Origin of the sequence: Chthonobacter albigriseus, assembly GCF_013839445.1 — a bacterium.
Lineage (GTDB): Bacteria > Pseudomonadota > Alphaproteobacteria > Rhizobiales > Pleomorphomonadaceae > Chthonobacter > Chthonobacter albigriseus.
Genome location: NZ_JACDIT010000001.1, coordinates 56,798 through 112,597, shown reverse-complemented (window position 1 = coordinate 112,597; position 55,800 = coordinate 56,798). Strand labels below are relative to the sequence as shown.

The 55,800-nt window shown below is 67.4% G+C and carries 51 protein-coding genes and 2 tRNA genes (2 of these 53 only partly in view); 31 read left to right on the top strand and 22 right to left on the bottom strand.

Translation table 11 applies throughout. The features are described from left to right. From dxs to pdxH, 3 genes are all read right to left on the bottom strand, one after another. Positions 1 to 1,105: the 5' portion of a 1-deoxy-D-xylulose-5-phosphate synthase gene (gene dxs / locus HZ321_RS00505; RefSeq protein WP_181699153.1), read on the bottom strand. It extends 812 nt beyond the left edge of the window; 1,105 of the gene's 1,917 nt are visible here — the first part of the coding sequence; its start codon is at positions 1,103 to 1,105; its stop codon lies off the left edge, out of view. Positions 1,106 to 1,192: 87 nt separating this feature from the next. Next, positions 1,193 to 1,438: an exodeoxyribonuclease VII small subunit gene (locus HZ321_RS00500; protein ID WP_181699151.1), complete on the bottom strand. Its 246-nt coding sequence runs from the start codon at positions 1,436 to 1,438 to the stop codon at positions 1,193 to 1,195. A gap of 57 nt (positions 1,439 to 1,495) precedes the next feature. Continuing rightward, the gene (gene pdxH / locus HZ321_RS00495; protein ID WP_181699149.1) at positions 1,496 to 2,113 is read right to left on the bottom strand and encodes a pyridoxamine 5'-phosphate oxidase; all 618 of its coding nucleotides are present in this window, start codon (positions 2,111 to 2,113) and stop codon (positions 1,496 to 1,498) included. Positions 2,114 to 2,371: 258 nt separating this feature from the next. On the opposite strand from pdxH, the gene HZ321_RS00490 reads away from it, so the two are divergent. Together HZ321_RS00490 and HZ321_RS00485 are read left to right on the top strand one after the other, a co-directional pair. Continuing rightward, a complete protein-coding gene (locus HZ321_RS00490) occupies positions 2,372 to 3,355 on the top strand; it encodes a DnaJ C-terminal domain-containing protein (RefSeq protein WP_181699147.1) in 984 nt (327 codons plus the stop codon). Further along, positions 3,348 to 4,148, top strand: a complete 801-nt coding sequence (locus tag HZ321_RS00485; protein ID WP_181699145.1) for a DUF1499 domain-containing protein — start codon at positions 3,348 to 3,350, stop codon at positions 4,146 to 4,148. Before HZ321_RS00490 ends, HZ321_RS00485 begins: the two co-directional genes overlap by 8 nt. 3 nt (positions 4,149 to 4,151) lie before the next feature. Here the strand turns inward: HZ321_RS00485 and HZ321_RS00480 are convergent, their stop codons facing one another. The 3 genes from HZ321_RS00480 to HZ321_RS00470 form a co-directional block, all read right to left on the bottom strand. Further along, positions 4,152 to 5,060, bottom strand: a complete 909-nt coding sequence (locus HZ321_RS00480; RefSeq protein ID WP_181699144.1) for an MBL fold metallo-hydrolase — start codon at positions 5,058 to 5,060, stop codon at positions 4,152 to 4,154. 13 nt (positions 5,061 to 5,073) lie between these two features. Continuing rightward, positions 5,074 to 6,156: a M48 family metallopeptidase gene (locus tag HZ321_RS00475; protein ID WP_181699142.1), complete on the bottom strand. Its 1,083-nt coding sequence runs from the start codon at positions 6,154 to 6,156 to the stop codon at positions 5,074 to 5,076. 94 nt (positions 6,157 to 6,250) lie between these two features. Beyond that, entirely contained in the window at positions 6,251 to 7,870 is a 1,620-nt protein-coding gene (locus HZ321_RS00470; protein WP_181699140.1) for a long-chain-fatty-acid--CoA ligase, read from the bottom strand. Positions 7,871 to 8,072: 202 nt separating this feature from the next. Between HZ321_RS00470 and HZ321_RS00465 the strand changes: the two genes are divergently transcribed. From HZ321_RS00465 to HZ321_RS00440, 6 genes are all read left to right on the top strand, one after another. Further along, positions 8,073 to 9,455 carry an aminotransferase gene (locus HZ321_RS00465; protein ID WP_181699138.1) on the top strand — a complete coding sequence of 461 codons (1,383 nt, stop codon included), beginning with the start codon at positions 8,073 to 8,075 and terminating at the stop codon, positions 9,453 to 9,455. Between the two features lie 297 nt (positions 9,456 to 9,752). Next, a complete protein-coding gene (locus tag HZ321_RS00460) occupies positions 9,753 to 9,941 on the top strand; it encodes a hypothetical protein (protein ID WP_181699135.1) in 189 nt (62 codons plus the stop codon). A 149-nt stretch (positions 9,942 to 10,090) separates the two neighbouring features. After that, positions 10,091 to 11,065, top strand: coding sequence for a magnesium transporter CorA family protein (locus HZ321_RS00455; protein WP_181699133.1), 975 nt, complete (start codon positions 10,091 to 10,093; stop codon positions 11,063 to 11,065). 136 nt (positions 11,066 to 11,201) lie between these two features. After that, on the top strand, positions 11,202 to 11,795 hold the full coding sequence (locus HZ321_RS00450; protein ID WP_181699131.1) for a hypothetical protein: 594 nt from the start codon (positions 11,202 to 11,204) through the stop codon (positions 11,793 to 11,795). Positions 11,796 to 11,916: 121 nt separating this feature from the next. Further along, entirely contained in the window at positions 11,917 to 12,441 is a 525-nt protein-coding gene (locus tag HZ321_RS00445; protein ID WP_181699128.1) for a dihydrofolate reductase family protein, read from the top strand. 134 nt (positions 12,442 to 12,575) lie between these two features. Then, positions 12,576 to 13,583 (top strand): hypothetical protein, encoded by a 1,008-nt coding sequence (locus tag HZ321_RS00440; protein WP_206682707.1) that lies wholly within the window; start codon positions 12,576 to 12,578, stop codon positions 13,581 to 13,583. A 32-nt stretch (positions 13,584 to 13,615) separates the two neighbouring features. Here the strand turns inward: HZ321_RS00440 and HZ321_RS00435 are convergent, their stop codons facing one another. Genes HZ321_RS00435 through HZ321_RS00425 form a run of 3 tightly spaced genes read right to left on the bottom strand, consistent with a single transcriptional unit; the run spans position 13,616 to position 17,065 of the window. Then, positions 13,616 to 14,476 carry an SDR family oxidoreductase gene (locus tag HZ321_RS00435; RefSeq protein ID WP_181699126.1) on the bottom strand — a complete coding sequence of 287 codons (861 nt, stop codon included), beginning with the start codon at positions 14,474 to 14,476 and terminating at the stop codon, positions 13,616 to 13,618. Between the two features lie 35 nt (positions 14,477 to 14,511). Further along, on the bottom strand, positions 14,512 to 15,264 hold the full coding sequence (locus tag HZ321_RS00430; protein ID WP_181699123.1) for a crotonase/enoyl-CoA hydratase family protein: 753 nt from the start codon (positions 15,262 to 15,264) through the stop codon (positions 14,512 to 14,514). 13 nt (positions 15,265 to 15,277) lie between these two features. Beyond that, positions 15,278 to 17,065, bottom strand: a complete 1,788-nt coding sequence (locus HZ321_RS00425; RefSeq protein ID WP_181699120.1) for an acyl-CoA dehydrogenase family protein — start codon at positions 17,063 to 17,065, stop codon at positions 15,278 to 15,280. A 197-nt stretch (positions 17,066 to 17,262) separates the two neighbouring features. Between HZ321_RS00425 and HZ321_RS00420 the strand changes: the two genes are divergently transcribed. Next, positions 17,263 to 18,249 carry an L-threonylcarbamoyladenylate synthase gene (locus tag HZ321_RS00420; protein WP_181699117.1) on the top strand — a complete coding sequence of 329 codons (987 nt, stop codon included), beginning with the start codon at positions 17,263 to 17,265 and terminating at the stop codon, positions 18,247 to 18,249. A gap of 98 nt (positions 18,250 to 18,347) precedes the next feature. After that, on the top strand, positions 18,348 to 19,274 hold the full coding sequence (locus HZ321_RS00415) for a histone deacetylase family protein (protein ID WP_181699114.1): 927 nt from the start codon (positions 18,348 to 18,350) through the stop codon (positions 19,272 to 19,274). A gap of 12 nt (positions 19,275 to 19,286) precedes the next feature. Here HZ321_RS00415 and HZ321_RS00410 read toward each other — a convergent pair whose 3' ends face one another. Then, positions 19,287 to 20,048 carry a DeoR/GlpR family DNA-binding transcription regulator gene (locus HZ321_RS00410; protein WP_181699112.1) on the bottom strand — a complete coding sequence of 254 codons (762 nt, stop codon included), beginning with the start codon at positions 20,046 to 20,048 and terminating at the stop codon, positions 19,287 to 19,289. A gap of 251 nt (positions 20,049 to 20,299) precedes the next feature. Between HZ321_RS00410 and HZ321_RS00405 the strand changes: the two genes are divergently transcribed. Then, entirely contained in the window at positions 20,300 to 21,175 is an 876-nt protein-coding gene (locus HZ321_RS00405) for a choline kinase family protein (protein WP_181699110.1), read from the top strand. 364 nt (positions 21,176 to 21,539) lie between these two features. Here the strand turns inward: HZ321_RS00405 and HZ321_RS00400 are convergent, their stop codons facing one another. Further along, positions 21,540 to 22,106 (bottom strand): DNA-3-methyladenine glycosylase, encoded by a 567-nt coding sequence (locus HZ321_RS00400; protein ID WP_181699108.1) that lies wholly within the window; start codon positions 22,104 to 22,106, stop codon positions 21,540 to 21,542. Between the two features lie 150 nt (positions 22,107 to 22,256). Here HZ321_RS00400 and HZ321_RS00395 point away from each other — a divergent pair, with 150 nt between their 5' ends. From HZ321_RS00395 to HZ321_RS00375, 5 genes are all read left to right on the top strand, one after another. Then, a complete protein-coding gene (locus HZ321_RS00395; RefSeq protein ID WP_244635510.1) occupies positions 22,257 to 23,189 on the top strand; it encodes a Tim44 domain-containing protein in 933 nt (310 codons plus the stop codon). Between the two features lie 259 nt (positions 23,190 to 23,448). Continuing rightward, the gene (locus HZ321_RS00390) at positions 23,449 to 26,190 is read left to right on the top strand and encodes a phosphoenolpyruvate carboxylase (RefSeq protein ID WP_342343789.1); all 2,742 of its coding nucleotides are present in this window, start codon (positions 23,449 to 23,451) and stop codon (positions 26,188 to 26,190) included. 285 nt (positions 26,191 to 26,475) lie between these two features. After that, positions 26,476 to 27,354, top strand: coding sequence for a sulfate ABC transporter permease subunit CysT (gene cysT / locus HZ321_RS00385; protein ID WP_181699102.1), 879 nt, complete (start codon positions 26,476 to 26,478; stop codon positions 27,352 to 27,354). A 22-nt stretch (positions 27,355 to 27,376) separates the two neighbouring features. Continuing rightward, a complete protein-coding gene (cysW, locus tag HZ321_RS00380; protein WP_181699100.1) occupies positions 27,377 to 28,267 on the top strand; it encodes a sulfate ABC transporter permease subunit CysW in 891 nt (296 codons plus the stop codon). 10 nt (positions 28,268 to 28,277) lie between these two features. After that, entirely contained in the window at positions 28,278 to 29,327 is a 1,050-nt protein-coding gene (locus tag HZ321_RS00375) for a sulfate/molybdate ABC transporter ATP-binding protein (RefSeq protein ID WP_181699098.1), read from the top strand. 99 nt (positions 29,328 to 29,426) lie between these two features. On the opposite strand, the gene HZ321_RS21780 is transcribed toward HZ321_RS00375, so the two are convergent. Further along, a complete protein-coding gene (locus HZ321_RS21780; RefSeq protein WP_280514436.1) occupies positions 29,427 to 29,561 on the bottom strand; it encodes a hypothetical protein in 135 nt (44 codons plus the stop codon). Between the two features lie 247 nt (positions 29,562 to 29,808). Next, positions 29,809 to 30,807: an AI-2E family transporter gene (locus tag HZ321_RS00370; RefSeq protein ID WP_181699096.1), complete on the bottom strand. Its 999-nt coding sequence runs from the start codon at positions 30,805 to 30,807 to the stop codon at positions 29,809 to 29,811. A 26-nt stretch (positions 30,808 to 30,833) separates the two neighbouring features. Between HZ321_RS00370 and HZ321_RS00365 the strand changes: the two genes are divergently transcribed. Continuing rightward, the gene (locus HZ321_RS00365) at positions 30,834 to 31,205 is read left to right on the top strand and encodes a hypothetical protein (protein WP_181699094.1); all 372 of its coding nucleotides are present in this window, start codon (positions 30,834 to 30,836) and stop codon (positions 31,203 to 31,205) included. 114 nt (positions 31,206 to 31,319) lie between these two features. On the opposite strand, the gene HZ321_RS00360 is transcribed toward HZ321_RS00365, so the two are convergent. Beyond that, positions 31,320 to 33,536 (bottom strand): right-handed parallel beta-helix repeat-containing protein, encoded by a 2,217-nt coding sequence (locus HZ321_RS00360; protein ID WP_181699092.1) that lies wholly within the window; start codon positions 33,534 to 33,536, stop codon positions 31,320 to 31,322. 259 nt (positions 33,537 to 33,795) lie between these two features. On the opposite strand from HZ321_RS00360, the gene HZ321_RS00355 reads away from it, so the two are divergent. Further along, positions 33,796 to 34,989 (top strand): hypothetical protein, encoded by a 1,194-nt coding sequence (locus HZ321_RS00355; RefSeq protein ID WP_181699090.1) that lies wholly within the window; start codon positions 33,796 to 33,798, stop codon positions 34,987 to 34,989. A 134-nt stretch (positions 34,990 to 35,123) separates the two neighbouring features. On the opposite strand, the gene HZ321_RS00350 is transcribed toward HZ321_RS00355, so the two are convergent. Next, a tRNA-Pro gene (locus HZ321_RS00350) sits at positions 35,124 to 35,200 on the bottom strand. Between the two features lie 236 nt (positions 35,201 to 35,436). Between HZ321_RS00350 and HZ321_RS00345 the strand changes: the two genes are divergently transcribed. The 3 genes from HZ321_RS00345 (at position 35,437) to HZ321_RS00335 (ending at position 38,308) form a co-directional block, all read left to right on the top strand. Beyond that, a tRNA-Gln gene (locus HZ321_RS00345) sits at positions 35,437 to 35,511 on the top strand. Positions 35,512 to 35,743: 232 nt separating this feature from the next. Further along, positions 35,744 to 37,015 carry a cation:proton antiporter gene (locus HZ321_RS00340; RefSeq protein WP_181699088.1) on the top strand — a complete coding sequence of 424 codons (1,272 nt, stop codon included), beginning with the start codon at positions 35,744 to 35,746 and terminating at the stop codon, positions 37,013 to 37,015. A gap of 72 nt (positions 37,016 to 37,087) precedes the next feature. Continuing rightward, entirely contained in the window at positions 37,088 to 38,308 is a 1,221-nt protein-coding gene (locus HZ321_RS00335) for a glycosyltransferase (protein WP_181699086.1), read from the top strand. Positions 38,309 to 38,314: 6 nt separating this feature from the next. On the opposite strand, the gene HZ321_RS00330 is transcribed toward HZ321_RS00335, so the two are convergent. The 5 genes from HZ321_RS00330 to HZ321_RS00310 form a co-directional block, all read right to left on the bottom strand. After that, positions 38,315 to 38,533 (bottom strand): hypothetical protein, encoded by a 219-nt coding sequence (locus HZ321_RS00330; RefSeq protein WP_181699084.1) that lies wholly within the window; start codon positions 38,531 to 38,533, stop codon positions 38,315 to 38,317. A 455-nt stretch (positions 38,534 to 38,988) separates the two neighbouring features. After that, positions 38,989 to 40,464 (bottom strand): pilus assembly protein TadG-related protein, encoded by a 1,476-nt coding sequence (locus HZ321_RS00325; protein ID WP_181699082.1) that lies wholly within the window; start codon positions 40,462 to 40,464, stop codon positions 38,989 to 38,991. A gap of 219 nt (positions 40,465 to 40,683) precedes the next feature. Further along, complete coding sequence (locus tag HZ321_RS00320) at positions 40,684 to 40,893, bottom strand: hypervirulence associated TUDOR domain-containing protein (protein WP_181699080.1); 210 nt, start codon at positions 40,891 to 40,893, stop codon at positions 40,684 to 40,686. Positions 40,894 to 40,953: 60 nt separating this feature from the next. Next, positions 40,954 to 41,151 (bottom strand): hypothetical protein, encoded by a 198-nt coding sequence (locus HZ321_RS00315; RefSeq protein ID WP_181699078.1) that lies wholly within the window; start codon positions 41,149 to 41,151, stop codon positions 40,954 to 40,956. A 114-nt stretch (positions 41,152 to 41,265) separates the two neighbouring features. Next, a complete protein-coding gene (locus HZ321_RS00310) occupies positions 41,266 to 41,688 on the bottom strand; it encodes a hypothetical protein (protein WP_181699076.1) in 423 nt (140 codons plus the stop codon). 264 nt (positions 41,689 to 41,952) lie between these two features. On the opposite strand from HZ321_RS00310, the gene HZ321_RS00305 reads away from it, so the two are divergent. The 6 genes from HZ321_RS00305 to HZ321_RS00280 all read left to right on the top strand — a co-directional run bounded on the left by HZ321_RS00305 (position 41,953) and on the right by HZ321_RS00280 (position 49,374). After that, on the top strand, positions 41,953 to 42,510 hold the full coding sequence (locus HZ321_RS00305) for a fasciclin domain-containing protein (RefSeq protein ID WP_181699074.1): 558 nt from the start codon (positions 41,953 to 41,955) through the stop codon (positions 42,508 to 42,510). A 95-nt stretch (positions 42,511 to 42,605) separates the two neighbouring features. Next, positions 42,606 to 42,827, top strand: coding sequence for a glycine zipper 2TM domain-containing protein (locus HZ321_RS00300; protein WP_181699072.1), 222 nt, complete (start codon positions 42,606 to 42,608; stop codon positions 42,825 to 42,827). A 102-nt stretch (positions 42,828 to 42,929) separates the two neighbouring features. Continuing rightward, positions 42,930 to 43,355, top strand: coding sequence for an OsmC family protein (locus HZ321_RS00295; protein WP_181699070.1), 426 nt, complete (start codon positions 42,930 to 42,932; stop codon positions 43,353 to 43,355). Between the two features lie 346 nt (positions 43,356 to 43,701). Further along, positions 43,702 to 46,926 (top strand): DEAD/DEAH box helicase, encoded by a 3,225-nt coding sequence (locus HZ321_RS00290; protein ID WP_181699068.1) that lies wholly within the window; start codon positions 43,702 to 43,704, stop codon positions 46,924 to 46,926. 53 nt (positions 46,927 to 46,979) lie between these two features. Then, complete coding sequence (locus HZ321_RS00285; RefSeq protein WP_181699066.1) at positions 46,980 to 48,761, top strand: SLC13 family permease; 1,782 nt, start codon at positions 46,980 to 46,982, stop codon at positions 48,759 to 48,761. Positions 48,762 to 48,846: 85 nt separating this feature from the next. Beyond that, positions 48,847 to 49,374: a hypothetical protein gene (locus HZ321_RS00280; RefSeq protein ID WP_181699064.1), complete on the top strand. Its 528-nt coding sequence runs from the start codon at positions 48,847 to 48,849 to the stop codon at positions 49,372 to 49,374. A 198-nt stretch (positions 49,375 to 49,572) separates the two neighbouring features. On the opposite strand, the gene HZ321_RS00275 is transcribed toward HZ321_RS00280, so the two are convergent. Together HZ321_RS00275 and HZ321_RS00270 are read right to left on the bottom strand one after the other, a co-directional pair. Continuing rightward, positions 49,573 to 50,385: an inositol monophosphatase family protein gene (locus tag HZ321_RS00275; RefSeq protein ID WP_181699062.1), complete on the bottom strand. Its 813-nt coding sequence runs from the start codon at positions 50,383 to 50,385 to the stop codon at positions 49,573 to 49,575. Further along, positions 50,385 to 51,863, bottom strand: coding sequence for an FAD-binding oxidoreductase (locus HZ321_RS00270; protein ID WP_181699060.1), 1,479 nt, complete (start codon positions 51,861 to 51,863; stop codon positions 50,385 to 50,387). The genes HZ321_RS00275 and HZ321_RS00270 overlap by 1 nt, the downstream gene beginning before the upstream one ends. 82 nt (positions 51,864 to 51,945) lie before the next feature. Between HZ321_RS00270 and HZ321_RS00265 the strand changes: the two genes are divergently transcribed. From HZ321_RS00265 to HZ321_RS00250, 4 genes are all read left to right on the top strand, one after another. Next, positions 51,946 to 52,974 (top strand): zinc-dependent alcohol dehydrogenase, encoded by a 1,029-nt coding sequence (locus tag HZ321_RS00265; RefSeq protein ID WP_181699058.1) that lies wholly within the window; start codon positions 51,946 to 51,948, stop codon positions 52,972 to 52,974. Between the two features lie 21 nt (positions 52,975 to 52,995). Continuing rightward, positions 52,996 to 54,345: an extracellular solute-binding protein gene (locus tag HZ321_RS00260; protein ID WP_181699056.1), complete on the top strand. Its 1,350-nt coding sequence runs from the start codon at positions 52,996 to 52,998 to the stop codon at positions 54,343 to 54,345. A gap of 433 nt (positions 54,346 to 54,778) precedes the next feature. Continuing rightward, entirely contained in the window at positions 54,779 to 55,330 is a 552-nt protein-coding gene (locus HZ321_RS00255; RefSeq protein WP_181699054.1) for an SIS domain-containing protein, read from the top strand. Positions 55,331 to 55,336: 6 nt separating this feature from the next. Next, positions 55,337 to 55,800, top strand: the 5' end (the start) of a protein-coding gene (locus tag HZ321_RS00250) for a carbohydrate ABC transporter permease (RefSeq protein WP_181699052.1). 490 nt of this gene lie beyond the right edge of the window; 464 of the gene's 954 nt are visible here — the first part of the coding sequence; the start codon lies at positions 55,337 to 55,339; the stop codon falls past the right edge of the window.

Below are 55,800 nucleotides of genomic sequence, written 5' to 3'. Positions count from 1 at the left end.
CGATCCCGACGTCGAAGGTCCGCTGCGGATAGGCTTCGCCGAACAGGTCCAGCCCCGTTCCCGACGGCATCGCCGCGGTCACCGCCACGATCCGCTCGTCGAACGCGGCCTCCTGGATCAGGGCTTCGGCAAACACCTTGGTGTAGCTCGGTGCATTGGACTTCGGCTTCACCTGTGCACCGGTCACCACGTCGAAGCGGTTGACCCCGTGGTACTTGTCCGCCGCCGCCTCAGCCGGTGCGTAGCCCTTCCCCTTCTGCGTCACAACGTGGACCAGGATCGGTCCCTCTGCGCTGTCTCGGACATTGCGCAGCACCGGAAGCAGGTGGTCGAGGTTATGCCCGTCGATCGGGCCGACGTAGTAGAAGCCCAGTTCCTCGAACAGCGTGCCGCCGGTCATGAACCCGCGGGCATACTCTTCGGCCAGCTTCGCCTTCTCGCGCAGCGCCTTCGGTAACGCGCCGGAGAGCTGCTTCATGGCCTCGCGGATCGACCGGTAGGTCGGCCCTGACACCAGCCGCGCCAGATAGGCGCTCATCGCGCCGGCCGGCGGGGCGATCGACATGTCGTTGTCGTTGAGGATCACGATCAGCCGGCTGTCCATGGCCCCGGCGTTGTTCATCGCTTCGTAGGCCATGCCCGCCGACATCGCACCGTCGCCGATCACCGCGACCACGCTGTTCTTTCCGCCTTTCAGGTCCCGCGCGACCGCCATGCCGAGCCCCGCCGAGATCGACGTCGACGAGTGGCCCGCGCCGAACGGGTCGTAGACGCTTTCGGCGCGCTTGGTGAACCCGGACAGCCCGCCACCCTGCCGCAGGGTGCGGATCCGGTCGCGCCGGCCGGTCAGGATCTTGTGCGGATAGGCCTGATGGCCGACGTCCCAGATCAGCCGGTCGTCCGGCGTGTCGAACACCGCATGGAGCGCGACCGTCAGCTCCACCACGCCCAGCCCGGCGCCGAGGTGCCCGCCGGTCACCGAGACCGCATCGATCATCTCAGCCCGGACCTCGTCGGCCAGCTGCTTGAGGGCAGCCGTGTCGAGCGCCTTCATGTCGGCAGGCGAGGCAATGCGATCGAGGAGGGGCGTTGATGGCCTGGTCAATGGGGCATGTCCCGGAAACGGTCGGCAAAGGAGATAACAGCCGGCAGGCTAAGCATCAATTCAGACCATCTTGAGCCGGCTCGAAGCTCAGTTGACGTCGAGCGGCTCCGTCCCGCTCGCGCGTCCGTCGGCCGAAAGGCGGATCTTCTCCACCTTGGCTTCGGCAGCCTTGAGCAGCGTGTCGCAATGGGTACGCAGCGCGTCGCCCCGCTCGTAGATGGTGATCGACTCCTCCAAGGGCACCGAACCCTGTTCTAGGCGCGTCACGATGCCTTCCAACTCCTTCATCGCTTGCTCGAAGGTGAGGGTCTTGACGTCGGGGGCAGCGGTCATGGGAATTCCGATCCGTTGGCTTCGAGCCGTCCTTTGGAGCAGCAGCGGCGCTGCCGATCAAGGGTAGAGGCGCGACTTTTCCCACGCGCCGTCCGCTGCGCGGGTGAACACGACGCGGTCGTGCAGGCGGAACGGCCGGTCTTGCCAGAACTCGATCGTAGCTGGTTTGACGCGGAAACCCGACCAGTGCGGCGGGCGCGGAACCTCGCCGATGGCATATTTCAGCGCGTACTCGGCCACGGCCTTCTCCAGCGCGACCCGGCTCTCCAGCGGCCGCGACTGGCGCGATGCCCAGGCCCCGATCCGGCTGTCGCGCGGCCGTGACGCGTAGTAGGCGTCCGCCTCCTCGGCGCTGACCGCTTCGACAGGGCCGCGGATCCGGATCTGCCGGCGCAGGCTCTTCCAGTGGAACAGCAGCGCCGCCTTTCCGGCGGACAGGATCTCCCGCCCCTTCTGGCTTTCGTAGTTGGTGTAGAAGACGAAGCCATGCGGATCGTAGCCCTTGAGGAGCACCATCCGCACGTTCGGCAGCCCGCTTTCGTCCACGGTCGCGACTGCCATGGCGTTGGGATCATTGGGCTCCGAGGCTTCGGCGTCCTTCATCCATGCCTGGAACAGGGCGTAAGGCTCGTCGGCCAGCGTGAAGTCGGTCGGGGCGGCTGTGTCGGTGCTCATGGCGGTCCGGATCCGGAGGAGGTCGTGCGGATATAGTCCGTGCCGGCCGCACTGGAAACACCCTTGGCCGGAACTGCGGCGTGTTGCTGTGCCGGCGTCCTGATAGGATTGCACGAAGAGGCCGAGATTCGTCGGACCGGACCGGCACGCCCGCTTCCGGCCCACTGGAACGTTTCGCGTCCGGACACCACATGGTGGGCAAGCAACGGAGCCGTCGGGGGACGGCTTCAATCCCGCCCGAAAGGACATGGATTAGACATGCGCGACCCATACGACGTGCTGGGCGTGCCGCGGAGCGCGAGCGAGGCGGAGGTCAAGAAGGCCTTCCGCAAGCTTGCCAAGCAGTACCATCCGGACGCCAACGCGAACGATCCCAAGGCCCAGGAGAAGTTCTCCGAAATCAATTCCGCCTATGAGATCATCGGGGACCAGGAAAAGCGTGCCCAGTTCGACCGCGGCGAGATCGGCGCTGACGGCAAGCCTCGGTTCCAGGGCTTCGAAGGCTTCGGCCAGGGCGCCGGCGCGCGCGGCCGCACCGCCGGCTTCGGCGGCGACCGGGCGTCCGAGGACATCCTGAACGAGATCTTCGGCGACGCCTTCGCTGGCTTCGCCCGGGCCGGCGGCGCCGGTGCCGGCGGTGCTGCGCGCGGCCGCCGACGCACCACCTTTGAAAGCGGCTTCGAGCCGGGCGCAGAAGCGCCGGGCCGCGCTGCAGGCGGGCCTCGCAAGGGCGCCGACGTCATGGTCACCGCCAAGGTCCGGCTGGAGGATCTGGTCGGGTCCGGCAAGGTCCGCGTCCTGCTGCCGAGCGGCAAGACGCTCGACGTCAAGGTCCCGCTCGGCTTCGAGCCCGGCCAGCAGATGCGCCTCAAAGGGCAGGGCAGTGGCGAGCCGCCCGGCGACGCGATTGTCATCCTCGTCTACGAGCCCCACCCGCAGTTCCGCCCGGACGGCGTGAACCTTCGCCTGGACCTCCCGGTGTCGCTGGACGAGGCCGTGCTAGGCGGCCGCGTGCGCGTGCCGACCCTGGAAGGCGCCGTCGAGATGAACCTGCCGGCCGGCACCACCGGTGCGAAGGCGCTTCGCCTGCGCGGCAAGGGTCTGCCCGACAAGGCCGGCAACCGCGGCGACCTCTACCTCACGCCCCGCATCGTGCTGCCCGACGGCGCGGATGCCGGCCTGGAGCAACTGATGAAGCGCTGGCGCGAGATGAAGCCCTACAATCCCCGCGGGGATGCCTGATGACGGACCGACGCGCGCCATGCTGAAGCCGCTGCCGCCACGGCCCGCGCGCGGCACCACGGTCGCGCGCGGATTGATCCTGTTCGCTCTTGTGGTGATGGTCCAGGCGGTGCTGGCCCGCCGCTTCGACCTGATCGACACCGTCACGCTCTACGCCACGCTGGCCGCGGTGGCCGTCATCGCGCTGATCGGCCTCGCCGTGACGACCTTCTCGCTGCTCGACGTCTGGCGCGACGCAGCCCCGGGCTTCGGCTCGGCTTTCGGATCGCTGATGCTGGGCGTGATGGTGCTCGCGCCTTTCGCCGGCGCCGGGGCTGCGATCGCGGTCTACCCGAACCTGTCCGAGGTCTCCACCGACCTCACCCAGCGGCCCGAGTTCCGCGTCCGGCCGGCGGCCATGGAGCCGCTGCTTGCGGGATCGGCGACTGGCGACGAGGCCGCCCGCCTCCAGCAGGCCGCCTATCCGGATATCGTGCCCCGGCGGCTGTCGCTCTCCACCGTGGAGGCGCATGCCCTTGCCCGGACCGCGGCCACTGAACTGGGCTGGCGTATCCTGGCGGAAGAGGAGCCCGTGGCTGAGGGCGACCCCGGCATGATCGAGACCGAAGCCCGCACGCTGGTGCTCGCGGTTCCCGAGGACGCCGTCATCCGCATCTGGCCCGATCCGAGTGGCTCGCGGGTCGACGTCCGGTCGGCAAGCCGCCTGCCGATCCACGACCTCGGCGAGAACGCCCGACGCATCCGCGGCTTCTACGCCAAACTCGACGAGATCCTGACCCGCCCCGCCGACTGAAGCTCACGAAGCCGGAGCGTATCGACCGCCGAGCAGAGGTTCGCCGTCGGTGGTGACAAGCCCTTTTTGAACCAGCCATTCCAGTTGCGCGAACACCGACAGTCCGGCTGCGCCCCACAGCTTGGGGTCGGTGTCCCGGTAGACGGCGGCCACGATCTCCGGGATCGACTGCGCGCCGTCCGCCAGCGCGCCGAGGACCGCAACCTCCCGCCCGTGCCGGTGCTCCTTGAGGCCGAGCACGAAGTGATGCGCGTTCTGAACCGGAGCGCCGTGTCCGGGCAGGTACGTCGTCTCCGCTTCGCCGAGCAGCCGGTCCAGCGAGGCCATGTAGTCGGCCATCGAGCCGTCAGGCGGCGCGACGATCGAGGTCGACCAGGCCATCACGTGATCGCCCGAGAACAGCAGGCCCGCGCCTTCCAGCGCGAAGCAGAGGTGGTTCGCGGCATGGCCTGGTGTCGCGAGTGCCCGGACCAGACCTGCCGGGGCCGCGATGATGTCGCCGTCCGCGATAGGCTCGTCTGGCGTGAACGTCAGGTCGGCCGAGGCATCGAGCTCGGTGGTCTCTCCGAGGTGCAGCGACCGGGCGAAGCGGTGCGGCCCGGCTCCCACCAGCCGCGCGCCCGTCCGATCGGCGAGCACGGTCGCGCCCGGCGAGTGGTCGCGGTGCGTATGGGTGACGAGAATGTGGCTGATCGCAGCGCCGCCCGCCGCATGAAGGATGGCCGCCAGATGGGCCTCGTCCTCCGGGCCGGGATCCACCACCACCAGCGAATTCGTGCCAATCAGATAGGTGTTCGTCCCGTGGAAGGTGTAGCCGCCGGGGTTGTTCGCGGTCAGCCGGCGGACACCCGGAATAATCTCCACCGCTTCGCCGTAGGCCGGGTCGAAGCTCCTGTCGAACGCAAGCGCCATCGCCTGTCTCCGGTCAGTCGCACATGGTGCGGATGTCTGCCCAATCCTCATCGAGGATCAAGGATCCCTCCGCCATGGGGCTTTCCGCCGCTAGGGTCTCGATCGCGCGGCGACGGTCGGCCGAGAGCGGATGGCTGGCAAGCAGCGACAACAGGCCGCCCGGCTCCGGCTCGTCGCTGGCGAGATCGACCAGAAACGGCCCGAGCGCCTTCGGATCGCCCCCGGCTCCCGCCAGGGCTTCCACGGCGAACGCATCCGCCTCGCTCTCCGCCTCACGGGAATAGGCGGCGCCCACCAGTAGCCGCACGGTGCCGGTGGCGATGCTCGACGCATCGCCCGTGACAAGCGTAAGCGCCAGGATGAGACCACCTTCCCGCAACAGCGCCGTCATGCCGTGCCGGTGATGGACATGCCCGATCTCGTGCGCCAGCACGCCGGCGAACGCGTCAGGGATCCGCACCCGCTTCAGAAGCGCGTCCGTGACGATGATCGTCCCGCCGGGCAACGCAACCGCGTTCGCCACCGTCCCCTTGTAGACCTGGATGTCCAGCGACATCGTCCGCGCCCGGCCGGCGATCGTGAGGCGGTCGGCCAGTCGGTTGATCGCGATCGCTCCGTCCACGCTGTCGCAGCGGAGGGCCGGCGACGAGCCCAGCACGTCCAGCACCATCTCCACGCTGGAGGCGTCGATGACCTCCACGATCTCGGCCGGAACCATCGGCGCCAGACTTTCGGCCAGCGAACGGATCGACCAAACCGCGCCGGCCGTCAGCGCGGCGAGAAAGGCGATCACCATCATCGCGGAGACGGCAAGCGACCGGCCCGGGCTCTCGTCCGCGGACGGGATCGCCTTCAGGACCGCCTCGAAGGCAGCCCGCGTCCGTGGATCCTGGATCTCGACGCGGTCGGTGCCGTCGCGGTGGCGGATGACCAGCGGCCCGGAAGTGGACTTCACCAGCGAACGGAACGGCCACTGGGCAAGGTCCTCACCGGTCAGCGTGCGGATCGCCAGCCCGCGCACGTCGATCGCGATCGTCACGCTGCGCGGCTGGGACACCGTGCCCTGCTTGTAGACGGCCCGCCCCTCGATCCACATGCCCGACCCGCGATTCGACTTCCGGTCGCCAGTGTGCGACCGCCGGGCCGGCATGTCACCGTTGCCGACGTTCCGCAAGAGCGACGACGCTGCCTCACTCCGTCGGCAGCCGGTAGTCCTTGAACTGCTCGCGCAGCGTGAGCTTCTTGATCTTGCCGGTCGCCGTATGCGGGATCTCGTCCACCAGCACCACGTCATCCGGCATCCACCAGCGGGCGATCTTGCCCTCGAAGAACTTGAGCAGCGACTCCCGCGTCGGCGACCGGCCTTCCTTGGCGACGATCACCAGCAGGGGCCTTTCGTCCCACTTCGGATGCCGAACGCCGATCACCGCCGCCTCGGCGACGTCGGGATGGCCGACCGCGATGTTCTCCAGGTCGATCGACGAGATCCACTCTCCGCCCGACTTGATGACGTCCTTGGACCGGTCGGTGATCTGCATGTATCCGAGTGGATCGATGGTCGCCACGTCCCCCGTATCAAACCAGCCGTCCTCGTCCACCACATCCCCGATCTTGAAGTAGCCGCGCGAAATCGCCGGCCCGCGCACCTTGAGGCGGCCGAAGGTGGTGCCGTCGTGCGGCCGCGGTCGGTTCTCGTCGTCCGTCACCTCGATCTCGACCATGAAGGGCGTGAAGCCCTGCTTCTCCTTCAGGTCGAGCCATTCGTCGCCGGTGATGTCCGCCACCTCCGGCTTCAGCGAGCACACCGTGCCGAGCGGGCTGGTCTCGGTCATGCCCCAGGCGTGCATCACCTCGATGCCGAACCGGTCGCGGAACGCCTGCGTCATCGACCTCGGCGCTGCGGAGCCGCCGATCACCACGCGCTTCAGGAAGTCCAGGCTGCCTCCTGTCTTGTCCAGGTGCTGCAGCAGCATCAGCCACACCGTCGGAACGGCGGCCGTGTGCGTCACCTTCTCGTCCTGCAGCAGCTCGTGGATCGACGCGCCGTCCATCTTCGGACCGGGAAACACGATCCGCGCGCCGGAGATGGGCGCCGCGTGGGCGATGCCCCAGCAGTTCGCGTGGAACATGGGGACCACCGGCAGCACCGTCGCGCTCGACGAGAGGTTCAGCGTGTCCGGCATCACCGCCAGCAACCCGTGCAGGACCTGGCTGCGGTGGGAATAGACCACGCCCTTCGGATCGCCCGTCGTCCCGGACGTGTAGCAGAGCCCCGCCGCCGTATTCTCGTCGAAGGTGGGCCAGGCGAAATCGCTGTCCACCTCGGCGATCCAGCTCTCATAGGGCAGGGCACCGACGCTGTTTTCGGGCAGATGCGCGGCGTCGGTCAGCACCACCACCTGTTCCACCAGCGGCAGGCTCGGCTTCAGTTTTTCCACCAGCGGCAGGAAGGTGAGATCCACGAATAGGATGCGCGATTCCGCGTGGTTCATGATCCAGGCGATCTGGTCCGGAAAGAGCCGCGGATTGACCGTGTGGCACACCGCGCCGAGCCCGGTGATGCCGTACCACACCTCCAGGTGCCGCCACGTGTTCCAGGCCAGCGTTGCCACCCGATCGCCCAGGCGGATCCCATGCTTCTCCAGCCGTTTTGCCACCTGACGGGCGCGCGTCCGGACCTCCGCGTAGGTGGTCCGGTGGATCGGACCCTCGACCGATCGGGAGACGATGTTCCGTCCGCCATGGACGGTGGCGGCATGGTCGATGATCTTGCTGCAAAGCAGCGGCCAGTCCTGCATCAGACCGAGCATGACGTCTCCCCCTGGCGTGTCCTCTTGGCGTCTGTTCGTCGCGCCTTTGACCGCCATGGTTCCGTTTACGTAAGCGTTTGGCAAGCGCTATTCGCAGCCGATCCTTTACGCCGGACAGCATCGGCCCGGCTGTTTGGTCACCGTGTGGCCGCTTGCCTGCGGTGCTATGGAAGCCTGGACACTCGCCGATTCGGAGGCCGTGATGCCGCTGACCAATGTGCAGACCCGCGATGTGGAGGCCCTTCTCCACCCCTACACGCCGCTCCACACCCTGCGGCAGAACGGGCCGCTGGTCCTGGAGAGCGGCAAGGGCATCTACGTCACCGACACCCAGGGCAACGAGTACATCGAGGGCATGGCCGGCCTCTGGTGCGCCGGCCTCGGCTTCGGCGACGAGGAGCTGATCGAGGCGGCGACCGAGCAGCTGAAGCGGCTGCCCTATTATCACCTCTTCGGCGGCAAGGGCTTCGAGCCTGCCATCGAGCTTGCCGAGAAGCTGAAGGCGATCGCGCCGGTGCCGATCGACAAGGTGCTGTTCTGCTCGTCCGGCTCGGAGGCCAACGACACCCAGGTCAAGCTCGCCTGGTACCTGAACAACGCCCTCGGCCGCCCCGAGAAGAAGAAGATCATCAGCCGCATCAAGGGCTATCACGGCGTCACCGTGATGTCCGGCTCGCTGACCGGCCTGCCCAACAACCACCGCGACTTCGACCTGCCCGTCGACCGCGTGCTGCACGCCGACTGCCCGCACCACTACCGCTACGGCGAGCCCGGCGAAAGCGAGGACGATTTCGTCCAGCGTCTCGCCGCCAACCTGCGCGACCTCATCGAGCGCGAAGGCCCCGAGACCATCGCCGCCATGATCGCCGAGCCGATCATGGGCGCAGGCGGTGTGATCGTCCCGCCGGAGGGCTACTTCGCCGCCATCCAGCCCATCCTCGACGAGCACGAGATCATGCTCATCGACGACGAGGTGATCTGCGGCTTCGGCCGCACCGGCAACTGGTTCGGCGCCACCACGATGGGCATGCGCCCCACCACCATGTCGGTCGCCAAGCAGCTGACGGCCTCCTATGTCCCGCTCTCCGCCGTCCTGATCCCCGGCTGGATCTACGAGGCCTTCGAGGCGCAGGCGGCCAAGATCGGCACCTTCGGCCACGGCTACACCTACGGCGGCCATCCGCTCGGCTGCGCGGTCGGCGTCAAGGCCATCGAGATCTACGAGCGCCGCAACATTGTCGGCCGTGTCCAGGACCTCGCCCCGCAGTTCGCCCGCCGGCTGTCCCGCTTGCGCGACCATCCCCTTGTGGGTGAGACGCGATTCAAGGGCCTCGTCGGCGGCATCGAACTGGTGGCCGACAAGGCGACCAAACGATCCTTCCCGGCGCAACTCGGCGTCGGCGGCCGGCTCGCCCGCTTTGGCGAGGCCAACCGCGTCATCATCCGCGCGATCGGCGACACGCTGGCGGTCTGCCCACCGATGATCATCACCGAGGATGAGATCGACGAACTGTTCGACCGGATCGAGCGGACCCTGGACGATGGCGAGGCCTGGGTGTCGCGCGAATCGCTGCGCACCGCCTGATTGCGTGGTTGCTTGGCCTGGGAAGTCTTGCGCCGCCCGGTTCGGCTCAAGACTGCCTTTACCTTTCGTTAAGAGACGGCTTCCACTTGTTGCATTGCCGCAACAACGGCCGTTTTCAGGTTTACCACGCAGAAAGTCTTAGCCGGCATGCCCTTGTTCCGCCCGATTCCGACGCGTATTTCTTAAGCACGCGAACAACGTGAACCAGATCGTTGGTCTCGTAATGTGTGCAACATTCAGAAAAGCGTGCCGGGCAGGCGTAGTTTTTTCGCCGGAGCTCTGGTCCAGGGGTTGAAGATGAAGACGGAGTACGGCGTCAGCGAAGGTGAGCCGCAGCAACAGCAGCAACAGGGCTCCAAGCAGGACCTGTGCGAGCAGTACCGCACCATCGGAATTCCGGCGCTTTCGGCCGCGACCATGTTCAAGCGTCGCGACAAGGAGAAGGCCCCCCAGCAGCAGGCCGCGATCTTCGATTACGAGGACTGAGCGGGTCTCCTGCACGGACATTTCGTCGCGCAATCGTTGCTGCGCTGCGATAGGGTCTGCCCCTGAAGCTTGCGGCTGCGTCGGGCGGTAAACCGCTGGACGGCACATGCGGCCGCAATTCCCTTGAGAGCGGGAAAGGGGGCGAGCTTTTGATCGAAGCTTTCGTGCCGGTCGGCAACGACCTGGAGCGTGTCCGCTGCGACTCGACCTCCGGCATCGACCCGAACGCCGTCTGGATCGACCTCCTTCGCCCCACCCGCGACGAGGAGGCGACTGTCGAGGCGCTGATCGGCGCAGAACTCCTCACGCGCGAGGAGATGGAGGAGATCGAGCCCTCCAGCCGCCTGTCCTTCGAGAACGGCGTCATCTATCTGACCGCCGCCTTGCTCTGCCGGTCGGAAAGCTCCGATCCCGGCACCACGGCGGTCAGTTTCATCCTCGCCGGCGACCGCCTCGTCACGCTTCGCTATGACGAACCGGGCACCATCGCCGTCGCGCTCGCCCGCCTTCTGAAGCCGAACGCCAAGCCGCAGACGGGAGTTGGCGTCCTCGTCACGCTTCTGGAAGCTGCGATCGATCGCCTGGCCGACGTCCTGGAACATTCAAGCGACCGCACAGAAGCCATAGGCCGCCACATCTTCGAGGCAGGCACCGAGCACGCCACCTCCGTCGACTACCGTGCCGCCCTGCGCAATATCGGCCGCGAGGGCATCCGGCTCGGCCACATCCAGGAAAGCCTGACCAGCCTGTCCAGGCTGCTCCTCTTCCTGAGCGAGAAGTCCGAGCTCGCGCGTATCGGCAGCGATGGCCGCGCCCGGCTGAAGACCATGCTGCGCGACGTCCAGGCGCTCGTCGACCACGGCCACGGCCTGGAGGACCGCACCACGTTCCTCCTGGATGCCACCCTCGGCCTTGTCGGCATCCAGCAGAACTCGATCATCAAGATCTTCTCGGTTCTGGCGGTGATCTTCATGCCGCCGACCCTGGTCGCCTCGATCTACGGCATGAACTTCGACGTCATGCCGGAACTGCACTGGACGCTCGGCTACCCCTTCGCCCTTCTTTTCATGGTCGCGTCCGCGGTCGTGACTTTCGTGGTCTTCCGCTGGCGCGGCTGGCTCTGACCTGATGTAGCGGCGCAACATAAGTTGGCGATCACGCGATGGATGCGGAGGCGATCGCGAAAGCCATTCCGTGCGATTCCTGAGCCATGTTAATTCTGAGTTCAGATGATTCGTTGGCTATCGGAAGGTCCGTGACATGTCGTCGAAAACGCTCGCGGTCGCTGCAATCGCGGTCTCCACTCTGCTCGCCCCTGTGACCTTCGCCACGGCGGCGCAGAACGGGATCGCGTCGGTCTCCGCAACGCTGGAGCCGGATGCGCCCGACGGTTCGACGCTGCTTCCCAGCTTCGGTCTGTTTGACGTCTTCACCAGCAGCACGAGCAACACCACCAACCCGCGGCTGACCGACGGTCTGGAATACTTCTCGGTCCAGGCGAACCAGCTGGCCGTGTTCTTGACCAGCTACTCGAACGCCGTGGACTTTCTTTGGGGCACACCGGACGACTACAATCTCGTCCAGTTCTGGGATACGGCGAAGGCCGTGGGCCAGCAGGTGGTCGCTTCCATCGACGGCTCGGAGATCGGCTCCGGCGCGACTTTCCGCGTCGGGCTGACCACACAGTCCAATTTCAACGTCGTCACCTTCACCTCGTCCTCCGATCGGGGCGCGTTCGAGTTCGACGACGTGAACATCACGGCCGTTCCGGGCCCCATCGCGGGCGCTGGCCTGCCCGTTCTTATGGCGTTCGCCGGCTACCTGGCCTGGCGCCGCCGCGCTGTCGCCGCCTGATCCCAAGCCATCGTCAAGATCCCATGCCCCGGCAACGCCGGGGCATTTTTGGTTGGGCCTGCCACTGACACGATCTGTCGCCACCGTGTGAGACAACGCCTCCCAATGAAGGAGGCATCAGATGCGCAGGATCCGAGGCTACATGGCGGTGAGCGTCGACGGCTTCATCGCCGAACCCGACGGCGAGGTCCGTTTCCTGGAGAAGTACCCTGCCGAAGGCCCCGTCTGGGACGAGTTCTGGTCGGCGATTGGTACGGTGGTCAGCGGCCGCGGAACCTGGGAGACCGTGCGGCGGCATGGACACGACCGCTTCTACGAAGGCCGGCGAGGCTACGTGGTGACCGGCACGGACCCGGGGATCCTGCCGCGCGGCTTTAGTCCTTGGCACCGGGATGTCGACGACCTCATCGAGGAACTCCGCTCGGCCGAACTGCCGCCCGGCGACGTCTGGGTCCTCGGCGGCGGCCTGCTTCAACAGGCGTTTCTCGATCGTGGCGCGATCGACCTGCTGGAGATCTTCGTGGTGCCGGAACTGGTCGGGGAGGGCATCCGCATGTTCCCCGGAGGCCGGTCCGGCCGACTCGACCTCGTCGGAGCCGGCGACATTGGAGGCGGCGTCGTCCGCCTCGCCTACAAGCGTCGATAAACCGGCCACAGTGCGCGACGGTCATTCGGAAAACTATGCGATTGATCGTCAATATGGCGGATCACCCCGGCCCGGTGTCGTGCTAGCGTTGTAGGTGACACGACGTTGTGTGGCGCACCGAAGTGGGGGGTGGCATGCACGCCATGAATGCGGTCGACGCCGGCTGGCAGGGATGGACCATCGCGGCGATGCTATGGGTCGGCACGGCGACCACGGCGCTGGCGGACGCGGCACCCGCGATAGGGACATGTCCCGTCTTCCCGGCAGACAACATCTGGAATGTCCGTATCGACCGGTTGCCGGTGGACCCGCGCTCGGCTGATTTCGTCGGCAGCATCGGGTCCGACGAGCCGCTTCACGCCGATTTCGGATCCGGCAGTGCGACCGGCCAACCCTTCGGCATCCCCTTTGTCGTGGTTCCCATGAACCAGCCGGGTGTTCCGATCCGTTTCGCGCCTTCCGACGGCGAGATTCCCATTCCCGAGGAAAGCGATTCCGGCCCTTATCCGATCCCCCCGGACGCGCCGACCGAGATGCCTGCGGAAGCTGGCAGCGACCGGCATGTGGTTGTCGTTCAGGAAGGGAGTTGTACGCTGTTCGAACTCTACAAGGCTGCGCCCCAGCCGGATGGAAGCTGGAACGCGGTCTCGGCTGCTCGCTTCGACCTGGAAAGCAACGAACTGCGGCCCGACGGCTGGACCAGTGCCGACGCGGCCGGCCTGCCGATCTTCCCGGGTCTCGTCCGCCACGATGAGGCTGTCGGCCTCGGCGATATCCGGCATGCGCTTCGCTTCACCGCACCGCGCACCCGAGCAGCCCACGTCTGGCCGGCCCGGCACAAGGCGTCGGACGACGATAGCCCGCTTCTGCCGCCGATGGGTCAGCGCTTCCGCCTGAAGGCGGATGTCAGCCTCGACGGCTTCTCGCCCGAGGTGCAGGTCATTCTCCAGGCACTGAAGACCTATGGCATGATCCTGGCAGACAACGGCATGCCATGGTTCCTGTCGGGCGCCCCGGACCCGCGCTGGCAGGACGAGCGGATCGCCGAGGAGTTCAGCCGGATCAAGGGATCCGATTTCGAAGCCGTGGATACGTCCTCGCTGATGGATAACCCCGACAGCGGCAGGGCCCGCTCGCCATGACAGGGCCCTGACGACATCCGCCGCGCCGCCTTCTAGGCTGCCGGTCCGAGCGAGGCGGGCGCCGGGACATCGGCGGGCAGAAAGAAGTCCTCCTGCAGCCGGCTGGTCGGATCCACGCGATATCGGTCGAAGTCGGTGACGCCGTTCTCCGCCAGGAAGGTGTCGTCGATCAGGAACTGGCCGGTGAACGCCCGCGCCTCCCTAGTGAAGATCAGGTGCGCCGCATCGGCGATGATCTCCGGCGTCCGGCTCATCCGCATCAGCGGTTCACCCACCACGTATTTGATCGCGCTGGTCGCGATCGTCGTGCGCGGCCAGAGCGCGTTCACCGCGATCCCTTTCGGCCGGAGTTCACCGGCGAGCCCGAGCGCCACGAGGCTCATCCCGTACTTCGCCAGGCTGTAGGCGACGTGCGGCGCGAACCAACGCTCTCGGATGTCGAGCGGCGGCGACAGCATCAGGATATGGGGGTTCTCGGCCTTCTCCAGGTAGGGCAGGGCCGTCTTGGAGACCAGGTAGGTCCCCCGGGCATTGACCTGGTGCATCAGGTCGAAGCGCTTCATGTCCGTGTCGGGCGTCTTGGTCAGTTGGATGGCGCTGGCGTTGTTGACGACGATGTCGACGCCTCCGAACCGTTCCACCGCAGCCTTGAACGCTCCGACGACCTGATCCTCCTCCCGGATGTCGACCATCAGCGGCAGTGCCTTGCCGCCGGCTCTCTCGATCTCCTCGGCGGCGCTGTGGATCGTGCCCGGCAACTTGGGATGCGGCTCGGATGTCTTCGCCGCGATGACCACGTTGGCTCCGTCGCGGGCTGCGCGAAGGCCGATCGCCAGCCCGATCCCGCGCGACGCGCCGGTGATGAAGAGCGTTTTTCCCTGAAGTGTGGTCATGGCCCGGACGTCTCCTCGCATCCTATCCGCGGAACTCAGCTGCGCTTGGCGAAAAAGGCTTCGAACGCGGCGCGTGCCTCGGACGACTTGAGCCGCTCGCCGAACAGCCGCGCCTCCTCGTCGATTCGGGCCAGCACGTCGGCCGGCCCGCCGCGCAGCAGCCTCCTGGCGAGGACGACGGCTTCCCGCGGCTTGGCGGCGAGCGCCTTGGCGGCGGCCAGTGCCTCCACCTCCACGGCGGCGGGCGAGGCGACCTTGTTGACGAAGCCTGCGGCCTTGGCCCGCATCGCATCGAACGGTTCGCCGGCCACCAGCAGCGCGAAGGCTTCGTGGTGGCCCATCAGCTTCGGGCCGAGCAGGCTGGAGCCGCCTTCCGGGACGAGGCCGAGGTCGGTGAAGGGCGTGCGGAAGACCGACTGGTCGGACGCGAACACCAGGTCGCAATGGAAGAGCATCGTGGTCCCGATGCCGATCGCCAAACCGTCCACGGCCGCCACCAGCGGCTTCTCGGCATTCGCCAGCGCCCGCAGGAAGGACAGCACCGGCCCACCGAAATCCTGCCCAGTCATGGCGACGGCGAGAAAGTCCTTCATGTCGTTGCCGGCCGTGAAGGCACCCGGCGCTCCAGCCAGGAGAATGGCGCCAACGGAGCCGTCCCTGGCGCCCTTCTCCAGGCTGGAGGTGAGAGCGTCATACATGTCCGCGGTGAGGGCGTTCTTCTTCTCCGGCCTGTCGATCCGGATCACGAGAACTCCGCCATCCTGTTCGGTCTTGATCAACGCGGACATGAAACGGCTCCGGTCAGGCGGTAAGAAGGTCGGGGCTGACGTCGTCCAGCACGGACGCTCCGGCGGTCACGGCGGCGCGCAGCCCACTCGTCTGCGGCAGGATGTCGGTCACAAAGAAGCGCGCGACGACGAGCCTGCGCCGGGCTGCCGGAGTGCCGTTTCCGGCCGCAGCGTCCGCCACGGCGGCTTTCAGGTGATACGCGCCTCCGGCCGACAGGGCGAACAGGCGCAGGAAGGCGGTTGCCCCAGCCAGCGCATCCGACTGCCGCCCGTCGTTCAGCGCGCGCCCGAGCCAGGTTGCCGCGAACGACAGGTCGTCGAGCGCCGGGCCCACCCGATCCGCGATCCCCGACACCGTCGGGTCACCGGATGTCCGGCCCGCTTCGACCACCGTCCGCAGTTCCCCCAGGAAACCCCGGAACACCCCGCCGTCCTCCATCGTCAGCTTGCGGGTGACGAGGTCGATGGCCTGGATGCCGTTGGTGCCCTCGTAGATCGGCAGAATGCGCGCGTCACGCAGGTGCTGGGCGGCTCCGGTCTCCTCGATGAAGCCCATCCCGCCGTGCACCTGGATCCCCAGCGACGCCACGTCGACCCCGGTATCCGTCGCGAACGCTTTGGCCACCGGTGTCAGCAGCGCGGCCCGGTTGGCGTGATGCGCGCGGTCGAGGTCCTGCCCGCGGTGTGCGTGGTCGATCGCATGGGCCAGCACCAGGCAGATCGCCCGCGCCGCATCGGTGAGCCCACGCATGGTGAGCAGCATGCGCTTGACGTCCGGGTGGTGGACGATCGGGCTCATTCCTTCGCCGGTCCAGCCCGGCGCGCGCCCCTGCCGCCGGTCGCCGGCATAGGCGAGCGCGCGCTGGTAGGCCCGCTCCGCGACCCCGACGCCCTGGATGGCGACCGACAGCCGGGCGTTGTTCATCATCGTGAACATCGCCGCCAGCCCCCGGTTGGGCTCGCCCACCAGCCAACCGGTCGCCCCGTCATTGTCGCCGAAGGCCATGGTGCAGGTGGGCGATGCGTGGATCCCGAGCTTGTGTTCCACCCCGGCGGCTCTGAGATCGTTGCGCGCGCCGAGCGTGCCGTCGTCGTTCACCAGGAACTTCGGCACCACGAACAGCGAGATGCCGCGGGTCCCGGCTGGCGCGTCGGGCAGTCGCGCCAGCACCAGGTGGACGATGTTGTCCGTCAGGTCGTGTTCGCCGTAGGTGATGAAGATCTTGGACCCGAAGATCCGGTAGCTGCCGTCGGCCTGCGGCTCCGCGCGGGTCCGCAGTCCGGAGAGATCGGATCCCGCCTGCGGCTCCGTGAGGTTCATGGTGCCCATCCACGATCCCTCGATCAGGCGGCCGAGGTAGGTCGCCTTCTGCGCCGCGCTTCCGTGCGCGGAGAGCGCCTCCACCGCGCCCGTGGTCAGCATGGGGCCGGTCGCAAATGCCACGTTGGCGCCGTTCCACATCTCCAGCACGGCGGCGTAAACCATCGTCGGCAGGCCCTGGCCACCGAACTCCGGATCACCCGTGAGCCCGTTCCAGCCGCCCTCGATCCAGCGATGGTAGACGTCCCGCCACCCCGGCGGCATGTGCACGGCGCCGTTCTCCAGCACCGCGCCGTGCCGGTCCCCGACCGCATTGAGCGGCGCGATCTCCTCCGTCGCGAACCGCCCGGCCTCGCTCAGCACAGCCTCGACCAGGTCGTCCGTCAGGTCGGGAAAGACGCCGGCCCGCACCGAGTCCGTCAGTCCGGCGACCGCGTTGAGCCAGAAGCCGATGTCGGACACCGGTGCGACGTAACTCATGCCAACCTCTCCCTGTCCCCGCCGGCAGTCCGCCTTGTCTTGTCCGACGCATAAAGCCAGCTTACGTAAACGTCAACTCGCCAATTCGTCCGGTTGACCCGCGTGCGCGGGCCCCTCGACGCGGCTCTGTGCTGTTCCGGCTTGACGCTGGCCGGCCCATCCCGCACCAGAGATCCTCCCGCAGACGGATCGACCTCTTGCCGCCCGATCGCCCGACCATCACCAGCCGACTTACTGCCGACCCGGCTTCGATCGATGCGGCCGGCGCTCTGCTCCGCCAGGGCGGCCTCGTCGCCTTTCCCACCGAGACCGTCTACGGCCTCGGCGCTGACGCCACCAACGGTCGGGCGGTCGCCGGGATCTACGCGGCCAAGGGGCGCCCCAGCTTCAATCCATTGATCACTCACGTCCCGGACCTTGCGGCCGCCGACCGCTTCGCCCGCTTCGACCAGGTCTCCCGCCGCCTCGCCGAGGCCTTCTGGCCAGGCCCGCTCACGCTAGTTCTGCCGAGGGTTCCCGGGGCGCCGATCAGCGACCTCGCCACCGCCGGCCTCGACACCGTCGCGCTGCGCGTTCCCCGCCATCCTGTCGCACTTGCGCTGCTCCGTGCCGCCGGGGTGCCGGTCGTCGCCCCCAGCGCTAATCGCTCCGGCCATGTCAGCCCCACCACCGCCGACCACGTTCTCGCCGATCTGGCCGGCCGGATCGATGCGGTGGTGGATGGCGGCCCGACCGAGATCGGCGTGGAATCCACCATCGTCCTCGTCGCTGGAGACCGGATCCGCCTGCTGCGGCCCGGCGGCGTGGACCGGGCGGCTCTCGCCCGCGTCTCGGGCCTGCCGGTCGATGACGCCGCCGACCCGCAGGTCGCCCCGATCGCCCCGGGCATGCTCGCCTCGCACTATGCTCCGACAGCCGGTGTCCGCCTGAACGCCACGAGCGTCGCCCCCGGAGAGGCGCTCCTCGGCTTCGGTCCGGCGATCCTGCCCGGCAGCGACGGCGCCGTTGCCGTCCAGAACCTCAGCCCGACCGGCGATCTTGCCGAAGCCGCCGCCAATCTGTTCGGCATGCTCCGCAGCCTCGACGCTTCCGGCGCTTCCGCCATCGCCGTCGCCCCCGTACCTGAAACCGGGCTCGGCGAGGCGATCGTCGACCGCCTCCGTCGCGCCGCCGCCCCGCGCTGAGCCGCGTTTCGATGTCCGGAGTTACACCGATCGCCGGATGTCCAGTTGACTCGACGGTGCCCGGAGCCTGAAGTCGTCCGTCGAGGGAGGATCGGTCGTTGCGTACGCTCTATTTCTGTCACGAGGCTTTCCAGAAGCATCTCACCCCGTTGGGACATCCGGAACGGCCCGATCGCATTCGCGTAGTCCAGCAGGCGCTGGAAGGGGAAGGGTTCCAGGATCTCATCCGCGAGGAATCGCCCATGGCGACCCTCGACCAGATCGCGCGGGCGCATCCTCGCTCCTTCGTGGAACTCATCCAGCGGTCCGTTCCGTCCGAGGGCCTTGTCCGCCTCGACAGCGACACCGCCGTGTCCCCCGGCAGCCTGGAGGCGGCGCTCCGCGGGTCCGGCGCCGCCTGCGCGGCCGTCGACGAGGTGATGACCGGCAAGGTCGACAACGCCTTCTCTGCGCATCGCCCCCCTGGCCATCATGCCGAGCACATGACCGCGATGGGCTTCTGCCTGTTCAATCACGCCGCTGTGGCCGCGCGCCACGCCCAGGCGGAGCATGGCGCCGAACGGGTGGCGATCGTCGACTTCGACGTTCACCACGGCAACGGCACCCAGGACATCTTCTGGTCCGATCCGAGCGTCTTCTACGCCTCCACGCATCAGATGCCGCTCTACCCCTATACGGGCGCGCCGGACGAGACCGGCGTCGGCAACATCTGCAATGCGCCGCTGTTCGCGGGCGCCGACGGCGTGGCGTTCCGCGAGGCCATGTCCGACAAGGTGCTGCCCGCGCTGGAAGCCTTCCGTCCGGACCTGGTGATCATCTCCGCCGGCTTCGATGCGCACCACCGCGATCCTCTAGCCGAGGTCGATCTGACAGAGGCGGACTTCGCCTGGATCACGCGCAAGCTGATGGAAGTGGCCGATCGCACCTGCAAGGGCCGCGTCGTCTCGCTCCTGGAGGGCGGATACGACCTGATCGGCCTGTCCCGCAGCGTCGCCGTCCATGTCGGTGCGCTGATGGGGCACTGAGAAGGCGGGCGCTCACTCCGGGAGGATCACTTCCACGGCCGCCGCCTCCAGGGCAGCCAGCAGGTCGGGCTGCGGCGCCCTGTCGGTGACAACGCAGTCCACGCCGTCCAGGCCGCACACCCGCGCCAGAGCATGCCGGCCGAACTTGGTGTGGTCCGTCACCACCATCCGCCGCTCGCCGCTCGCCAGCACGGCGCGGGCGAACTCGGCTTCCTCCAGCGCATAATCGGTGATGCCGCTGCCGGCGTGCATGCCCCCGACAGTGATAATGGCGTGATGGACGCGGAACTGCCTGACGAAATCGATGGCGGCGACGCCGAACGTCGCGCCGTTGTCGGGATGCACCCGACCGCCGGCCAGATGGACGATGTTGCCGGGGATGGCACCCATCGTGCGGGCGATGTCCGGGGAATTGGTCACCACGGTCAGCTCCCGCTTCTCGACAAGGGCACGCGCGACGAAGCTCGTCGTCGTACCGGTGTCGAGGATCAGCGTATCGCCGTCGACGACGAGTTCGGCCACCCGTTTGGCGATCTGCCGCTTCTCCTGCGCCATCTCGCGCATGCGCCGGTCGAAGGGGGCCTCGCCCACCTTGTCCGGCAGCGCCACCGCGCCGTGCATCTTGACCAGCGCGCCCCTGTCGGCCAGCGGCTGTACGTCCCGGCGGATCGTTTCGAGGGATACGCCAAGCCGCTCAGCCAGCTTCGCGACGGTCGAAGTGCCCTCCTCGCGAACGATACGCAGGATCTCCTCATGCCGCTTGGTGTGACGCATACCACCCGCCTCGTGTCGCAGGAAACGCTGGAGAGTCCGGCGCGGACGACGCGCCACACCAGTGTGGTAAGGCGAGGACGGCGCCCGGGGCAAGAGCGGGTTGCCACTGCCTTTTCGAAGGGTTTGCATTAAGTTGCAGCAATCCCGGAAAGACTGCACTGTTCGCCGGTCCGGTTGACACCCGGCCGCCCGGAGCTTGTGATCGGATCCCCGGGTGGGCGGGACCGGGAGAGGGATCGAGGACCTTCGCGATGGCAGACGTGCTGGAAAGGATACGCGCGCTTCCGATCTGGTCCGGGCCCCTTGAGATCACCCCTCTCGGCGGTGGGCTGTCCAACACGAACTTCGTCGTCGAAGATTCGGGGCGCCGTGTGGTTGTCCGCCTGGGTGTCGACCTGCCTTTCCATCACGTCTTCCGCGAGAGGGAGTTGGCGACCGCCCGCGCCGCTCACCTGGCGGGCCTCTCGCCGCGGATCATCCACGCCGAGCCGGGCGTCACGGTGACGGCGTATCTGGGTGCGCGCCCTTTCACGGCCGAGGACGTGCGGGCCGAATGGCGGCGCGTGCTGCCGCTGATCAGGACGGCCCATAGCGACATGGCCGAGCATCTGGTCGGACCGCCGCCTTTCTTCTGGGTGTTCCACGTCATCCGGGACTATGCCGCCACCCTGCGGTCAGGCGGCCATCGGCTGGCCCCGCACCTTGGCCGCTGGCTTGCTGAGGCGCGGACATACGAGGCGTCCCAGGTGCCGATGCCCATCGTCTTCGGACACCATGATCTGCTGCCCGCCAACATCCTGGATGACGGAAGCCGCCTCTGGCTCGTCGATTGGGAGTACGGCGGCTTCGGCACGCCCCTCTTCGATCTCGCCAACCTGGCCGGAAACGCCGGATTGCCCTTCGACGCGGAGCAGGAACTGCTGGCCGGCTACTTCGGCCGACCCACCGATGCGACGCTGCTGCGGGCCTATCGCGCCATGAAGGCGGCCTCGCTGCTCCGCGAAACCTTGTGGGGCCTCGTGTCCGATCTCCATATGTCGGTTGCCGGCGTGGACTACGACGCCTATGCAGCGGAGAACCTGGACCGATACGAGACGGCACGCGTCGCATTTGAGGAAGCGCTTTAATCGCCCGGACATGAACCTCGGCTATCCCTTGCAACGCTCCCGATCGGGTTCCGACAGGCGGGGGACGCCACAACTGTTGCCTACGGGCAACGCCTTTGACTGAAGCTTTCCGATACGGTCGATGCGACGACTGGCCTTCCAGCTTCGCCACGATTTCATCCCGAATCGTGCGAACAAACGGCATGCCGGAACGTTGGATCGATGCTCTGGCGACAAAGCGCATACGCTCGAAACAGGCGTTTCATGACGTAAAAATATTGAGAAGCAATTTTTACAATCGATTTCAGTGCTGCGTGGCGGGATTGTTCCCGCGGAAGGGGAGTCGGGAAACTGGCTCCCCTTCCTGCTGTCTTGTGCGCCGGTGCTAGGCTTTGGGGAAAGGACGGCTCAGGAACCGCGACCCTGCAAGGCCGAAACGCCAGGGCGTCTCTATCCCCTTGCTGATGCCGATCCGCGGTCCGACGATCACCTCCGCCGGTCTGTCGGACGTCAGCAGCGAGAATGGCGCACTCTGCAGCGGCATCCCATCATGCCCGCGGTTGATCCCCAGCGCTTCGCACAATCGTCCGGGGCCGGAGGCGAGCAGCCGCCGGTCGGCGAGCCCGCGCCGCGCCTCCATGGTTTCCAGGCCCGCTTCCGGCTCGATCGCGCGGACCAGCACGGCCGCGCCGTGCCCGATGGGCCCGCACGTGACGTTGAGGCACCAGTGGATTCCGTAGGATCGGTAGACATAGGCATGGCCGGGTGGGCCGAACATGGCCGCGTTCCGGGCGGTCGGGCCGGAGAAGCTGTGCGACGCGGGATCCTCCCGGTCATAGGCCTCGGTTTCCACGATGGTGCCGCCGACGCCGTCGACGAACAGTCGCGCCCCGATCAGCGCGCGCGCGACGCTGACCACATCCCGGTCGAAGAGGTCCACGAGTGTGCTCATGACCGTCTCCGTGTCTGTAATTTCGAGGTCCCCCTCAAAGTACCGAACCAGGGCACCTATATGCGGCCTGAAGCGTTGATCTGAAAGGCGCAACAGTTCGGACCCGACATGATGACATTCCTTGCAAATTCCCGGCGATGGCTCGCCCTCATGGTGTTGAGCATTGCGGTCACCTTCGTCGCGGTCGACTTCGCCGAGGCCCGCCGCGGCGGCAGCTTCGGCAGCCGCGGCTCGCGAACCTGGTCGGCGCCCGCACCCACCCAGACGGCGCCCCGCACCACCGCCCCGGTCGAGCGGAGCATGACGCCGCGGCCGCAGACCGACCCCTCCACCGGCGCGGTTCGTCCGCAGACGACTACGGCCCAGCGGCCGGGCGGCCTGTTCGGCGGCTTCGGCGGCGGAATTCTGGGCGGCCTCCTGGCCGGCGGCCTCCTAGGCATGATGTTCGGCTCCGGCTTCGGCGGCGCAGCCGGCCTTCTCGGCTTCATCGTGCAGCTCGCGCTCATCGCGCTGGTCGCCAGCCTCGTGATGCGGTTCCTGCGCAGCCGGTCCGCCCAGCAGCCGGCCTACGCCGGCCCGTCCGCCCGGAGTGACGTGCAGGCGCCGCCGGTCCGCGACATCGGCCGGGCTCCCGGCCGGAGCGGGTCCGTTCCCCCGGTCCGCGCCGTTCCCGCCGACGAGATCGGCATCGGTCAGGCCGACCTCGATGCCTTCGAGCGTCTGCTCGCGGAGGTCCAGGACGCCTACGGCCGCGAGGATTACGCCGCGCTTCGTACGCGCACCACGCCGGAGATCATGGGCTTCCTGTCCGAGGAACTCGGCCAGAACGCCTCCCGCGGTCTGAAGAACGAGGTGTCCGACGTCCGGCTCCTGCAGGGCGACCTGTCGGAAAGCTGGCGCGAGGGTGCCACCGATTTCGCCACCGTCGCGATGCGCTACGAGAGCCGGGACGTCACCCGCGAGCGGGCGACCGGCCGGGTGGTCGAGGGCGATCCCGATAGCCCGACGGAGGCCACCGAACTCTGGACGTTCGCGCGGCAGCGAGGCGGCGACTGGCGGCTTTCCGCGATCCAGGAAGCCTGACGCACAGATTGTCTTCAGGCATCCTTCAGAAAATACGAGGCGTCGCCGGAGTCCTCTCCGGCGACGCTTTTTTGTTTGATAACCACTTGATCTGAAAAGCGAAAAAGGAACGCAGCAGTGTTCTCCATGCGGCCCTGCGACATCCCTCCGCGACAGTGCGCGGGATCGCGCCGCGTACCCCTTTGGTAGAATGCCGGAAAGACAAATCGGCACAACCCGCCAGGGGGCGCCGGGACGGAATCGACAAGGGGATAAGGCCGTGCACTCGTTGGCGCTCGACAAGGTGACCCAGCCGGTCAAGGTTGAGGATCTGAAGGAGGGGGACTTTACCGAAGTCTTCGAACTCCTGTTCGGCCTGATGGTCGACGTCATCCGGACGAGACAACCCGCCCTGACCGGGATCCTCTTCAAGGACAGCGGAACGGCCCCCATCCCACCCGACCTCCGGGTGCCGGCGTTGCAGATGACCGGCATGTGGTTCCAGCTCCTCTCCATCGCCGAGGAGAACGTGGCGATGCGCGCGCGCCGCCACCTGGAGTCGGTCGGCGGACCCGATAACGTCCTGGGATCCTTCTCGAATGTGATCGCAGAAGCCGCCGCCGCGGGAGCCACGGCCGAGGAGATCCGGGCGGCTTTGGTGGAAACCGAGGTGGTGCCGACCATCACCGCCCACCCGACCGAGGCCAAGCGCGTCACGGTGCTGGAGATACACCGCCGCATCTACCGCGGGTTGGTGGAGCTGGAGTCGACGCGCTGGACGCCGCGCGAGCGCGAGCAACTGACCCGCACCCTGCGCTCGGAGATCGATCTGCTCTGGATGACCGGCGAGCTCCGGCTGGAGAAGCCGACCGTGGAGCAGGAGGTCGCCTGGGGGCTCCACTTCTTCCAGGAAAACATCTACGACCAGACGCCACTCGTGGTTGAGCATCTGGCCTCCGCCCTGCGCCGCCACTATCCGGAGCAACCGGTCGCCGTTCCCCCGATCCTGCGCTTTTCCACCTGGATCGGCGGCGATCGCGACGGCAACCCATTCGTCACCGCCGAGATCACCCGCAAGGCGCTGGCCGAGTACCGCCAGGCCGCCATCGAGCGGCTCTTGAAGCGGGTGGAGCAGACCGCCCGGACCCTGTCGATCAGCGCCAACACGGTCCAGGTCCCGGACGACTTCCAGCGCGCTTTGGCTGACGTTCTGGCCGCCAGCGGGCGCGGAGACGAGATCGTCGAGCGCAACCCAGGCGAGATCTTCCGCCAGTTCTTCACCGCGGTCCGCGACCGGCTGGTTGCGACGGGCTTCGCAGGGCGCAACTCGGCCCGGCCCTACAACTCGGCCACGGAATTGACACGTCAGCTGCTCGCCGTGGAGCGGGCTCTGATCGCCATCAACGCCCCCGATCTGGCCGCCCAGAGGCTCCGTCCGCTGCGCTGGGAGACCGAAATCTTTGGCTTCCGGACCGCCGCGCTGGACGTCCGCCAGAACTCCACGGTGGTCAACCGGACCGTCCGCGAAGTCTGGGCCAAGCTCTATCCGGGCCAGGATCTGCCCGAGCCGAACCGCCACGGTTGGCAGGCGATGATCGCCCGCGAACTGGCCAAGCCCTTCCAGTCGCTGCCGAATCTCGACGGGCTCTCGACCGACAGCGCCGAGATGATGGCGGTCCTGGAAGTCATCCGCGAAACCCGCGCTGGCCCCGACCCGAAGGCTATCGGCGCACTTATCCTCTCCATGACCACATCGGCGGCGGATGTGCTGGCGCTCTATCTGCTGGCCAAATACGCCGGACTGATCCCCGACGAGGACGGCTACGACCTGATGCCGCTCATGGTTGTGCCGCTGTTCGAGACCATCGAGGATCTGCAGCGCGCCGAAGGCATCATGAACGAGCTCTTCGAGCAGTCGGTCGTCCGCCGCACGATGCGGGCGCGCGACCACCTGCAGGAGATCATGCTCGGCTATTCCGACAGCAACAAGGACGGCGGGTTTCTCTGCTCCAGTTGGGAATTGGTGAAGGCGCAGAAGAGGTTGGTGGAAGTCGGCCGCAAGAAGGGCGTGCGCATCGTGTTCTTCCACGGCCGCGGCGGATCGGTCAGCCGCGGCGGCGCGCCGACCGGTCGGGCGATCGCGGCGCAGCCGGTCGGAACGGTCAACGGCAGGCTCCGGATCACCGAGCAGGGCGAGGTGGTCTCCTCCAAGTTCGCCAACCGTGGCACAACCTTCTACCAGCTGGAGTTGCTCGCCGCCTCGGTGGTCGCTCACACGCTGAAGTCCACCAAGGAGGCGCAGCTGCGCCCCAACGCCGAGCATGACGAGGCGCTGGAGGCGCTTGCCGGCCTGTCGCTGGCGAGCTACCGCAAACTGATCGAGCAGCCCGGGCTGATCGACTATTTCAACGCCGCCAGCCCCGTCGAGGAACTCGCGCTCCTCAAGCTCGGCTCCCGTCCGGCGCGCCGCTTCGGCGCCCGGGCACTGGCCGATCTGCGAGCGATTCCATGGGTTTTCGCCTGGAGCCAGAACCGCCACCTGCTCACCGGCTGGTACGGATTGGGCACCGCGATCGAGAGCTTCCTGAAGATCCGCGGCGACGAGGGACTGACCCTCCTGAAGCAGATGTTCGAGACCAGCCGCTTCTTCCGGCTGATCATCGATGAGACCGAGAAGACCCTGTTCATCGCCGACATGGAGATCGCGGCGGCCTATGCTTCGCTGGTGCCGGACGAGGAAGTCCGCCGCAGGATCCTCGGCATGGTCGAGGCGGAATACAACCGGACGGTGGAAAATCTGCTCAAGATCGCTGGCGCCAAGGAGCTGGCGGTCCGCTTCCCGGCCTTCCACCGCCGGATCGAGCACGTCCGCCCGCTGATCGACCGGTCGAACCGCTGGCAGGTCGAACTGCTAGCCGAATTCCGCGCCAACCCGGAAAATTCCGAAGCCCGCCAGCACAACCTGGTGCCGCTTTTGATGTCGATGAACTGCATCGCCGGCGGACTCGGCTGGACCGGCTAGGAGCCGATTTCCTCGTGCAGGTGTAGTCGCCTTTTCCGGCGCGGACGGAGGCTACGTAGCCGTCCGCCGCCTGCCGGCGGCCACGCGCGGGGAAAAGTTGCTCCCGCGACTATCCCCGTGCCAGCGTTCCGCAAAGAATTTCCATCATCGCCCATCCAGGCAGCTCGTTTTTTTCGTTTCGACGGGGGCGGTCGATCACTCCCTGACTTGTTAAACTCGACCGAGTTTGTAGAGTTAGGCCGTGATCGATCGGCACTTATCCCCGGCGCCCTGGCGCATGCGAGGATGAGTTCCAGAGGCGGTGAAGCTGTCGGCGGGGAGGACGATTTGGCAATACGGTTCGTCCAACCCAGCGTCATACCCGGGTTCAGGCTGGCCCTCGGGTTCACGCTCGCCTACCTCGCGCTGATCGTCCTGCTGCCGCTGGGCGCTCTGGTCTTCCGCGCTTCCGAGCTCGGCCTCTCGGAGATCGTCTCCCTGGCTCTCGACGAGCGGACCTTTAAGGCCTTGGAGATCTCCTTCGTCACCGCCTTCCTGGCTGCGCTCTTCAACGTGCCCTTCGGCCTGCTCGTCGCCTGGGTGCTGGTCCGCTACGACTTTCCCGGCCGCCGGCTGCTCGACGCGATGATCGACCTGCCGTTCGCGCTGCCCACGGCCGTAGCCGGCATCGCCCTGACGGCGCTCTATGCCCCGAACGGGTGGATCGGAAGCTACGCCGCCATGCTCGGCCTGAAGATCGCCTTCACGCCCGTCGGCATTTGGATCGCCCTCGTCTTCGTCAGCCTTCCCTTCATCGTCCGCACGGTCCAGCCGGTGCTGGCCGAGGTGGACAGGGAGGTGGAGGAGGCGGCCGCCACGCTTGGCGCCAGCCGGCTGAAGGCGGTCTGGTCGGTGATCCTGCCCGTGTTGACGCCGGCGATCCTGACCGGTTTCGCGCTCGCCTTCGCCCGCTCGGTGGGCGAGTATGGCTCCGTCATCTTCATTGCGGGGAACATCCCCTACGTCTCGGAGATCGCACCGCTCCTGATCGTCATCAAGCTGGAGGAATACGACTATGCCGGCGCGACCGCGATCGCGACGATCATGCTGGCGATCTCCTTCGTGATGCTCTTGGTGATCAACCTGATCCAGGGCTGGGCCCGCAGGAGGTTCGGCCGTGTCTGACGTATCCGCTCCCGCGAGGCTCATGTCCGACGCAGAAACCGACACGCCGGCCCGCCGGCTCCGCAAGCCGCCCCGCCTGCCGACCGAGGAGAGCCCGCTGGTTCGGGTCAGCCTCATCGGCCTTGCGGTCGTGCTGCTGCTCGCGTTCCTTTTGCTGCCGCTCGTGGCGGTGTTCACCGAGGCGTTCCGGCAGGGCATCGACGGCTTCGTGGAGGCCGTGAACGACCCCGACGGGATCGCCGCCATCAAGCTGACGCTGCTGGTCGCTGCCATCTCGGTGCCCGCCAACCTGGTGTTCGGCGTCGCTGCCGCCTGGGCGATCGCCAAATACGAATTCCGCGGCAAAGCCTTCCTGATCACGCTGATCGACTTGCCGTTCTCGGTGTCGCCCGTGGTCGCCGGCCTCGTCTACGTGATCCTCTACTCCACCTCGCATGGCGTCTTCGGCGGGTACCTGCAGAGCCATGGCCTGCAGATCATCTTCGCCGTGCCGGGCATCGTGCTCGCCACCATCTTCGTCACCTTCCCCTTCATCGCGCGCGAACTGATCCCGCTGATGGAAGAGCAGGGCACCACGGACGAGGAGGCGGCGCTTTCGCTGGGCGCCACCGGATTGCGCACCTTCCTCACCGTCACGCTCCCGAACGTGAAGTGGGCGCTGCTCTACGGCGTGCTGCTCTGCAATGCGCGGGCGATGGGCGAGTTCGGCGCGGTCTCGGTCGTTTCCGGCCACATCCGCGGCCTCACCAACACGATGCCGCTGCACGTCGAGATCCTCTACAACGAGTACCAGTTCGCGGCCTCCTTCGCGGTCGCCTCGCTGCTGGCAGCTCTCGCCCTCGTCACCCTCGGCCTGAAGTCGCTGCTCGAGCTCCGCTATGCGGACGAACTCGCAGCCGGCCGCCGCCACTGAAGGCTTTCCCATGGAACTGGATATCCGGAACATCGCCAAGGACTTCGGCGGAACCGCCGCGTTGCACGGGGTGGACCTGCACGTCGCCTCCGGCGAACTGGTGGCGCTGCTCGGTCCATCCGGGTCCGGCAAGACGACGCTGCTGCGCATCATCGCCGGCCTGGAGTTCCCGACCCGCGGCCAGGTGTTCTTCGGCGAGATCGACGCGAGCGAAAAGACCGTCCAGGAGCGCAACGTCGGCTTCGTGTTCCAGCACTACGCCCTCTTCAAGCACATGACCGTGGCGGACAACATCGCCTACGGTCTGCGCGCGCGGCCGAAGGCCCGCCGGCCCGACGAGGCGGAGATCGCCCGGCGGGTGGAGACCCTGCTCGACCTCGTCCAGCTCGGTGGCTACGGCAAGCGCTATCCCTCGCAGCTTTCCGGCGGCCAGCGGCAGCGCGTGGCGCTCGCACGGGCACTGGCCATCGAGCCGCAGGTCCTGCTGCTCGACGAGCCCTTCGGCGCGCTGGACGCCAAGGTGCGCAAGGAACTGCGCCGCTGGCTTCGCGAACTGCACGACCGCACCGGGCATACCACCCTGTTCGTCACCCACGACCAGGAGGAGGCGCTGGACCTTGCCGACCGCGTCGTCGTGATGTCGAACGGACAAATCGAGCAGGTGGGCACGCCGGAGGACATCTACGACGCGCCGGCCTCGCCCTTCGTGTTCGACTTCATCGGGGAGGCGAGCCGGATCCCCGTCACCGTCAAGGGCGGCGTGCCCTTCATCGGCGACCGCGCGGTGTCCGCCGGGTCGGGCCGCCGCGCGCCGGACGGGCCGGCCACGCTCTACGTACGCCCTGAGAACGTGCTGGTGCGCGCGGGCGCGGCGGGCGAGGGCATTCCGGCGACGGTCGCGACGGTGCACCGGTCCGGCTCCTCGCGACGGCTGGGCGTCAGGATCGAAGGTGTCGATGCCGTGGTGGAGGCGATCGCCCCCGCCGAAGGCCTGCCGCTGCAGGTCGGCGCGTCGGTGGCCGTGGGGCTTCGCGCCCCCGGCGTGTTCGCAACAGGCTGACGACGTCTCGAAATCGATGGGAGAGGGCTGGCCGCCGCTCCGGCAACGGTTGGGGGCAGGGCGCCCGGTCCGACCGCGCCGACAGGCGTTGCCGGATCGTCAGGGCTTGGCCGCGACGTCCATCACGCCGTAGCCGCCGGTGCCGGTGACGGCCGCGGCATCCACCTGACCATAGGACAGGAAAGCGATCGAGAAATAGGCCGCGGTCAGAGCAACAACGACGAGCACACGCATGGGACGCAGGTTCCGGATCGTGGATGGGTAATCGGAACGTGCGGACGGGCCGACCGTTCCGTGCTGCAGAAGGGGATTGGGATCCGTTCGCCGCAGCCCGTTGGTAAAGGACGCTGGTTTATTTTCAGTTGATGCGGCCGGATCAAGGCGCGTCGGGCCGCTTGTCCACAGCGCGATGTCGCGACGGCCCGTGTGCGGCATTTCGGTCGCACGCCTCGGGGGAGGGATCGGGCCGGCCCCTCGCCCGTCAGGGTGCGACGAGCACCCGCTCGCGCAGGATGGCGAGGAGGGCGACGGACACGGTGGCGATCACCGGGCCGAGGATGATGCCGGGCGCGCCGAACACCAGAAGCCCGCCGGCGATCGAGATGAACGACGGCACGGTGTGCAGCATCAGCCGCCAGCCGACCAGCATCGGGAAGACGACGTTGTCGACCAGCCCGACCACCACCGTACCCCAGATGGCCAGCAGCGCGGCAGACCCGAACGCCCCCGTCAGCGCCAGGTAGGCGGCGACCGGCGCCCAGACCACGAAGGCGCCGAGGAAGGGGATGACGGCGAGCGCGCCCATCAGGATGCCCCAGAACACCGGCGCCGGCAGGCCGAGCCACCAGAACATCAGCCCGCCCAACGCGCCCTGCAGCGTCGCCACCACGACCGTGCCGTAAACGGTGGCGTGGATCGTATCGAAGACCCGGCGCCGGACGGCCGCGTACTCGACGTCCTCCAGCGGAAGCAGGTTGCCGACGGCGGCAATCGCCGCGGCGCGGTCGCGCAGCATGTAGAACAGGAAGTAGAAGGTGAGGAGGAGGTTGATCGCCCCCGCCGCCGACCCCTTCAGCACCGACCCGCTCCAGGTGGTGAGCCAGGCGGTGCCCGACTGCACGAGGGCCGGCAGGTCGACCTTGGCATCGATCCAGCCGAGCACGGGCGCCAGCCGCGGGTTCGCTTCCCCGATGCCGCGCCAGGTCTCCGCATCGATCAGTGAACCGATCACCTCCGCGCTCTTGACCGCCTCGCCGAGCAGGGTGGTCAGCACCAGGAGCGCCGGGATCACCACGATGAACACGACCACCGCCACCGTGCCCGTGGCGGCGAGCCCGGGCGAGCCGGTCCACGCCCGCAGCCGTGTATCGAGCGGTAGCGACAGCACCGCCAGCGTGAAGGAGAACACCAGCGCCGGCAGGAACGGAACCGCCATCAGCGTGGAGAGGTAGAGCCCGAACCCGACCGCGGCGGCAAGCATCACCGCCGATCGACTGGAACTCCGGGATGAACGGTCGCTGGGCATCCGCTTTTGGAGCACCGCCCGCGACGAAGCGCAAGAAGATCCGCAAGGGAGGCGCTCTGGAGCAAGGCCGTGCCCTCCTGCCGCCCCCGCGGCGCCGGGCGGACCGGGCGCAACGAACCGGCGGAGGGGAGGGCGCCGCTCCGACGCCGGCCGCGGGCCGCCGCTGCGAACAACCGCCGGCCCTTCAGGCGACTGTCGCGCCGTTAACGTTAAAGGTCGATGCAGTTTGCACAGCACATGGTGAATTTGCTTTAACGATTGAGCGGCGGCACAGAAAAACAACTGGGGGAAACACCATGGTCGTCGTCTGGCTGCTGCTGCTCGCCTTCCTCTCCACCGCCGACGATGGCTGAAGGACGACACGGCGGAAAACCAGCGCGACCCGGAAGGAAGGCGGACCTACGCCGACCGCCCCGGCTCCGATCCCCGCAGCGTGGGCGCGACGGGGGCAGGCCGTGTCGCGCCGCTCAATAGACCGTGTCCAGGGTCAGCGTCGCAAGAACCTCAAGAGCCGTGTTGCGCGGTTTGGCGAAGTCGGTCGAAACCTCCACCACCCTGAGGACGGAGTAGGCCCCGTTGCTCTTGTTGTCGACGTTGAAAACGATCGAGCGGGACGGCCCCGTGGGGGTGCCCTTGACGGGGAACGTAGCCGTTCCCTTCGGTCCCGTGAGCTTGATCGCGCCGACGAAACTCGGATGACGCAGTTTGTCGGACGATGACGCGAAGACCCACGGAAAATCGGCCCAGTTTCGAAGGTTCACATTCTGATAGTCACCCTGCCGGCTTATCCGATCGCCGGTCATGGTCACTCTCAGCGTCTGCTTCACCCAGATGGGCAGGCCCTTCCTGAAGTCGATGCCACCCTTGAACGCCCCATCCGGTGCGAACTCGTTCTCCTGAAAGGTTGCCTGACCGTCCGCGTGGTAGTCGATGATGATCGCGTTCCGTCCAGCGCCCTTCCATGTGTTCTTCTTGACGATCTGACCGGTTTCCTCGGCGTTGTTGCTCGTGAAGATCACGGAGCCGATGGCAGGTACTTCGGAAAAGATGAACGTGTTGCCTTCGAACTGCGAGCGGGCGGCATTCTTCCAGACCGAGAAATTCTTCAACTGACCGGTCACGGAATACGTGTTGTTGAGGTGTCGGAACCCGCGTGCGGTCTGATGAACCTTGAAAAGGCCGGAGCCGCCCGTGTGGCGAACGTCGCAATTCCGGAACGCGATCTCTGCATCTTCGTTCGCCATGCGCCCGGCGGGAACATCGTGCGTGGTCCAGGTGTGACCCGCCAGAACAGTGAACACGCACGAGTCCACGGCGATCCCGCGCGCGCCCTTGTCGGCGCTGTGAACGGCGAACGAGCCGAAGTTCAGATCGCACCTGACCGTGTTCCCGTCGATGTCCAGGTAGGTCGGGGTTCTCTTCACCGTGCACCGCAAGAACCGCAGGTTGCGCGATCCGTTCTGCGGCCGCACCCCGTTGCGGAACACCGCGAGTTCGCCGTTGCGACAGGATTCGACCGTCACGCCGTCGCCGGTACAATCGGTGCCGCCTTCGAAATCCAGCCCGACATCCCCGCAGTTCGTGATCTTGCCGCCCGTCACCGTGATCCGGTTGCTGTCGGCCGTCCAGATGCCGCCGCCGCGCGCCTTGTCGACCGTCGATCCGGCGACGGCGATGTTGGAGCACTGCCAGATGGTGATGCCGTGCCAGGCTCTTGAGACGGAAATCGCATCCAACTTGCCGTTCGACGCGTGCGTCGCGGCGACCGCCGAGATCAATTCGGATTTCGCGCTACCGGTGTTCCTCACCGAGATCTTCGATGCGGTCCAATCGTTCGCCGAAGCCCAGGCGATGCCCGAAGCCCGCCTGTTCGCGCCGTCAAGGATCAGGTTGCCGACGTGCGTGCGCGACCGCGCGACGACCAGATGGGGGTGGTTCCGCTGGAACCCGTTGATATCGGCGAGAGCGAGGATGCGGGCCGTGTTGTTGGCGCCCTCCAGCCGGCGGCCGTCCGGCACCGTCACCTGCCGGCTGGTACCGAGAGTCTTGTTGGCCGGCAGCATGACGTTCGCGGTCTTCAGAAGCGCGTTCAGAAGCACGCCCTCGTCGGAACCGTCACACTTGAGCCCGACCGCCGCCGCGTGGATGAACTCGCGCGGCGCCAGACGCAACCAGACGGCACCGGGCGCCAGGGCGATCTGGAAGGGATCGTCGTCGGCCGGTTCGTCGGTGACCCGGTAGGTGGACGGAGTCTCGGGCCAGCCATCGTCCCACGCGGCGAAATCGACCCGATCGACATTCTCAAGGATGAAGCGCCTGAACTGATCGTCAGCCGCGATGCGCCGCTCGAATCCGCTTCTGGTGGAGAAGTCCAGGATACGGCCACCCGGCGAACGCGGGTCGTCGGGGCCGCTCGGGATCGCCGCGCCTGCGCTCGTGGTAAAGACGCTGTGGAGCCCTGCGGCCGCGCCGAGCGCGCTCTGGAGAACTTCGCGGCGATTCATGGACATGGAACTCCCGGGCCTTTTCCCTCGCGATTCCTGGAGAATCGCGGAAACACAATTCTGGACCAAATCTGGACCAGGATGAGAACCGAAGCCGGTGGGATCGCCCCGCCAATGGGTGTTCGGCCAACTTTGAAACGCTGTGACGACCGGATAGGTTGGCCGGCGCTCCAGGTGCATTGAACCACGTTGACGAATCTGGACTTAGAATCCTTACTCGACCATTAACTGACAAAAGTGCGGACCGGCGACTATGGAAGCGACGAGTGCAACTGCTACATCTTCGGACGAACAGCGCCGCCGATGGCTCCTCGCGACCTTGTATTTTGTGCTGTTGTACTATCTTTCCTACCGATACCCGTTCCAGATCAACTCGTCATCGACTAGCCCAACCTACAGTGATACTCCAGCTTCGCTGCAGTATGGAAAATACTTGTTGGTGTGTATGATCGTCGGCGTCTACCTGACGTTCAACGTGCCGAAGGCGGTGCTGCTCGGCCGCACCGCGGTCCTGGCGGCTTTGATCGGCTATCCCGTCGTCCTCACCGGTTTTTTCATCTACGCCCGGACGCCGATCCCGACCAGCTTCGTCGAGATCTCGCTGAGTTTTCTGCCGGCCCTCTTGTTTCTCGACGACAGGAACGGCTCGGAACGGCTGAAACAGCTGGCGGGATTTCTGGTCGTCTATGCCGCGATCAACGTCCTGGCCGATATCATACAGACCGGATTGTACGGGACGATCGGACGACTTCCCGCCCTCGCCTACGAGGGCTATGCGGCTCGTTTCGGCGGCGTGTGGGACGATCCCAACACGGCGCTGGCGGTCTTCTCGTTCGTGCTTCCCTACGTCGTGCTGACACGTGGGTTGGGTCGACATGCCGTGCTGACCTTCGTGGCAGCCGTCTACGTCGGCTACTCCGCGCAATCCCTCACGGCGGGCGCCGCGACGCTCGGCGCCATGATCGTCAGCTTCACCGTCTACAATCTCGTGTTCGCCTCCGAGGCGGCGGCTGCGCGGGCTCTGACCACGGTTGCGGTCGGAGGGTTGGCCGGTCTGATGCTGACCATCGCGTTGGCGGTGCTCTTTCAGGACTTCGTCGCCGAGCAGCTCGTCAGCCTGAACCAGTGGTACGAGGACAAGCTTCCGAGCATCGAGGCGCGCGCATCGACCTACGACGTCGTTTCCTTCGTCGACATCGGGACGCTCATCGGACTGAACCCGATCGGCATATCCGGCGAGAACGGGCTTCTCAACCTCGTCGCCAACATGGGCGTCCCTTACGCGCTGCTCTACGAAGCCATGGGCCTGGCCACCCTGATCCGCCTGATCCGACGCGCCAAGCTGGCGAAGTCGCCGCACGAGCGGGCGCTCTTCTTCAGCTGCTTCTCGTTCGGGGTCTACTTCTACAGCTCGATGCTGAACATCCCGGTGTCGGAGATCTACCCGGTAAACTTCATCATGGGGGTCGTGATCGGGATCGCGTGGTCGCCGATCAAGGCCGCGGCCGCCAAGCCTCGGCTTTCCCGACGCTACGGCGTGGCCGCCAATGCCCGGCGGGCGCGCGACGCCGCCTACGAGGTCGCCTACTTGGGCGAGGTGTCGAAACAGATCGCGCGCACCCGAGGCCGGTGAGGGGTCGTGCCCGGATACCGTCAGGGACGACGGGCGGCATGACCTGCGCGCGATCTTGTGCGGCAGCAGCCCGAAGTCGGGTCTGGCCGGTCCCCCGGAGGGGAAATTCGCCGTGTTTTTCAGGGGGTTGGCGGTGGTCGGAGTGGCAGGATTTGAACCTGCGACCCCCTCGTCCCGAACGAGGTGCGCTACCAGGCTGCGCTACACTCCGTGACCGCAGGCGGGTGTATAGCCTTCGTCGGAGCGGTCTGCAAGCCCTGCGGCGGGCAAATCGGCGGGCGGGTGCAAACGGGCGGAAACGCTGGCGTTTTCGGCGGCGCGCCGAAGCCGCCGGCAGGAGCGGTGGTGCGGGTGCGCGGCCGTCGGCGACGTCGCGCAAGCCGGTTGCAGCCCGCCGCGCCCCCCGCTATATCCGGGGCCGTCGCGGCCGACTCGTCCGCGGCCCGTTGGGGCGTCGCCAAGAGGTAAGGCAGCGGATTTTGATTCCGCCATTCCCAGGTTCGAATCCTGGCGCCCCAGCCAATCCTGGACTTGTCCACCCCGGTTACCCTGAAACACTCCTGACGCAGCTGAAGTGGGGTTGGCCGTCCGCTTGTCCCATTCATCGCCCGTGCCAGGCGGGCTTTGTGCTGGCCGTCGCCTCCCGCCGCGGTCCGACCGCATTCCCTCCCCCAACGGAACCCTGTCGGAAGCGGAGCGGTTAGTGTCCGCTGGCGCTTCGCTGGCGGAGCGGGTGTGCGGGGCACGAGGCCGGATGGATCCTTTCATTGTCGTTCTGACCGGCTTCGGCGTGGTCGTGCTGCTCACGGCGTGGCTGCCGATGGTGCTGAAGGAACTGCCGCTCTCCCTGCCGATGGTCTGCGTCGCCCTCGGCGCGCTGATCTTCCTGATCCCCGGACTGCCCGGCCTGGCGCCGCATCCGATGGACAACCTGCCGCTGGTGGAGCGGCTGACCGAGATCGTGGTCATCGTCGCGCTGATGGGCGCCGGCCTGAAGCTGGACCGGCCGCTCGACTGGGTCAGCGGGGTGCTGACCTGGAGGCTGCTCGCCATCGCGATGCCGCTCACCATTCTGGCCATCGGCATCGCCGGCTTCACCATCCTCGGCCTCGGCGTCGCCTCGACGCTGCTGCTCGCCGCGTCGCTGGCGCCGACTGATCCGGTGCTGGCCAGCGACGTCCAGGTCGGCGCGCCCGGGGCGGGTCGCGAGGACGACGTGCGCTACACGCTGACGTCGGAAGCCGGGCTCAACGACGGGCTCGCCTTCCCCTTCGTCAACCTCGCTGTCGCGCTGGTGGCGGTCAAGGAGGGCTGGCTGGTCGAGTGGCTGGCCTATGACGTGGTCTGGAAGCTGGCGGTGGGCGTCGCGGTCGGCTGGGTGGTCGGCCGCGCGCTCGGCTGGCTTACCTTCCGCCTGCCCAACCGCTCCAAGCTGTCGCGGACCGGCGACGGCCTGGTCGCGCTCGGCATCACCGCGGTCGCCTACGGCGTGACGGAGATCGTCCATGGCTACGGCTTCCTGGCCGTCTTCGTCGCCGCCGTCACCTTTCGCTCGGTGGAGCGCGACCACGCCTACCACGACCTGCTGCATGCCTTCATCGAACAACTCGAGCGGCTGCTGATGATGGTGCTGCTGGTGCTGCTCGGCGGCGCGATGAGCGACGGCGGCCTGCTCGACGCGGTCGACTGGCGTGTCTTGCTGTTCGCCGCGCTGGTGCTGTTCGTGGTCAGGCCGGCGGTCGGCTGGTTCAGCCTCGCCGGACGCGGCCTGCCCACCGACGAGCGGGCCGTGATCAGCTTCTTCGGCATCCGCGGCCTGGGTACGGCCTACTACCTCGCCTACGGCATGGTGGAGGCAAAGTTCGAAGGCGCCGAACTGATCTGGAGCACGGCCGCGGTGATCGTGCTCGTCTCGGTGGTCATGCACGGCGTGACGGTCACGCCCGTCATGCGCGCCCTTGACCGGCGCAGCCGGAAGCGCGGGGCGGCGGCCGGGACTGGCAGCTCGGTCGCGGCGATGCGCTGAGCGAACGTTTACCGCTGCCTGCCATGCTGGCCTTCGCGGCCGGACGGTCTCCGCCCGCGCAAGGGGCGGAACGTGAGCGACATCCTCTTCGTGCACAACAATTTTCCCGGCCAGTTCGGGGCCCTTGCGACGGCACTCCGGGCCGACGGACATCGCTGCGCGGCGATCGGTTCGACGACGGCGGCGGGGGTTCCTGGCGTCGACACCCGGCGCTGGAAGCTGGATGGAGAGTTCCGCCCCAGCGGCCGGCCGCTGAGCGCACGCGCCGAGATCGACCTGATCCGTGCCCGCCACGCCGCCACCTGCGCGCTGGAACTGAAGGCCGAAGGGTTCGATCCCGCGCTGATCGTGGGTCATCCCGGCTGGGGCGAGACGCTGCTGCTCGGCGAGATCTTCCCCAGGGCCCGGACGATCGCCTATGCCGAGTTCTTCTACCGCAGCCGGGGCGCCGACGTCGGCTTCGACCCGGAGTTCGCCCGCCCGCCCGAGGAGGACAGCTTCCGCGTCCACGCCAAGAACATGGGCCTCGCGCTAGCCTATGCGGAAGCCGACCGGCTGGTCGCGCCGACGCCGTTCCAGGCGAGCCTGCTGCCGGCGTCGCTGAAGGGGCGTACCACCATCATCCACGAGGGCGTCGACACCGACGCGGTGAAGCCGATCCACGACGCGCGCATCGCGCTGCCCGGCGTCGGCGAACTGAAACCGGACGTGCCGCTGATCACCTTCGTCAATCGGCGGTTCGAGCCCCTGCGCGGCTACCACGTGTTCATGCGGGCGCTGCCGAAAATCCTCGCCGCCATGCCGGACGCCAGGGTGGTGCTGGTCGGCGGCGACCCGGGCGCCGGCTACGGCACGCCGCCGCCGGCCGGCCAGAACTGGCGCGACGTGTTCCTCGACGAGGTGAAGCACCGGCTCGACCCGACGCGCCTCCACTTCGTGGGGCGCCTGCCGCATCAGGCGCTGGTGGCGCTGATGTCGCGCTCCAACGCCCATATCTACCTGACGTATCCCTTCGTGCTCTCCTGGTCTCTGCTCGACGCGATGGCGGCGGAAAGCCTGATCGTCGCCTCCGACACCGCGCCCGTGCGGGACGTGGTGGAGAACGGCCGCAACGGCCTCCTGGTGGAGTTCTTCGACACGGACGCGCTGGCCGACACGGTGGTCGAGGCCTGCCGCAATCCGGAGCGCTACCGCGGCATCCGCCAGGCAGCACGGCGAACGGTGGTCGAGCACTTCGACCGCCGTCGCAACTGCCTGCCCGCCTGGCTGGACCTCGTCCGCTCGCTGCTCTGACCGCGGTCAGGCGGCAAAGGCGTCGCTCCGAGGCTTGGCGCTGCCGCCCTTGCGGGCGAGCAGCAGGTCGCGCGCGGCCCGCCGCGCGGCCTCGGCCGACGCGAAGACCTGATCGTCGAGCGCCCAGACGGGATACTTCACAGCGACGAACCGGACGCGGTTGCCGTCCGGCACGACGATTCCGACGGCTTCATCGCCGACTTCGATGAGGGTGGACTTGGACATGGGAACAAGGCTCCTGGCCCGCGGCCGGCAAGACCGGCGGGCATCTGAATTCTGCTTTGGTCGATGATCGGAAAGCGGAGGGCCGAAACCGGCTCACATCCCGCATACGCGTCGGCAACACCGCATCGCGCGTTTTCGCGACGGGGTTGTGGACGACATCAGGCAGAACTCGAAATCCAGAAGCTCGGACATGGGAGTGCCTCCTCGGCACACCACCACGAAACCAACGCGGTGGCGCTTTAGCGTTTGGTGACGCGGCGCAAGCTGCGGATCAAACGACCGCGGTCGGGTCTCCCCGACGACGTTCAAGCTAAGCCGTTGAACCGGACGATTCAAGGGCTTGGAGGTGTAACCGGAGAAAGAAACTCAGGATTTCCGCAACTGGGAGGATTGGCGGGAAAAGCTTGCTCGATCCGTGGCATCCGCGGGAACGGATGCCACGGATTGAAGACTTCTCAGCTCTCCAGGCGGATGTCGCGAAGCGATTTGACGATCATCGCGAAGGCGATCTGCAACGCGGCGTTGTTGCTGGCGTCGAAATAGTGGTCAGCCCCGCTGGCGCAGGACTCCAGCATCGCCTTGGCGTTGGCATCGTCGACGGCCAGCGCGATGGTGAAGATCTCGATCTTCTGCGCCTTGGCCTTGTCGCAGATCGCCAGGGTGTCGTCGTTGGTCGCCTTCACCTGGGCGGCCGCCTTGGTCGCGTCGTTGTCGAGCCCGGTGTGCTGCCCGTTCGAGGAATTGAAGCGCAGCGTGTTCTCGCCGTCCGTCATCAGCACCAGCACCTTGCGCGGTCTCTCGTTCTTCGCGTCGTAGGCGGCGCCCTCGGTGAACGGGGCGGTCGGCGAAAGGACATTGAGACCCCACACGAGGCCGGCGGGGATGTACGTCAGCGGGTAGTAGCTGGTGCCGACGTTGATGATCATCGTCTCGATCGCACTGATCACCGGACCATGCTTGTTGGTGAGCGGCACGATCGGGTTGAGGCACCGCTGGGAGGTGGTGAGGAGACCCGGGTAGGGCGTCGACGGCGAACTGTCGTCGAGCCGCAGCGTGCCGGTTTTCCGCGAGGCGACGCAGCCGTACCACTTGTAGGAGGTTCCGCCGGAGCAACTCTTCGACGTGGTGGTCTTCGGCGGGTCGAGGGGGGTGCAGGTGGTCTTCTTCTGCGGATAGCAGGTGTAGGTGGACGGAACCCCGTCGGTGTACTTGGTGCAGGTCGACGCCGGGCCGTTGACCGTCGTGCAGGTCTCGGTCTGGGTGCTGGTCTTGTCGGTGCAGATCTTCTCGGTGGTGTAGTCGGCGCCGACCGAGATCCACGGCTGCGAACGGTTGTCGGTACCCACGTTGACGTAGTCGCCATAGGGCACGAGGGCGACCTTCACGTCCGCCTTGTCGTTTTTCTTGAGCTGCTGGACGAGATCCTTGGCCGCCTTCTTCAGAGCGTCGATCTTGCGCGTGCCGGTGCCGTCGGTCTCCGACATCGACCATGTGTTGTCGAGCACCAGCGCCACTTCCACGCTGCCGGTCACGCCGCGGATGGCCACCGACTGGGCCTCGATCTCGAGCGACTTGATGCCGGCGAGCGTCAGGAAGGAGGTGTCCAGCATGCCGCTGAGGGTGGCGGAGATGACGTCCTTCTCCGCGTCGTACTTGAAGCTGTCGAGCGAGGCTTCAAGCACCGCGTCGCTGGAGATGTTGCTGTCGATGAAGTGCTGCGTCAGCACCTTCAGCTTGGCTTCCTCCACCTCGTTGGAGGCGGCTGCGGAAAGCACGGCGGCATCGAGCACCGCCTGCGCATGGAAGCTGGCCCGATACTCGCGGGTATAGTCGAACGCCGTGCCGACGGACAGGACAACCGGAATCGCCGCAAAGGCGAAGGTCACGGCCGTTGCCGCGGATCGGTCTTTGAAGAATTGGTACATACGCATGGGGCTATCCTTCTGGCCCCGATACTGCTCGATAAGATCTTAACGAGATCTGGACCCGCGCTCGGAAATCCCGCCATAACTCAACAAAATTTAGATGATTTTCGTTGAGGGCCGTCGAAAATGACGATGAAGTGAACACAAAATCCGGCAAATCTGGCTGAAGCCGGAAGATAACGGCTAAATTTAGCTAAATTGAGTGGAGAATTCGCCGGTCTCTCTTCAGCGCTTCTTGAGAGATTCCGGCTTGTGAGCAGCAATCTTGCCGGACTTGTCGCTTCGGACGATGTATTCGGGGTTGTCCGGCGAAGCCGCCACCTTGTGCGACTTGATCGTCGTGGGTTTGGTCTGTTTGCGTACGATCTTCCCCACGCTGTGTCCGCCGGAGGAATCCCACTCCACGCTGTCGCCTGGCTTGAAGCTCTTGGTCATCGGGGCGTCTCCCGCAGTCGCGTTCCGGCGTGTCAACGGCGGCGGCCGCCGAGCGTTCCCTCAGGCCGGCGCATAGCCTTTCAGCACGAGACCGATGCCCTTCGCGGTGATCTCGAACCGTCCGCCCTTGTCCGCGATGAGACCGAGAGCCAGCAGGCGGGTGCTGACGACCGCCCGCGACGTCGCTCCCGTGGCGGCGAAGTGCGCCATGAGCGCCGAGGCTTCGATGGGTGAGAGATCGTCGAGAGATAAACGCATGCCCGTCCAGGTCCGTCGGTTGGTTCGACGGAGGTACGGGCGGGGTGGGTCGGAGGTTTCACGTCGATACGGGCGAGGGGCGCTGGTCGCCCCTCGCCGCAGGGTCGGACGGGCTCAGGCCGCCACGCGCTCGGGCGCCGGCGCCGTTTCCGTGGCGATGGCGATCGCCTCGGCGTCTTCCGGAAGCGACAGGCCGAGGTCGAGGTCGTCGGGATCGCGGCGGGTGACCAGGGCCGCGAACCGGCGCCATGCGCTCGGGCGAACGAAATGGGAGGCGAAGTGCCGGTTGATCGACACCGGCCGCCAGTAGTCGCGCGTCCAGGTCTCCGCCGCCGCGCGGAACTCCGCCGCCTGGTCCTTGCTGATCGCCAGCGTGGCGCAGGCGCAGTCGGCCGAAAGCAGCACGCTGCCGTCGTCGCGGAAGGTGAAGCGGTGGTCGCTCGGGATGTGGCGGAGCGAACCCTCGAACCATTCGAATTCGCCTGGCCGCTTGGCCAGGGCCTTCATGGCGGGCCTGATGTCCAACAGGTGCTGCATCGTCGAAGCCTCCGGGTCTGATGGACGGAGCCGCGGGCCGGTCGAGCCGGCCGATGCGCCGTCGCTGGGAACGCCCCGGCCCGGGAGTGACCGGGGCTGAAGCCATAAGAACCCTTCACGCGCTGTATCGTTTCGGCACATCCGACAAAATCACGGCGGCGTCACGAGGGAGTGATGCGATCGGCTGAAGCCCGTTGGAGAGCCGCCCCGTAGATCGCTGCACGGGCCGATCGAACGGTCCGGCCCATCCTGGAGGAGAATCTCATGACCATCGCAAGCCGTTTCGTCCGCCCGATTGTTGCCGCCGCACTCGTCGCCGGCCTGTCCACAGCCGCCATTGCGGCCAACCCGATGGTCGGCGGCGCGCCGATGTACGCCACGAAGAACATCGTCGAGAACGCCGTCAACTCCAAGGATCACACCACGCTGGTCGCCGCCGTGAAGGCCGCCGGACTGGTCGAGACGCTGCAGGGCGAAGGCCCGTTCACGGTGCTTGCGCCGACCAACGCCGCCTTCGGCAAGCTTCCGGACGGCACGGTCGACACCGTTCTGATGCCGGAGAACAAGGGCATGCTGACCGGCATTCTCACCTACCACGTCATCCCCGGGAAGCTTTCCGCCAAGAACATCATGGATGCCATCGCGGAAAAGGGCGGCCAGGCCGAGTTCAAGACGGTCGAGGGCGAGACGGTGAAGTTCACCCAGTCCGGCAAGACGCTGATGGTCACCGACGCCAAGGGCGGCATGGCCAAGATCACCATCGCCAACGTCGACCAGTCGAACGGCGTGATCCACGTCATCGACGGCGTGTTGATGCCCTGAACCGGGGTGCAAGGCCGGGCAGGGCGGAACAACCGCCCCCGCCCGGCGTTGCGTTCCCGCATACGGTGGGGGCTGGATGTCAGGAGCAATTGCGCATGCCGATCTCCCGCTCAGCCTGCCTCGCCCTCGCGGCGGCTCTTTCCCTCTCCGTCGCCGCCTGCGGCAACACCCGTGACCAGCGCACCGCGACAGGCGCGGTCCTCGGCGGCGCCGGCGGCGCCGTTGTCGGCAATGCGGTCGGCGGAACCGGCGGCGCGATCGTCGGCGGTGTCGGCGGCGCGGTCGCCGGCGGCGTGATCGGCAGCAACTCGCAGTAAAAAAGCGCCTGCGCGCCGAAGTCCGGGTTGGACGCGCGCGGCGGATCGGCCACCATCGGGACCGGACCAACACCCGTCCTCCCGAGGAGACCGGACGCGCGCATGACCATCAGGATCAAGCAACGGCCCGTCGGCGTCACCGCCACCGCCACCGCCGACGGGTCCGGCAGCATCGACGCCCGCTCGGGCGCTTCGGCCCCGCTCGCCGTCACGCCCGGCCGGGACGGCTTCACACCCCTTGAACTGCTTGACGCGGCGCTGGCCGGCTGTCTTGCCATCAGCGCCCGCATCGCCGCCCGGCGTCTGGGCCTGGACGCCCGGCTCGCCGAAGTGCGCGTCGAGGTGCGCGGGCAGAAGGCCGACGACCCACCCTCGCGGATTGAGCGCCAACGTTCGGTCTTCCACCTCGACGGCGACCTCTCGGAAGCCGAGCGCGCCCTGCTGATCCGCGAGGCGCATACCCTCTGCACGGTCGGCATCTCCCTGGAGCGTGGCCTGACGGTGGAGGACGCGGCGGACTTCCCCTAGGGCAGGGCTACCGTCGCCCGAGCGGTGCGCATCGATCGCGATCGCGACGGAACACCCGCACGGCCCCGGCGTTACCCTGCGGTCGCGCAAGGGGACGGACCACCACCCTCTTTTCCCTCCGCCGACATGGTCCGCGCAGGCGGACTACCCACGAAGTTTCCCGGGACGATACGCCAGCCCCGTCGATCAGCGCGCCGAGCGGCCGCCACGAACTCGTGGGTGGTCCGCCTGCGCGGACCATGACGGTTGAGGGGGGCGGTTGAGGGAGACGGACTGGGGCAGTGGGTGCGCGGTTAGGGACGGGTGATCCGGCTGCGCGGACCAGGACGGCGTGAAGGGGTCATGGATGGTCGAGGCGGTGGGTTTCGAGGCGGCGGAATGGGCGGAAACGCTCGACGGTCCGACCTTGCTGGTGGCCGCGGGCGAGCGCCGTGCGGAGGCGCTTTCGGCCATGCTAGGCCGGTTGCTGCCTGCGGCGGAGATCCTCCATCTGCCGCGCTGGGACTGCCTTCCCTTTGAGCCGTTTCCGCCGGCCCGCGAGATCATGGGGCGGCGGATCGCCGTGCTCCGCCGTCTGCCTGGCGCCGGGCCCTGCATCCTGGTGGCCAGCCCCGACGCGCTGATGCAACGCGTCCCGCCGCGCGCGGTGCTGTCCGCCGCCGTCCGGGACCTGCGCGTGGGCGAGGCGGTCGACCTCGACGACCTGCAGAGCTTCCTGGAACGGACCGGCTGGCTGTTCGACGACCGGATCGACGAGCCCGGCGAGGCGGCGCTGCGCGGACAGGTGATCGACCTGTTTCCGGCCGACGCCGAGGCGCCGGTGCGACTGGAGCACCAGAACGGCCTGATCACCGCCATCCATCGCTTCGACCCGCAGGACCAGTTGACGCTCGGCGACCTCGAAACGGTCTCCATCGGCCCGGCCTCCGAAGCGATCCAGGCGGAGGGCGGCGAGCGTCCGGCCGACCTTGAACACCGGCTGGCCGGAATTTATCAGCCGGCCGAGACCGTGTTCGACGCCTTCACGGGCCGGACCGCCTGGCTGGACGCCGGCGCTCGGGAGCGGATCGCGACCGCGTTGGAGGCCTCCGGCGAGGAGACCGCGCGGTATCCTGGCCTGCGGCTCCCGGCGGACGAGTGGGCGGACCGCTTCGGCCGATTGACGACGGTGCAACTGGAAGGCCGCGGCGAGCCCGGCCCGCGTTTCGCCACCCGCCGCGACCCGACGGGCGGGCTGCGCCGCCACGTGGAGGAGATGCGGGCGGCGGGGCGGACGGTCGTCCTGACGGGCCTCAACGGCGATCTCTTCCGCCTTGCCCGCCGGCTCGGCGAAAAAGTCGAACCGGCGGAAGGCCTCGCGGCGGCGATGGCGGCCGGCAAGGGCGCGCTCGCCGCCATCGAGGTGGACCTCGACCGTGGCTTCTCCACCGACCGCCTCGCGGTGATCGCCGCCGCGGACGTACTCGGTAGCCGGGCGCGGCGTCGGGGTTCGCGCGACGAGATCCGTGCCTTGCCCGGTTTCGACCCCGACGGCAGCGACCTCCACGTGGGCGACACGGTCGTCCACCGCGATCACGGCCTCGGCGTTCTCCGTGGCCTGGAGACGGTAGAGGCGGCGGGCTCGCGCACCGACGTGTTGCGGCTGGAATACGCCGGCGGCGACACCGTGATGGTGCCGGTGGTCGAGATCGGTCGCGTCTGGCGCTACGGTTCCGACCCGGACGCGGTGTCGCTGGACCGCGCCAAGGGCGATGCCTGGACACGACGGCGCGAGGCCGTGGAAGCGGCGATCGCCGCGACGGCTTCGGAACTGGCAGCCAAGGCCAAAGCCCGCGCCGGGACTCGCGCGCCCACGATCGCGGCGGGCGGTGCGCCCTACGAGCGCTTCGTCGCCCGCTTCCCCTATCCGGAAAGTCCGGACCAGGCCGATGCGATCGAGGCGGTGCTGACCGACCTCGGCTCCGGCCGACCGATGGACCGGCTGGTCTGCGGCGACGTCGGCTACGGCAAGACCGAGGTGGCGCTTCGGGCCGCGGCCGCCGTGGCGCTCGACGGGCGGCAGGTGGCGGTCGTCGCGCCGACAACGGTGCTGGCGCGCCAGCACGAGGAGACGGTGCGCCGCCGTTTCGCCGGGCTCGCGGTCGAAGTGGCCGCGCTTTCCCGGTTCACGCCGGCGGCCGAAGCCAGGCGCGTCCGGGCCGGGCTGGCCGACGGAAGCATCCGGGTGGTCGTCGGAACCCACGCCGTCGCCGGCAAGGGCGTCGCCTACGCCGACCTCGCCCTGGTGGTGATCGACGAGGAACAGCGCTTCGGCGCCGCCGACAAGGCGAAGTTTCGTGCGCTGGCCGAGGGCTGCCACGTGCTGCAACTGACCGCGACCCCGATCCCCCGGACGCTGCAGACCGCCTTGGCAGGGCTGCAGGATCTCTCCGTGATCGCCACGCCACCCGGCCCGCGCCGCCCGATCCGCACGGTGGTCGCCGCCTTCGACGATCTGACCGTCCGCGACGCTTTCCGCCGCGAGGCTGCCCGCGGCGGCCAGAGCTTCCTCGTCTGCCCGCGGATCGAGGACATCGAGCCGATGGTGGAACGCCTCGGGCGCCTGGCTCCGGAGCTCGACCTCCGCATCCTCCACGCCCGGCTGAAGGCGGAGGAGATCGATGCGGCGCTGATCGCCTTCGGCCGCGGCGAGGGCGACGTGCTGGTGGCGACCTCAATCATCGAGAGCGGCCTCGACATGCCGCAGGCCAACACGATGGTGGTCTGGCGCGCCGATCGCTTCGGGCTTTCCCAGTTGCACCAGCTGCGCGGCCGGGTCGGCCGGGGCCGCCGGCGCGGCACGGTCTACCTCGCCACCGATCCGGACGCGGCGATCGCCGAAGCGACGATGCGGCGGCTGGAGACGCTGGCGAGCCTCGACCGACTGGGCGCGGGCTTCGAGATCGCCGCGCGCGACCTGGATCAGCGCGGCGCCGGCGACCTCCTCGGAGAAGAGCAGGCCGGCCACGTCAAGCTGATCGGCGCCGGGCTCTATCGGCATCTGCTCTCCCGCGCGCTGGATGCAGCGGCGGGGCGGCCGGTTTCGCCCGATCTGTCGCCGATCGTGTCGCTGGGCGAGGCCGGACACATTCCCGCCGACACCGTGCCGGAGGAGGATGTCCGCATCGGGCTCTACGCCCGGCTGGCAGCGATCGGCGATCCCGACGAGGCGGAGGCGATCGGCGAGGAGTTCGTCGACCGTTTCGGTCCGATGCCTGAGCCGGTTGCCGTGCTGCTCGCCGAGTCCCGCGTCGCCGCCCTGGCGCGGCGAACGGACGTTCTTCGCGTCGACGCCGGGCCCCAAGGTATCGCCATCACGTTCCCCGATGCTCGGGCGGCGAAAGAGGCGGCCGACGGAGCGCGTGACGCCGGCCTCGATGGCGCGCTAAAAGAGACGCGGCTGATCGTTCCGTTCGCCAGCCCGGTCGTTGGCGAAAGGGCCGCCGAAACCGAGCGGATCCTGTCGATCTTGCGGGAAGGACGGGATCTGGCGCGGGCAGCCGCGGGCGGAGGAACTGCCGAGAAGACTTGACTCGCTTCGTCCAAGGTTTCGCTGCCGCCGGACGGCACATCCCAGAGGGTTCATTGACCACACCGCAGATGCTCGCCTTCGCCATCATCATCGTGATGATGGCCCTCTTCGTGTGGGGACGGATCCGCTTCGATCTCGTCGCCATCCTTGCCTTGTTCGCGGCCGTCGTGGTGGGGGTTGTCGAACCGGACGCGGCCTTCGTCGGCTTCGGCGACGACATCGTCATCATCGTCGCCAGCGCCCTGGTGACGAGCTCGGCAATCTCTCGGTCCGGCGTCGCCGATCTCGCGGTCAAGCGGTTGGGGGGATTTCTGCAGACGCCGCCACGGCAGATCGCGGCGCTGGCCGGCCTCGTGATGGTGCTCTCCGCCTTCGTGAAGAACATCGGCGCGCTCTCCATGCTGATCCCGCCTGCGTTCCAGATCGCGCGGAAGTCCGACACGGCGGTGTCGCAGCTCTTGATGCCGATGTCCTTCGCCTCGCTGCTCGGCGGCCTGGTGACCCTGGTCGGCACCTCGCCCAACATCATCGTCTCGCGCATCCGCGAGGACATCACGGGCGAACCGTTCCGCATGTTCGACTTTGCCCCCGTGGGCCTGCCGCTCGCGGCAGGCGGGCTGATCTTTCTGATCTTCGGCTATCGCCTCCTGCCCAAGGGCCGGCGCGGCGCCGCCAGCGTGGAAGCCGCCTTCAACATCCAGGGCTACACCACCGAGGCCGTGGTGCCCGAGGACAGCCCCTACGTGGGTCGGCCCGCCGCCGATATCGCGGCCCTCTCGGCCGGCGACGTGCAGATCACCGCGCTGATCCGCGACGTCCACAAGCGTTTCCGCAACCCGTCCGGCCAGATCGTCCGCCCCGGCGACCACCTGATCCTGGAGGGCGAGCCGCACGAGCTGGAACAGCTGGTGGTGACCGCCGGGCTGCGCCTCGGCCGGGCGGAGAACCAGCCGGAGCTGACCGACGTCGACGATGAGGTCGGCGTCATGGAGGCGGTCGTCACCGCCGACAGCTTCATGGTCGACTGGACGCCGGAGAAGCTGCGCCTGTTCGACCGCTTCCAGGTGAACCTTCTCGCGGTCAGCCGCAGCGGCGAGCGTGTCGCCACGCGCCTGAAGTCGTTCCGCTTCAAGCCCGGCGACGTGGTGGTGCTGCAGGGCAATCTCAAGGTCATGCCGGACGTGCTGCGCGATCTCGGCTGCCTGCCGCTCGCCCAGCGCGACGTCGCCATCGGCCGCGGCCGCCGGACCTACCTGCCGATCGCGCTGCTGCTCGCGGCGATGCTGCTGATGGCTTTGCAGCTGGTCAGCGTGCCGGTCGCCTTCTTCGGCGCGGCGGTGCTGGTTGTCGCCACGCGCTGCATCGGCATGCGCGAGGCCTACGCCGCGCTGGACGCGCCCGTTCTGGTGACGCTCGCCTGCCTGATCCCGGTCAGCGACGCGATGCGCACCACCGGCGCGACCGACCTGATCTCCGCCTGGCTTTCCGCCGCCGCCGGCCAGCTGCCGCCGGTCGGCGCGCTGGCGCTGATCATGGCGACGGCGATGGCCGTGACGCCTTTCCTCAACAACGCCGCGACGGTGCTGGTCGCCGGCCCGATCGCGGCCACCTTCGCCAAGTCGCTCGGCTACAGCGCCGACCCGTTCCTGATGGCGGTGGCCGTGGGTGCGGCCTGCGACTTCCTCACCCCCATCGGCCACCAGTGCAACATGCTGGTGATGGGCCCCGGCGGCTACCGCTTCGGCGACTACTGGCGCCTTGGCCTGCCGCTGTCGGTGCTGGTGCTTGCCGTCGGCGTCCCGCTGATCGCCTTCGTCTGGCCGATCGGGGGGTAGGGCGTCCTTCTAAGTATATGGATTGGTATATTTAACAAGAAGATCCAGCCGGTGTAGCAATGGGTTTCAACTGAAGCCCGCCCTGATGTTTCGCCCTCTTCTAAGCTCCATTCCTACGCAGATCGATGTCTTCGAAGAGGCAAATGGCGAGTTCTCCGTCGTGACCCCGGTAGCCGAGGACCGGGTAGACGGTCGTATCGTGTCGATCAGCTGCAACCTGCTGCCGGGACAGGACAATCTGAGTGAGGCCGGTCTCGTTAGCTTCCACGAGTTTACCTTTTCCGTTCTCGTCGTCGATCCGTTCTCGAACACTGAGTCCTTCGCGAGCCAGGATCCGAGGATTTGCCGACCGTATTTGGACGACGAGATACGTCCCTTGATCATGCCTCTGGTTCTTCAATCCTTGTCACTGCTGTTGAAGACCGTTCGTCCGGCAATCGTGTACAGGGTGACAAAATCGAGGTTCCCGGCACCAAGGATGATCGAAAAACACAACCTGATCACATTGCGTTTTGTTGAGGATGGCTATGTCTCGTCCAGAGAAGGTTTGGATAGGCTAGGGCGCCATTTCTGGGTTATGATGCGGAATACCCCCGTCATCGACGTAGATTAGGAACAGCTGATGGGCGCACCAAAGAAGCCCCCCGATTTCGCGCACTACGTAAGTCCGAACGTCTATGACGGTGTTCGGGTCGTTTCGGACCCGGTCGAAAAGACGCGGTTGATCGAGCGCGTGAAGGACGCCGCAGCGCGGGCGCGAGACCCCGGTGCGCCGCCACGACCACGCGATGCCGACGCTGCCGAATAGCCGTCAGCCCTCGGCCAGTCGTCGAAGCTCGCGCGTCACGAAGGCGGTGCCGGCGTAGAGCGGGCCGCCGGTCATCATGTCGTCGGAGCCGCGGAAGTCGACGGCGCCGCCCGCTTCCTCCACGAGCACGATCCCGGCGTAGCAGTCCCAGGCGTTGATGTAGGGATCGTAGTAGCCGGCCAGCCTCGCCGAGGCGACGTAGGCCAGCATCAGCGCGCCGGATCCGATGCGGAACAGCACGCCGCCCTCTTCGTAGAGCCGCTGCACGAACGCCGCCGAGGTCGCTGCCGGCGACTTCTGCGTGGCGCCGAAGGCGACGTTGCCGGAGGTGAGCGAGGCCTTGGGATCGACCGCGATCGGCCGCCCATTGAGCGTGGCGCCGCCGCCGCGCACGGCGAAGAAGGTTTCGCCGAATACCGGGGCGGCAATCACCCCGATCACCACGCCATCGGGCCCCTTCACTGCGATCGAGATGCACCAGTTGGCCTGCCCGGATACGAAGGCGGCGGTGCCGTCGATGGGGTCGATCACCCAGACGAAGTCCGATCGGCCGGTCTCCAGCCCGTACTCCTCGCCGAGCAGTCCATCCTCGGGGAACTCGGCCGCCACCGCCCGCCGGATCTCCTCCTCCACCTCCCGGTCGGCCCGCGAGACGAAGTCCTGCGCGCTCTCCTTGGTTTCGACCACCAGGCTGTCGCGGGCTTCGAAGAAGGCCATGGCGCTGCGGCCGGCATTCTCGGCGATCCGCGCCGCGGCTTCGGCGCGCCGCGCGATTTCGGTCGTTGAAGCAGCGGGCTGGGCGGACGGAACGGTCATTAGGGGCCTCGGGCGGGTTGTCGGCTCACTAGCACTTTATCCGGATTGAGGATACCGCGCGGATCGAGAAGCGTTTTCAGGCCGTGCATCAGGTCCATCGCGACCGGCGGCTTGTAGTCGGGCAGGCTGTCGCGCTTCAAACGGCCGATGCCGTGTTCCGCCGACATCGAGCCGCCGTGCCGCGCCGCGATGCGGTGGACGGCGTCCGCCATCGCCTCCCAGCCCGCCAGGAAGGCCGCCTTGTCGGCGCCGACTGGTTGCGAGACGTTGAAGTGGAGGTTGCCGTCGCCAACGTGGCCGAACACGGCCGGCCGGCATCCCGGCACGAGGGCGAGCACCGCCTCGGTGGCTTCGTCCACGAAGGCGGGCAGGGCAGAGAGCGGCACGGCGATGTCGTGCTTGATCGAGCCGCCCTCGTGTCCTTGGACCTCCGACATCATGTCGCGCAGGCGCCAAAAGGCGGCGCGCTGGTCGAGCGAGCTGGCGATCGTGGCGTCCTCCACAAGCCCGCTTTCGAAAGCCTCGGACAGGATCGCCTCCAGCGCCTCCGAGAGGCCGAACTCCACCGGGCTGGAGAGCTCCAGGAGCACCGTCCAGGGCGTCGGCGTCTCGATCGGCGGGCGGGCGCCTGGGGCGTGCCGGAGCACGAAGTCGAGCGCCGTGTCGCCCATCAGCTCGAACGTCGTCACGGCGGGTCCGGCGTGAGCTTTGGCGAGCGCAAGAAGGTCCAGCGCCGCGGCGGGGGAGGGCACGCCGCAGAACGCCGTCGCGATCGCCCTTGGCTTCGGAAACAGCTTCAGCACCGCGGCGGTGATGACGCCGAGCGTGCCTTCCGAGCCGATGAACAGATTTTTCAGGTCGTAGCCGGTGTTGTCCTTGCGCAAACCCGTCAGCCCGTCGAGCACCCGGCCGTCGGCGAGCACGACCTCCAGCCCGAGCGTCAGGTCGCGGGTGTTGCCGTAGGCCAGAACCGCGGTGCCGCCGGCGTTGGTGGCAAGGTTTCCCCCGATGGTGCAGGAGCCCTCGGCCGCAAGCGACAGCGGGAACAGCCGCCCCGCCGCCTCGGCCGCCGCCTGCACCGCGGCGAGCGTGACGCCGGCCTCCACGGTGATCGTGTCGCTGGCCGGGTCGACGGCGCGGACCCGGTTGAGCCTCAGCGTGGAAAGGATGATCTCCGCGCCCGTCTCGAAGGGGATCTGCCCGCCGACGAGCCCCGTGTTGCCGCCCTGAGGGACCACGGGCAGTCCGAGCTCGTTTGCAAGCCGCATCACCGCCGCGACCTCTTCCGTCGACCCCGGACGCACCAGCGCCGCCGTCCGGCCGCGGTAGAGCCCGCGCCACTCCGTGAGGTGCGGCGCGAGCGTGTCGGGGTCGGTCACCACGTGCCGGCTTCCGACAATCGCGGCGAGGTGGTCGAGGGCTGCGGACCAGCCGCCAGGAGCGGAATGAGGGGAGGGCGAAACGGTTCCGGTCATCATCGTGCGATCATACTATTGAAAGAACCAAAATACATCTGTATCGTCCGGCTCGATCAGTCAACGGGTTTGCCAGCGAGAGGCGATGTCCACAGCCCTTTTCATCCACGGCGCCTACGACGCACGGGTCGCGCCGTTCAACCTTCGGGAAGGCATGCCCGGGGAGACGCTGCTCGACGTGGCGGCGGTGGGGCTCTGCGGCTCGGACCTGCACTACTACAAGGACGGCGGCATCGGCGCGGCCGTGATCAAGGCACCCTTCGTGCCGGGCCATGAGTTCGGCGGCTACCTCTGCGAGGATGTGCCGGAGAAGGGCCTGAAGGCCGGAGCCCTGGTCGCGGTCGATCCCAACAAGGCCTGCGGCCACTGCGAGTTCTGCGAGCGCGGCCACCCCAATCTCTGCCCGAACGTGGAGTTCATCGGCGCACCGCCCTTCGATGGCGCGATGACCGAGCGGATCTGGGTTCCGACGTCCCAGGTGGTGCCGCTGCCGGCCGGCTTCACGCCGCTTCAGGCTGTGATGCTGGAGCCGCTCGGCGTTGCCATACACGCGGTGGACCTCGCCAAGCCGCGCCTGCTGGAGCGGGTGGGGCTGATCGGCTGCGGGCCCATCGGGCTGCTGATTCTGCAGGTTCTGAAGGCGGCGGGCGCCGGCGAGATCATCGCTGTCGACCCGCTGGAGCATCGCCGCGCCATGGCCACCAGCCTTGGAGCCGATCGCGTGGGCGCATCCGTGGAGGACCTCCGCGAGATGACGGCCCGTGAAGGATGCCCGCTCGTCGTGGAGGCGACCAACGCCCCGGAAGGATTCCGGGACGCTGTGCTCGCCTCCAAGATCGGCGGACGAGTGGTTCTCGTCGGCATCCCCGATGGGGACACCTATACCCTGCCGGCGGCGGAAGCCCGCCGCAGGGGCCTCAAGATCAAGTTCGCTCGCCGGATGGGGGAGGTCTACCCGCGCGCCATCGAACTCGTCGAGAGGGGCAAGGTCGACGTGGTCACCATGGTGACCCACGAGGTCGGCCTGAACGAGGCACCAGACGCTTTCCGGCGGCACGCCGAGAACGCGCCTGGCGTGATCAAGAGTCTGATCTACCCGAATGGACTGACTTGAAAAGCAACATGGGAGGTTAGGGTGAGGAAATTCCTTCTTGCATCGTTGAGCGCATTCGCCGTGCTCGCCGGATCCGCTTCGCTGCCCTCGGTGGCCAAGGCCGATTGGCTGGCCGACGCGGCCGCCCCGCTGAAGGGCACTGAGATCAACGGCATCTTCCTCGATCGTCCGGGCTACCGCGCGATCATCAAGCTGCTGCCGGAGTTCGAGCAGAAGACCGGCATCAAGGTCAACTACGAGATCGTCCCCTACGAGAACACCCGCGAGAAGCAGGTGCTGAACTTCACCTCGCAGGGTGACCTGACGCTGGCCCTGGTCGACCTCGTCTGGATCGGCGAATTCGCCGAGAACGGCTGGATCGATCCGATCGAGACCTTCACCGCCGACGCCTCGATCACCGACCCGAACCTGAAGCTGGAAGGCTTCTTCCCGCTTCTCCTGGACGCCTTCGGGTCCTGGGGCGGCAAGGTCTACGGTCTTCCCTTCGACAACTACTCCGGCCTCCTCTTCTACAACAGCTGCATGCTGAAGGACGCCGGCTTCGACAAGCCGCCGGCGACCTGGGACGAGGTGATGAACGTCTATGGTCCCAAGCTGACCGACGCTTCCAAGAACCAGTACGCCTTCGCGCTGCAGTCCCGCCGCGGCGAGACCCAGTCGGCAGACAGCTTCATGCGCGTGCTGTGGCCGTTCGGCGGATCGCTCCTCAACAAGGAGTTCAAGTCGAACCTGATGTCCGCCGAAAGCCAGGCCGGCCTCAAGTTCCGCAACGATCTCGCCAAGTACATGCCAGAGGGCATCGTCTCCTTCGACCACGCCGAGGCGGTCAACGCCCTCGCGCAGGGGCAGGTGGCGATGATCACCGAGTGGTCCGCCTTCTACGGCACGCTGACCGACCCGGCGACCTCCAAGCTGGGCGATTGCCTGGCCGTCGCGCCGGAGCCGGAAGGCCCGGCCGGCCGTCTGCCCGCGCTCGGCGGCTTCTCGCTCGCGGTCGCCTCGCAGGCCTCCGAGGAGCAGAAGAAGGCCTCCTGGCTGTTCATCCAGTGGGCGACGTCCGAAGAGATCGCCCGCGCCTACGTGGAAGCCGGCGGCGTCTCCGGCCGCATGTCGATCTACGAGCAGGACGACATCAAGACGAAGTACAAGTTCGTCGAGCCGATGGTCGCCTCCTGGCAGAAGGGCGTTCCCGAATTCCGTCCGCGGTTCCCGGCCTGGCCGGCGATCTCGGAAGTGGTCGCGGAATGGGGCACCAAGATCCAGCTCGGCGAAGTCTCGACCGAAGAGGGCGCCAAGGAGATCGGCACCCGCATGGAAGAGATCCTGGCCAAGGAAGGCTATTACGACGGCAAGAAGGCTCTCCTCCAGTAAGCTGAGGCCGTAACCTGCGGCGGGCGCCCACCCGGCGTCCGCCGCCTTTTGTTTCTCGACCGATCCATCGCACTCCCCCGATCGTCATGGTCCGCGCAGGCGGACCACCCACGAGTTCGTGGTGGAGGTGGCGCGGGCGGAAAAATGCGTGGGTGGTCCGCCTTCGCGGACCATGACGGCGAGGGGGGTTGAGTGGGGGTGGACGGAGGTGCGGGCGGGCGGCAGATCGAAGCTCGGCTATTCCGTGCACTTCCCCGCGATCGTCATGGTCCGCGCAGGCGGACCACCCACGAGTTCGTGGGTGAGGGTGGCGAGCGCGTGAAAAATGCGTGGGTGGTCCGCCTTCGCGGACCATGACGGTAGGGCAGGTGAGCAGCGCGATAGCGTGAGCCTGCGCCGGACCGTGGACACCGGATCTTTTGGGAGGAAATCCATGTCCGATCTCTATCACCGGGCGCTGGGCGAACTCGGCGCCGTGTTCGACCGCATCGACGATGCCGGCGTGGACGCCGCGGTCGAGGCGATCGCGAAGGCGCGGCGCATCGCCTGCTACGGCGTCGGCCGCGAGGGGCTGCAGATCAAGGGACTGGCGATGCGCCTGTTCCACCTCGGCCGTCAAGTCGCCATGGTCGGCGACATGACCACGCCGCCGGTCGGGGAGGGCGACCTCTTGATCGTGTCGGCCGGTCCCGGCGACTTCTCCACCGTGCGCGGCCTGATGGAGGTCGCCCGCGAGGACGGCGCGAAGACGCTGGTCGTCACCGCCCAGCCGAACGGGGCGGCTGCCCGCCGCGCCGACCATGTGCTGGTGATCCCGGCGCAGACCATGGCCGACGACCAGGGTCCCTCCACGTCGGTTCTGCCGATGGGTTCCCTCTTCGAAGGCGCGCAATATGTGCTCTTCGAGGTGATGATCCTGAAGCTGCGCGAGCGCCTGGGCGTCACCCCCGACGCCATGCGCGCCAATCACACCAACCTGGAATGAGACCCGATGCCGAGCGGTGCTGAAGCAACACGGGATGGAACGCTGCCGGCCGCCGTGCCGTCGGGCGGGCGGGCGAGGTCCAACCCGGGCTACCGCCGCTGGACGCCGTTCTGGTTCCTGGCGCCAGCCGTGTTCGTGCTCCTGGCGATCGGAATCTACCCGACCCTCTTCGCATTGGTCACCTCGTTCCGGCAGTACAACATCACCCGCCCGCGCGACGGCTTCCCCTTCGTCGGCCTCGACAACTACCTGAACGTCCTCACCGACAGCACCTTCTGGGCGACCCTCGGCCTCACCGCCCGCTTCTTCATGACGGTGATCCCGTTCCAGCTCGCCCTCGGCGTGCTGATCGCCCTGATGCTGCACCGGCCGGGCCTCGGCATGCTCCGCGCGCTCGCCCGGGTGTCGCTGGTGGTGCCGCTTGCCACCACCTACGCGGTGGTCGGCCTCGTCGGCCGTCTGATCTTCAA

What these genes read in the sequence shown, in the direction of transcription:
- HZ321_RS00460 (WP_181699135.1), top strand. Translation starts at nt 9,753, where the DNA reads ATGAAGACGGAGTACGGCGTCAGCGAAGGTGAGCCGCAGCAACAGCAG.
- HZ321_RS00490 (WP_181699147.1), top strand. Translation starts at nt 2,372, where the DNA reads ATGCGCGACCCATACGACGTGCTGGGCGTGCCGCGGAGCGCGAGCGAG.
- HZ321_RS00480 (WP_181699144.1), bottom strand. Translation starts at nt 5,060, where the DNA reads ATGGCGCTTGCGTTCGACAGGAGCTTCGACCCGGCCTACGGCGAAGCG.
- HZ321_RS00395 (WP_244635510.1), top strand. Translation starts at nt 22,257, where the DNA reads ATGGTGTTGAGCATTGCGGTCACCTTCGTCGCGGTCGACTTCGCCGAG.
- HZ321_RS00405 (WP_181699110.1), top strand. Translation starts at nt 20,300, where the DNA reads ATGGCAGACGTGCTGGAAAGGATACGCGCGCTTCCGATCTGGTCCGGG.
- HZ321_RS00310 (WP_181699076.1), bottom strand. Translation starts at nt 41,688, where the DNA reads ATGCAGCACCTGTTGGACATCAGGCCCGCCATGAAGGCCCTGGCCAAG.
- HZ321_RS00445 (WP_181699128.1), top strand. Translation starts at nt 11,917, where the DNA reads ATGCGCAGGATCCGAGGCTACATGGCGGTGAGCGTCGACGGCTTCATC.
- HZ321_RS00475 (WP_181699142.1), bottom strand. Translation starts at nt 6,156, where the DNA reads ATGTGGATCGAGGGGCGGGCCGTCTACAAGCAGGGCACGGTGTCCCAG.
- HZ321_RS00300 (WP_181699072.1), top strand. Translation starts at nt 42,606, where the DNA reads ATGCCGATCTCCCGCTCAGCCTGCCTCGCCCTCGCGGCGGCTCTTTCC.
- HZ321_RS00375 (WP_181699098.1), top strand. Translation starts at nt 28,278, where the DNA reads ATGGAACTGGATATCCGGAACATCGCCAAGGACTTCGGCGGAACCGCC.
- HZ321_RS00320 (WP_181699080.1), bottom strand. Translation starts at nt 40,893, where the DNA reads ATGACCAAGAGCTTCAAGCCAGGCGACAGCGTGGAGTGGGATTCCTCC.
- HZ321_RS00440 (WP_206682707.1), top strand. Translation starts at nt 12,576, where the DNA reads ATGCACGCCATGAATGCGGTCGACGCCGGCTGGCAGGGATGGACCATC.
- HZ321_RS00340 (WP_181699088.1), top strand. Translation starts at nt 35,744, where the DNA reads ATGGATCCTTTCATTGTCGTTCTGACCGGCTTCGGCGTGGTCGTGCTG.
- HZ321_RS00360 (WP_181699092.1), bottom strand. Translation starts at nt 33,536, where the DNA reads ATGCACCTGGAGCGCCGGCCAACCTATCCGGTCGTCACAGCGTTTCAA.
- HZ321_RS00325 (WP_181699082.1), bottom strand. Translation starts at nt 40,464, where the DNA reads ATGCGTATGTACCAATTCTTCAAAGACCGATCCGCGGCAACGGCCGTG.
- HZ321_RS00255 (WP_181699054.1), top strand. Translation starts at nt 54,779, where the DNA reads ATGTCCGATCTCTATCACCGGGCGCTGGGCGAACTCGGCGCCGTGTTC.
- HZ321_RS21780 (WP_280514436.1), bottom strand. Translation starts at nt 29,561, where the DNA reads ATGCGTGTGCTCGTCGTTGTTGCTCTGACCGCGGCCTATTTCTCGATC.
- HZ321_RS00305 (WP_181699074.1), top strand. Translation starts at nt 41,953, where the DNA reads ATGACCATCGCAAGCCGTTTCGTCCGCCCGATTGTTGCCGCCGCACTC.
- HZ321_RS00315 (WP_181699078.1), bottom strand. Translation starts at nt 41,151, where the DNA reads ATGCGTTTATCTCTCGACGATCTCTCACCCATCGAAGCCTCGGCGCTC.
- HZ321_RS00400 (WP_181699108.1), bottom strand. Translation starts at nt 22,106, where the DNA reads ATGAGCACACTCGTGGACCTCTTCGACCGGGATGTGGTCAGCGTCGCG.
- HZ321_RS00365 (WP_181699094.1), top strand. Translation starts at nt 30,834, where the DNA reads ATGAACGGTCGCTGGGCATCCGCTTTTGGAGCACCGCCCGCGACGAAG.
- HZ321_RS00465 (WP_181699138.1), top strand. Translation starts at nt 8,073, where the DNA reads ATGCCGCTGACCAATGTGCAGACCCGCGATGTGGAGGCCCTTCTCCAC.
- HZ321_RS00500 (WP_181699151.1), bottom strand. Translation starts at nt 1,438, where the DNA reads ATGACCGCTGCCCCCGACGTCAAGACCCTCACCTTCGAGCAAGCGATG.
- HZ321_RS00265 (WP_181699058.1), top strand. Translation starts at nt 51,946, where the DNA reads ATGTCCACAGCCCTTTTCATCCACGGCGCCTACGACGCACGGGTCGCG.
- HZ321_RS00330 (WP_181699084.1), bottom strand. Translation starts at nt 38,533, where the DNA reads ATGTCCAAGTCCACCCTCATCGAAGTCGGCGATGAAGCCGTCGGAATC.
- HZ321_RS00485 (WP_181699145.1), top strand. Translation starts at nt 3,348, where the DNA reads ATGCCTGATGACGGACCGACGCGCGCCATGCTGAAGCCGCTGCCGCCA.
- HZ321_RS00430 (WP_181699123.1), bottom strand. Translation starts at nt 15,264, where the DNA reads ATGTCCGCGTTGATCAAGACCGAACAGGATGGCGGAGTTCTCGTGATC.
- HZ321_RS00435 (WP_181699126.1), bottom strand. Translation starts at nt 14,476, where the DNA reads ATGACCACACTTCAGGGAAAAACGCTCTTCATCACCGGCGCGTCGCGC.
- HZ321_RS00295 (WP_181699070.1), top strand. Translation starts at nt 42,930, where the DNA reads ATGACCATCAGGATCAAGCAACGGCCCGTCGGCGTCACCGCCACCGCC.
- HZ321_RS00275 (WP_181699062.1), bottom strand. Translation starts at nt 50,385, where the DNA reads ATGACCGTTCCGTCCGCCCAGCCCGCTGCTTCAACGACCGAAATCGCG.
- HZ321_RS00410 (WP_181699112.1), bottom strand. Translation starts at nt 20,048, where the DNA reads ATGCGTCACACCAAGCGGCATGAGGAGATCCTGCGTATCGTTCGCGAG.
- HZ321_RS00470 (WP_181699140.1), bottom strand. Translation starts at nt 7,870, where the DNA reads ATGCTCGGTCTGATGCAGGACTGGCCGCTGCTTTGCAGCAAGATCATC.
- cysT (WP_181699102.1), top strand. Translation starts at nt 26,476, where the DNA reads ATGAGTTCCAGAGGCGGTGAAGCTGTCGGCGGGGAGGACGATTTGGCA.
- HZ321_RS00280 (WP_181699064.1), top strand. Translation starts at nt 48,847, where the DNA reads ATGTTTCGCCCTCTTCTAAGCTCCATTCCTACGCAGATCGATGTCTTC.
- HZ321_RS00425 (WP_181699120.1), bottom strand. Translation starts at nt 17,065, where the DNA reads ATGAGTTACGTCGCACCGGTGTCCGACATCGGCTTCTGGCTCAACGCG.
- HZ321_RS00270 (WP_181699060.1), bottom strand. Translation starts at nt 51,863, where the DNA reads ATGATGACCGGAACCGTTTCGCCCTCCCCTCATTCCGCTCCTGGCGGC.
- pdxH (WP_181699149.1), bottom strand. Translation starts at nt 2,113, where the DNA reads ATGAGCACCGACACAGCCGCCCCGACCGACTTCACGCTGGCCGACGAG.
- HZ321_RS00370 (WP_181699096.1), bottom strand. Translation starts at nt 30,807, where the DNA reads ATGCTTGCCGCCGCGGTCGGGTTCGGGCTCTACCTCTCCACGCTGATG.
- HZ321_RS00290 (WP_181699068.1), top strand. Translation starts at nt 43,702, where the DNA reads ATGGTCGAGGCGGTGGGTTTCGAGGCGGCGGAATGGGCGGAAACGCTC.
- HZ321_RS00450 (WP_181699131.1), top strand. Translation starts at nt 11,202, where the DNA reads ATGTCGTCGAAAACGCTCGCGGTCGCTGCAATCGCGGTCTCCACTCTG.
- cysW (WP_181699100.1), top strand. Translation starts at nt 27,377, where the DNA reads ATGTCCGACGCAGAAACCGACACGCCGGCCCGCCGGCTCCGCAAGCCG.